Genomic DNA, 57,671 nt, shown 5'->3' with positions numbered 1-57,671 from the left:
TCGATCAGAACATCGCCCTGCGTGTACCGGAAAGCTTTCTGCAAAACGGCAAGGCACGTACCTATTACAAGATGATGAAAGTGGGCGGGGCTCCTGTCACCTCGCCCACCCGCAAGATATGGGTCAAGCTGGATGCACCTGGCGGTCAGTTGCTGGACCCCATCGAGGAAGAAAACCAGGGGCTGGCTCCGTTGTCCCTGCCACCTTCGGTCGTACGTCGCGGCTTGAGCAGCAGGCACATGAACAGCGGACTACCGATCACGATCGAGCCCTACCTGAACATGGCTCCCCATGACGAAATCACCCTGCGCTGGGGTGACCTGCGCATGGATCTGCCACCTCTGACTCTCGAAGACATTGGGGAGCCCATCGATCTGGTCGTACCTGCAACATTGATACGCGAAGCAGGCTGCGAAAAACTGGAGGCTACTTATTGTGTCATTGACCGTGTAGGAAACAACTCGCTTTGGGCACCACCACGCGAAATAAAAATCCGGACTTCAGGTGAACTTGTCCGGTGATGTTGAATAACGCCTATCTTACTGTACGCCAGCCTTACATGATTCGGACTCTGATCATGGACCGCTGGCGTCTTTCACATACACTCTATTTTCTGAAAGAGTGCTGAATGATGAAAACCTGTTCATCCACTCATTACAAAAACACATATAAATACATACAACTAACATGGAGTAATATTTCCACATGGCCTGACTGACAAGTCAGTACTTGTGACGCCACCCAAGGGGTCAGCCAGCGCCTTCTGAATCGCCAACATTTGCCATCTATGCTTATTCCAAAAAGCACGTTTTAAAAAAATTGATACAAGATTAGGGTATATAAACCGGACCACCGGACATCGTGATGTTTTCTTGCTGCCCCTTGGGCGGCGCCCCCGTAACGAGGTTCCGATGGTTTCTTTCACAATTACCCCCGTGGATAACACCAGGGCATTACCTAAAAACACTGCCCAGCACACCTCGGCTCCACAAGAGCCAGATGTTGCGCCCTTGCTACTACCGGCCAAGGTGTTGCACAACGACGCCCAGGCCATTGCCGCCGCCCATGAGCTGGCAGGCATCGCACGCCTGAATGCAGCCAGAAGGGATCAGGAACGCAGGCTGCCCTGGTCGGAAATCGAGCAGTTCACCCGTAACGGGCTGGGCAGCATTTCCGTTCCCAAGGCTTATGGCGGCCCGCAGGTTTCCTTCGTGACCATTGCCGAAGTATTCCGGATCATCTCGGCCGCCGACCCTGCACTCGGGCAGATCCCGCAGAACCAGTTCGGCATCCTTCATCTGCTGCAGGACGGTGCCAACGAACAGCAAAAGAAGTCCCTGTTTCAAAGCGTCCTCGATGGCTGGCGCATCGGCAATGCCGGGCCCGAGCGGGGTACGAAAAACACGCTGGAACTCAAGGCACGCATCACTGCCGACGGCGACCGTTTTGTCATCAATGGCCAGAAGTTCTATTCCACTGGCGCCCTGTTCGCCCACTGGGTAGCGGTCAAGGCCCTGGACGACGAAGGACGGCAGGTCATGGCCTTCGTGAAACGCGGCGCGCCAGGCCTGAGCATCGTCGATGACTGGTCAGGCTTCGGCCAGCGCACCACGGCCAGTGGCACGGTATTGCTCAATAACGTACCGGTGGAAGCCGAGCACGTGGTCGACAACTGGCGCCTGGCGCTGACTCCGAATATTCAGGGCGCCGTCTCACAACTGATTCAAGCTGCCATTGATGCAGGTATCGCTCGCGAGGCCATCGACGAGGCCATCACCTTTGTGCGCGAGCGTGCTCGTCCATGGGTCGATGCCAACGTCGAGCGAGCCAGTGACGACCCTTATGTCATCGCTGATATCGGCAAGCTGAAACTCGACCTGCATGCCGCCGAAGCCCTCTTACGCAAGGCCGCCCAGGCCCTCGACGAAGTGAATGCTGCGCCAATCGACGAAGACTCCGCAGCCCGCGCCTCCATTGCAGTGGCCCGCGCCAAGGTACTGACCACGGAAATCTCGTTGCTCGCCAGTGAAAAGCTGTTCGAGCTGGCTGGCAGCCGCGCCACCCTGGCGCAGTTCAATCTCGACCGCTACTGGCGCAATGCCCGCGTCCACACCCTCCATGACCCGGTGCGCTGGAAATACTACGCCGTCGGCGCCTGGCATCTGAACGGCACCCTGCCCGCACGCCACTCCTGGATTTGAACCAGACAACTGGAGAACATCGTTATGAGCTTCACTCCACCCCCTGTCGTGATCACCAGTGACGCGCAGGCCCTGCAAGTGGCCAGCGAACTGGCGCAGACATTCACCACCGACAGTGCCCTGCGTGACCGCGAACGCCGTCTGCCTAACCCCGAACTCGACCTGTTCAGCCAGTCCGGCCTGTGGGGTATCAGTGTGCCAAAAGCCTTTGGTGGCGCGGGCGTGTCCAATGTCACCCTGGCCAAGGTCGTACAGATAATCGCCCAGGCTGACGGCTCGCTGGGGCAGATCCCGCAGAACCACTTCTACGCCCTTGAAGTGCTGCGCGTGAATGGCAGCGAACGGCAACAGGCACGCCTGTATGCCGAAGTGCTGGCCGGGAAACGCTTCGGCAATGCTCTGGCAGAACTGGGCACCAAAACCGCCAGCGAGCGCACCACACGTCTGGAGCGTGATGGCGACGGTTATCGCATCAACGGTCGCAAGTTCTACGCCACCGGAGCGCTGTACGCACAGCGGATTCCGACCTCAGTCATTGACGACCAAGGCATTCAGCAACTGGCTTTCGTTTCTCACGACAGCGCCGGTCTTGAAGTGATCGACGACTGGAGCGGCTTCGGCCAGCGCACCACCGGCAGCGGTTCGGTGGTGTTTGAAAATGTGTATGTCAGCGCCGAGGATGTCATCCCGTTCCAGAGCGCTTTCGAGCGCCCGACCACAGTCGGCCCGCTGGCGCAGATTCTCCATGCGGCCATCGATACCGGCATTGCCCGTGCAGCCTTTGAGGACGCGCTGGCATTCGTGCGCACTCGCACACGCCCGTGGATCGACTCCGGCCTGGAAAAAGCCGTGGACGACCCATTGACCCTGCACAGCTTCGGCAAGCTGGGCATCCGCCTGCATGCAGCCGAAGCCTTGCTCGAACGGGCTGGCGAGTATCTGGACACAGCCCAGGCCGACAGCAACGACCAGACCCTGGCCGCTGCATCCATCGCCGTAGCCGAGGCCCGTGCCATCAGCACGGAAATTTCTCTGGAAGCAGGAAGCAGACTGTTTGAACTGGCCGGCAGCCAGTCGACGCTGGCCGAACACGGGCTGGACCGTCACTGGCGCAATGCCCGCGTACATACCCTGCATGATCCGGTGCGCTGGAAGTATCACGCCATCGGTAATTACTACCTCAATGAGATCAACCCTCCACGCCGGGGGACCATCTGATGGCCAAGAAGAAAATCCTGCTCAATGCGTTCAACATGAACTGCATCGGCCATATCAACCATGGGCTGTGGACACATCCACGGGACAACTCCACCCAGTACAAGACCCTCGAATACTGGACCGAGCTGGCACAACTGCTGGAGCGCGGCCTGTTCGACGGGCTGTTCATCGCCGATATCGTCGGCGTATACGACGTGTATCAGAACTCGGTGGACGTCACCCTCAAGGAGTCGATCCAGTTACCGGTCAACGACCCGTTGCTGCTGGTGTCGGCCATGGCAGCAGTCACCAGAAACCTGGGCTTCGGCCTCACTGCCAACCTGACCTATGAAACGCCTTATCTGTTCGCGCGACGCATGTCGACGCTGGACCACCTGAGCCGTGGCCGGGTGGGATGGAATATTGTCACCGGCTATCTCGACAGCGCGGCCAGAGCCATGGGCCTGACCGAGCAGGTCGAACATGACCGCCGCTACGATCAGGCCGACGAATACCTGGAGGTGTTGTACAAGCTCTGGGAAGGCAGTTGGGAGGACGGCGCGGTCATCAATGATCGCGAACAGCGCATCTATGCCCGGCCAGAGAAGGTCCACAAGGTTCGGCACAAGGGCGAGTTCTATCAGGTGGAGGGTTATCACCTCTGCGAACCGTCACCGCAACGAACGCCGGTACTGTTTCAGGCTGGCAGCTCGGAACGAGGCTTGCAGTTCGCCGGACAGAATGCCGAATGCGTATTCATCAGCGGCCAGAACAAGGCCGCGACACGTGAGCAAGTGGACAAGGTCCGCGCCAGCGCCGTAGCCGCCGGACGCAACCCCGACAGCATCAAGGTGTTCATGGGCCTGAACGTGATTGTCGGAGCCACCGAAGCCATTGCCCGGGAGAAATACGCCGAATACCGCAGCTACGCCAGTGCCGAAGCCGGCGTGGCACATTTCGCGGCCTCAACCGGCATCGACTTCGCCGAGTACGAACTGGACGAGCCTATTCAGTATGTGAAAAGCAACGCCATCCAGTCCGCGACGAAAAACCTCAAGAACAACGACTGGACCCGCCAGCGCCTGCTCGACCAGCACGCCTTGGGCGGCCGCTATATCACCTTGGTCGGCTCGCCTGAACAGGTCGCGGACGAACTGGAATCCTGGATCGAGGAAACCGGTCTGGACGGCTTCAACCTGACCCGCATCGTCACCCCGGAAAGCTATGTGGACTTCATCGACCTGGTGATCCCCGAACTGCAACGCCGTGGCTCGTACAAGACCGCTTATGAAGACGGCAGCCTGCGCAAGAAGCTGTTTCCCGAAGGCAATGCACACCTGCCAGACAACCATGCCGGATCAAGACACCGACTTCGCGACTGAAGTCGCTCCTACACAATCCCCGCAGGAGCGAATTCATTCGCGAAAAGGCTAACCACACGCTCCCCAAATTTTTCAAAACAACGGACAACACCATGAAAAAACCTTTTATCGCACTGGCCCTGAGCCTGTTGACCCTCACCGCTCACGCCTCTGATGCGCCGTTGAAAGTCGGCACCACCGCCGCTTTCGCCATCCCGCTGGAAGCTGCTGTAGAAGAAGCCGCCAAGCAAGGCCTGAAGGTCGAACTGGTGGAGTTCACCGACTGGATCGCCCCCAACGTCACCCTCGCGGCCGGTGATATCGATGTGAACTACTTCCAGCACATCCCGTTCCTGACCAACGCCAACGAGGCCGCCGGTTACAACCTGGTGTCCTATGCGCCAGGCATCATCAATAACGTCGGGCTGTACTCCAAGAAGTACAAAAGCTTCGATGAGTTGCCTGCTGGCGCCACAGTGGCCATCGCCAACGACCCGATCAACAGCGGTCGCGGCCTGCAACTGCTGGCCAAGGCTGGCCTGATCACCCTCAAGCAAGGCGTGGGCTACAAAGCCACCGAAGAAGACATCACCGCCAACCCGAAGAAGATCAAGATCATTCAGGTCGAAGCCGTGCAACTGGTTCGCGCCTACGATGATGCCGATCTGGTCCAGGGCTACCCGGCCTATATCCGCCTGGCCAAGACCTTCCCGGCCGACTCGGCCATTCTGTTCGACGGCCTGGATCACCCGGAATACGTGATTCAGTTCGTGATCAAGCCTGAGCGCAAGGACGATCCGCGCCTGGCAAAGTTCGTCGATATCTATCAGCACTCCCCGGTGGTGCGCGCCTCTCTGGACAAGGTCAACGGCAAGCTCTACCAGCCGGGCTGGAAGGAATGACATGAACGCACTCGCGCAACGGCAACAGCCGACCGCTCCCGGACATTCGGCCAGCCAGGCCGAATTGCACCCGGACCTGAATCACGCCCATGTGCGCTTCAGCAACCTGGGCAAGACCTACCACGGCCAGCAAGGCCCGGTGCAAGCGCTGAGCAACATCGAACTGGCGATCCAGAAAGGTGAAATCTTCGGCATCATCGGGCGCAGCGGTGCAGGCAAGTCATCGCTGATCCGCACCATCAACCGCCTGGAACAACCCAGCAGCGGCCGGGTGCTGATCGATCAGGTGGACATTGGCGAGTTCAATGAAGACAAGCTGGTAGAACTGCGCCGACGCATCGGCATGATCTTCCAGCACTTCAACCTGATGTCGGCCAAGACCGTGTGGCAGAACGTCGAGCTGCCACTCAAGGTCGCAGGCGTTCCCAAAGAGCAACGCCATCGCAAGGTCACTGAATTGCTGGAGCTGGTTGGCTTGCAGGACAAGCACAAGTCTTACCCGGCTCAGCTCTCCGGCGGGCAGAAACAGCGTGTCGGTATTGCCCGGGCGCTGGTACACGATCCGGCCATCCTGCTGTGCGACGAAGCGACCTCGGCGCTGGACCCGGAAACCACTCAATCGATCCTGGGCCTGCTGCGCGAGATCAACCAGCGCCTGGGCCTGACCATCGTGCTGATCACCCACGAGATGTCGGTGATCCGTGATATCTGCAACCGTGTGGTGGTGCTTGAAAAAGGCCAGGTGGTCGAGCAAGGCCCGGTGTGGCAAGTGTTTGGCAACCCGCAGCATGAGGTGAGCAAGACCTTGCTCGCGCCGCTGCAACTCGGCTTGCCGAAAGCCTTGCTGGAGCGCCTGGCACCGCAACCGGCTCACCCGGACGCCGCGTTGCTGCTGGACCTGAGCTTTACCGGCGTCAGTGCCGAAGAGCCGGACCTGGCTGCATTATTCACAGCCCTCGGTGGTCATGTGAAGTTATTGCAAGGTGGCGTGGAGCGTATTCAGGAGCGTGCCGTCGGGCATCTGATCCTGTCGATTACCCGTTCGCCACACAGTCGAGACGAATTGCTGGCTCGCGCACGTCAACATGCGCCCCAAGCGGAGGTACTGGGTTATGTGGGTTGATCGTTTGCTGCAAGGCGTGCTCGATACCTTTATGATGGTCGGCGTATCCTCATTCGTAGCCCTGCTGCTGGGCATTCCGATGGCGGTGATTCTGGTTACCAGCTCCAAGGGCGGCATCTACGAAGCACCGGTACTGAATCAGGTGCTGGGCGCCTTCGTTAACCTGTTTCGCTCGATCCCGTTCCTGATCCTGATGGTCGCGCTGATCCCGTTCACCCGCCTGATCGTCGGCACCAGTTATGGTGTCTGGGCGGCCGTGGTGCCGCTGACCATTGCAGCAACCCCCTTCTTCGCCCGCATTGCCGAAGTCAGCCTGCGCGAGGTCGATCATGGCCTGATCGAGGCCGCACAAGCCATGGGCTGCCGCCGCTGGCATATCGTCTGGCATGTGCTGCTGCCTGAAGCGTTGCCGGGTATCGTCGGTGGCTTCACCATCACTATCGTCACGATGATCAACTCATCAGCCATGGCAGGTGCCATCGGTGCCGGCGGGCTGGGCGATATTGCCTACCGCTACGGTTATCAGCGCTTCGACACACAGATCATGCTGACCGTGATCGTATTGCTGGTGGTGCTGGTTGCCGCCATTCAACTGGGTGGCGACCGGCTGGCGCGGGTTCTGAACAAACGCTGAGTAATTGCTTCGCACCGGGCTGGAGGTATATTGACGACCTCCATTGCCCGGACAACCGCTCGCCATGAAGCTCGACGCCCAAGACCTCGCCCAAATCACCGCCATTACCGTCGGCCATTACAACCAGGTGGCCGAAGACTTCCGTGAAGGCACCCGCGATCACGACGTCAGCCAGAATATTGCCGCTCTCTTGCGACATATCCAGGCGCCGACGCCCTGGCAGATTCTGGACTTTGGCTGCGGACCGGGCCGTGACCTGAAAACCTTCAGCGCCATGGGGCACATTGCCGTCGGCCTGGACGGCAGCGAACGTTTCGCGCAAATGGCTCGCGCTGACAGTGGATGCGAAGTGCTGCAACAGAACTTCCTGGAGCTGGACCTCCCCGCCGCTCGCTTCGACGGCATATTTGCCAATGCAGTGCTGTTTCATGTGCCCCGCCAGGAGTTGCCCAAAGTCCTGCGTCAATTGCACACCACCCTCAAGCCGGGCGGCGTACTCTTCAGCTCCAACCCACGGGGCCAGAACCAGGAAGGCTGGAAAGGCGAACGCTATGGCTCGTATCACGATCTGGAATCATGGCGCGAACTGCTGAACGAAGCGGGTTTTGCAGAGCTTGAGCACTACTATCGACCGGCTGGTTTGCCAAGGGAGCAGCAGCCCTGGCTGGCGAGTGTCTGGCGCAGAAATTGAGCACGCCATCGACTTGACGAAAGCATTCAACTCCTATTGCGTGCATTGCGTGACTGGCATTTTTGTCAGTATCAGCGCAGCAGCATGGCGCTTAGGATGAGCTCCAGAAAAAGGTGTTCGCACCCAATTAATCGGACCCGAATGTTAATCGATCAAGGAAATGATCATGGCAATTCAATATATTCAGAACGGCAATTTCAAAGACGATTTCAACTATTGGAAAGGGCCAGTGGGTTTTGACCCCGGCCTTGAGCGTTACGGCTTCGGACAAAGCATCCTGTTACCGGTTGCGACCAATATCAGCCAGGTCCTGCCGGACTTGCCGGGCAAGGCCCTGCTTATCGAGTTTGACGCACTCAGCGCAGATGCAGCCGTGGAGGACGCCTCGTTTGTGGTCAGTGTCGGAGGCTTCAGGGCTGACGGTGTAATAATGGTTTCGCCTGTCACCGGCATGGCGACAGCGGACTGGCAGCGTTTCTCGGTAAATATGTATTTCGAGGACGATCTGACTTCCTGCTTCCTGAACGTATCGACCCCTCGCCCGGCCATATCCGCCAGCTCTCCAGGCGTCAGCCAGGCCATGAGCCCTGTGCGGTTTGGCGACTTCAGCCTGGTTGAAAGCGATATCGGCTGACGCGGGACAAGCCGTGAGAGTATTGCTGACCAGTTAAGGTCATAAATCACTTTGTGGGATGCAGCTTGCTGGCGACTTCACGTACAGACACAGAATATCTGCCGGTTTTCAGGCCTTTTTCGCCAGCAAGCTGCCTCCTACAAGTTTGTGTATTGCCATGACTGATCGGCATTAATCTACGCGGGCTCCTTGATCCGGTACCAGGCCACATACAGGGCTGGCAGGAACAAGAGGGTCAGCAAGGTGGCGATGATGATGCCGCCGATCATCGCGTAGGCCATCGGCCCCCAGAACACTTCACGTGCGATGGGGATCATGCCCAGGCTGGCCGCAGCCGCCGTGAGCAGGATCGGCCGGCGGCGGTGCTCGGTGGCCTCGACCACCGCATTCCATGGCGAGTAGCCGCTTTGCTCGTAGGCATCGATCTGGGTCACCAGAATCACCGAGTTGCGGATGATGATACCGATCAGCGCCAGCACACCCAGAATCGCGACAAAGCCCAATGGCGTTCCGGTCGGGATAAGCGCCAGCACCACGCCGATCAACCCCAGCGGCGCGACACTGGCCACCAGAAACATCTTCTGAACGCTGTGCAACTGGATCATCAAAAAGGTCGCCATCAGGAACAGCATCAACGGCACGACACTGGCAATCGGCCCTTGAGCCTTGCTGCTTTCTTCCACCGTCCCGCCGGTCGCCACCTTGTAGCCCACAGGCAATGCGGAGGCGAACTTGTCGATTTCCGGCTTCAGTTGATTGACCAGGTCAGTCGGCTGAATCTCGTCGCGCACCGCACCTTTCACGGTGATGGTCGGCTTGCGGTCACGCCGCCAGACCAGTGGCTGCTCCAGCTCGTAACCCACCGTGGCAAAGGCCAGCAGCGGAATCGAGGCTCCGGCAGGCGTGACAATCTGCAGGTTTTGCAGGGTTTCCGGTGTGCCGCGCTCGGCGTCCTCGGCACGTCCTACCACGTTGATCAGGTAGATATCGTCGCGCACCTGCGTCACCGACGAGCCGCTGACCACGCTGTTCATCAGTTGCGCAACGTCTTCGGAGGACAACCCCAACTGCCGCGCCTTGTCCTGATTGATATCGATGCGCAGCACCTTGCCCGGCTCGTTCCAGTCGTAGATCACTTCACCGACATGAGGGTTCTTGCCAAGCAGCGTGGCCAGTTCGATGGCGTGCTGGCGAACCTTGTCGATGTTCTCGCCACTGACGCGATATTGCAGCGGACGCCCGACCGGCGGCCCCATTTCCAGCGGCTGCACATAGGAGCCGATACCGACATATTCATCGCGCAGGCGCTTTTGCAGGCGTGCAGTCAGGGCACCACGCTCCTCCAGCCCTTTGCTGACAATGACCAACTGGGCGTAGAACGGGTTTTCCAGTTGCTGATCCAGCGGCAGATAGAAACGCACCGCGCCCTGGCCGATGTAGGTGCTCCAGCGCTCGATATCGGGATCGTCCTTGAGGCTGGCCTCAAACCGGTCCACCACTCTGCGCGTCTCGTTGATCGAGGCATTCTGTGGCAGGTTCAGGTCGACCAGAATTTCAGGCCGGTCCGATGACGGAAAGAACTGGTTCTGCACGAACTGCATCGAAAACAGCGACGACGCGAACAGCAGTAGCGTAATGCCAATCGCCAGCCAGCGATGACGCATGGCCCACAGCATGCTGCTGTTGAACGCCCGCCCCACGCGCCCCGGCTCTTCGGACTTGGGTTTGATGTTGCTACTCAGAATATGCACGCCGATAACCGGCGCAAACAGCACGGCCACGATCCACGACACCAGCATCGCTACGGCAATCACGGCAAACAGCGTGAAGGTATATTCCCCCGCTGAGCTGTTGTTCAGGCCAATGGGCACGAAACCGGCCACCGTCACCAGCGTACCGGTCAGCATCGGGAACGCCGTCGAGGTGTAGGCATAAGTCGCCGCCTGCTCCTTGGTTTCCCCCATTTCCAGCCGTGTGACCATCATTTCCACGGTAATCATGGCGTCGTCCACCAACAGCCCGAGGGCGATGATCAACGCCCCGAGAGAAATACGCTGCATGGTGATGCCGCTGTACTCCATGAACACGAACACCATGGCCAGCACCAGCGGGATGGAACAGGCCACCACCAGACCGGCGCGCACTCCAAGGCTGACAAAACTGACCACCATCACAATGATCACGGCCTCGAACAACGCACTGGTGAAACCGCCCACCGCCTTGTCCACCACTTCGGCCTGATCCGACACCTTATGCACACCGACACCCACCGGCAGTTCAGCGGTGGAGATGTCCATTCGATCATGCAACGCCTTGCCGAACTCCTGAATGTTGCCGCCCTTCTGCATGGCGATGGACAGGCCGATGGCGGGTTTGCCGTTATAACGGAACAGCGGTTTGGGCGGGTCGGTGTAGCCTCGGGTGATTTCGGCGATATCGCTCAGGCGGTAGAAACGATCATTGAGCCGCAGATTGACCGCCGCCAGATCTTTCTCCGAAGCGAACTGCCCGGAGGTGCGCACGGAAATCCGCTCCGGCCCGGCTTCGATCACGCCCGCAGGCGTCACCGCATTCTGGGATTGCAGGCTTTGCACCACCTGACGCTGATCCAGCCCGAGGGCCGCCAGCTTGCGGGTGGAGAAGTTCAGGTACAGCACTTCATCCTGCTGGCCAATCATCTCCACCTTGCCAAGGCCTGGGACTTCGCGGATGTCGGCGCGGACCTTCTCGACATAATCGCGCAACTGACGCATCGAGAAACCATCGGCGGTAAAGGCATAGATCGAACCGAACACATCGCCGAACTCGTCGTTGAACGCAGGCCCTTGCAGGCCTTGGGGGAACTGCCCGCGAATGTCGTCGATCTTCTTGCGCACCTGATACCAGATCTGCGGTATCTCTTTGGCATTCGTGGTGTCGCGCAGGTACACGAAAACCGTGGACTCGCCCGGCCGGGTGTAGCTTTTCACGTAGTCCAGGGAATCCAGCTCTTCGAGTTTCTTCTCGATGCGGTCGGTCACCTGTTTCAGGGTTTCATCCACCGTCGCACCGGGCCAGCGGGTCTGGATGACCATGGTCTTGATCGTGAAGGACGGGTCTTCTTCACGCCCCAGCTTCATGTAGGAAAACACGCCCATCAACAGGGCGACGAACATCAGGTACCAGACAAACGACTGATGCTTGATGGCCCACTCGGACAGATTGAAGCTTCCTTTCATCGTGGGCTTTCCTCATCGACTTTGACTTTCTGCCCCGGCTTGAGGCTGTTGACGCCCGCACTGACCACCTTCTCACCGGCATTGACCCCGCCTGCCAGCAGGAAACTGTCATCCTCGCGACTGACGACATTCACTGCTCTGGGGTTTACCGTCTGGTTTTGTGGGTCGACGATCCAGACTTGAGTTTTGCCGTCGGTTTCCTGCAAGGCATTGATGGGCAAGCGTATGCGCGGTGCGATGGTCGAGCTGAGGGTCACGCTGATCGCGGTGCCAAGCCGAAATGCCTGTGGCGTTTCAGTCAGAGACAATCGCGCCCGGCGCGTGCGAGTCGAGCGGTCGGGTTGCGGCTCGATTTCCCGCAGCGTGGCCGTGGTATTCACCTGAGGGTCAAGCTGGCTGGCCACGGTGAACACCACATCGACAGGCAACTGATCGGCCAGCGAAGCAGGAAGGTCGATCACTGCTTCCTTGATATCAGGTCGCGCCAGAGTCACGACTTCCTGCCCGGCAGTGACCACCTGCCCGGCTTCGACTCTCCACTCGGTCACCACGGCATCGTCGTCACTGCGCAATTCGCTGTAACTCAACTGATCGCGGGCCTGCTGCTCTGCTGCCCTGGCCTGATCCAGTGACGAGCGCGTGGTTTTCAGCTCGGTCAGGGCATTGTCCAGTTGCGCCTGCGCACCGACGCCACGGTCGAACAATTCCTGCTGACGGCGGGCATTGGCCTGGGCATTGATCCACTGCGCCTCGATACGGGCCAGATCGCCCTGGCGAGCGCGCACGTTATTCTGCTGATCGGTCGGGTCGAGGGTCGCGAGCAGGTCGCCTTTCTTCACTTCACTGCCCACGTCCACATCGCGGCGGGCAATCCGACCCGGCACCCGAAAGCCCAACACACTCTGGTAACGCGCCTGAATATTGCCGGCGAAACGTCCGAACTCCAGTTGCGAATCAGGCCGCGCCTCGACAAAGACCACCGGCCGTACCGGTTCGGGCGGTGTTTCATCCTTGCCGCAACCACTCAACAACAGACCGCCCAACAACAGGCAAGACAGACGCTTCATGGTTGCACCTGAGCATTGTGCTGCTGTGGTTGATCTGCGATTTCGACCTGCATGTCCGGGTGCAATAACTGTCCACCAGCGACCACGACTTTCTCTCCACTTTTCAGCCCGTCACCGATGATGACTTTGGAGGTCAGGTAACGAGCGACCTGAACCTTGCGCAGATTGACCTTGCCCTGTTCGTCCACCACCCAGACGGCGGGCTTGCCCAAGTGCTCGCCAAGGTCCTTGGTCAGGGCCGACCACGGCAGCTCGACGCTGGCATTGGCCGGTGCGCTCAAGGCCACACTGACTACAGAGCCCAGGTCCATGCCCTCGGGCAATGGATCAAGCGCGACCTTGACCTGCAAGGTGCCGGTTTGTGCCGAAACCGCCGGCGTCACTTCTCGCACCTTGCCGCTGACCTTGATCGCCGGGTTTTCGAGCAGGGTCACTTGCACAGGATGGTCAGTCGGTGGCTGAACGAACAGCGACTCGTAAACGTTGAACACCGCATCGCGCTCGCCGTCACGGGCCAGATCGAAGATCGGCACAGTCGCCTGCACCACTTGCCCGACCTCGGCCTGACGTGCCGTGATCACACCCGACGTATCGGCGACCAGTGCGGTGTAACTCAACTGCTCACGGGCATTGGCCAGTTGCGCCTGCGCGGCTTTCAACGCGCTCTCGCTGCCGCGCAATGCGGCTTGGGCAGAATCGTATTCGCTGCGGCTGGTGTAACCCTTGGGCAGCAACTTTTGCTGACGCACGAAAGCGGCACTGGCCTGCGTAACACGCGCCTGCTCGGCGGCCACCGACGCGAGGGCCGAATCGACATTGATCTGCAGGTCCTTGGGGTCGAGTCGGGCTAGAACCTGTCTGGCCGTCACACGATCACCGACATCCACATTGCGCTCAATGATCTTGCCATTGACCCGAAACGAAAGCCGGGTCTGCACCCGTGCCTGGATATCACCGGTCAGGGCAACGCTGGCAGCAAAGTCAGCGGTTTTAACCGTCTGAACATAAACCCGCGGCAGATCGGGTGCTGCCGGCTTTTCCTGGCCGCAGCCAGCCAGTAACGTCATGGCCGTGGCAAGGCCGAGCATAACCAGTCCAGAAGAACGAGCAGGCATGCAGACTCCTTTTACGGCTGCCAGGATGCGAGATTGATATCACGAGAGAGGAACGTGAGCATGCGACTGCGCGCAGGCGGGAGGGTTCCTTGAGGGGGGATGTCTTGAGGCATGATTGATGACTCACTTCAAACGTTCACGCATCAATCTTTGTCGCTCTCGAGCCGCCTCAAACCAATGATGTCTCGCGCTTATTTCCTCTAGACCTGTATACCCATCAACATTGGTAATATGCGGAATTTCACGGGGGTCTATGCCTGTTTTAATAAGCTGTGCCGGTGTCGTACCGGGCGCATTTCCAGACGCAATATCCCGGGCGGTACGAATCAGATTGGCTCTTCCCTCCAAAGCCGAAGCGCTTTTGATGCCATCGAGCATCTGATCAATAGGCTTCAATGAGCCGTTCACAACCGCATTGATTCTTCTTGATGCCATGCTAAGCGCCAATAAGTCATTGGCAGATAGCATCCTGACTATTCGCTCAGTGACATGAGGCACGCCCTCAAAAACCTGAAAATCCCCTAAACCACTCATCTGTTTTGCTGCATTGATGGCACCCTTACCACTCAATCCATGCGCAAAGCTTCCTGCAAGTCTGTTCGCTATTGACTGAAATCCTGCAGCCGCCCCAAACCCTATTGAGGCAATACCTAACCCGCCCCCTATCAGGCCTAGTACAGAACTGGTCTCTGGGCTCATTTTTTCGGTGACAATCTGCGCAACACCGGCTACCCCCGAGGCAATGCCTGTCGCCCCCCCTGCAACCGCCAAAAGAGTGGCTGCACCAAAGGTTGCAATGCTTGCCATGACTCCAAATATACTTAAACCCAAGCCAAGACCGGCCTGCCAAGAAAAATGCCCTGAGGGATCAATACGGTTGACCGGATCGCCCAGGCAATAGCCATACGGATTCAAGCCGCCCCCCGAAAAAGGGCTCAGACTGTCAGGGCTGTTGAAACGCATCAGTACTGGGTTGTAGGCACGATAACCGTTACCCAACAGATAATGGCCCGTCACAGAATCGGGCTGCTCTCCATTGAAACCTGGCAAGCCTCCAAACAAAGCGGTCTCACGATGGCCGTAAGGCGAATAAGCAATGTCGGCTTGCCGGCTGCCTGTCGTTGCATATAAGACACTCTCTTGCCTATCACCTGCAATCAGGGTACTGGAGGTCCCGTTGCCATCACTCCTGTACTGTGCCAACAGATGTTTTTCAGCCCGAAAAAACGATAGAGAACTGTCAACGTGCAACTCTGTTACTAACTGTTCACGACGGTAGAAACGTCTGAAGTAGCCCTGCTCAAGTGGAGTAAAAGAAGCCACGCGGTCTAATGGGTCGTAGGTATATTTGCAGAGAATTGCCATGGCATCATTTATCCTTAGCTCCGAATAACTGCAGCTGGACTTAACGCCCTGGGCATCTCGTCCAATTCGATGGGGGCGCTACTGAGTAGCTTCGGTGCTACAGCACTCTGCAAATTCGCCAGATTCTTCGGATTCCGAGCCGCGATCACCGTACCAACCCGTGTGCTGGCAGCAACGACACCAATCGCCAGAGCGGCCCATCCCATGGGCTCCAGCAACGGAGAATCGGGGGCGACTTCAGCCACGATTTGCCGGGTTACACCAAGTACACCACCTGCCACCGCACTCGTCCCGGTAATCATGGTGGACAGGCTACCCGCACTGAAAAAACCGGCTTGGGCGGCCTTCACGGATAACAGGAAAGGTAGCGAAGGAAGCAGAGTGGCGGCGGCCGCTGTCAGTGCGGCCACGCTGAGTACTATGCCGACGATGAATTGCCAGGACACATGCCCCGTAGGGTCATAGTGGTTGACCGGATCCCCCAGGCAATAGGCATAAGGATTCACGCCACCCTCGCCAAACGGACTCAGACTGTCAGGATTGTTGAAGCGCATCAGCACCGGGTTATAGGCACGATAGCCTTTGCCCAATAGATAATGGCCAGTGACGGGGTCTGGGCGTTCGCCGTTGAAACCGGGCAGATTCTTGATCGGATCGTGATAACCGTACGGGGTATAGGCGATGGCCGTGCGTTGCCCTGATGTTGTCGTGCCGAGCACACTGCCGGGCTGATCAGTAGCGGCCAGCGTCTTACTGAGAAGCTGGCCTGTTAACGTTTGCAGTGCCAGCAGTTGACTCTCCCGATAGAGAAAACTGCGCTGCTCGTCTCCTTGAATTTCGTTGGCCAGCCTGTCGGCGCTATAGAAAGAGCGAGTAACGGCATCTGCCAGCGGCGTGCGAGTCGCAAGGCGATCCAGAGGGTCGTAGTCATAGCGACACAAGACGATTCCATGAGACATGGCGAGGGACCATTTCGAGCAATATGCGCCCCTCACAATGCCCCCCCACGTGACTGTTGGCTACTCGTAGAAATGACAGTCACGCTCGCGAATGAATGCGCTCCGCTGCAGGACCGAATTCATTCGGGAAGGCGGTTTGTCAGCTACCCGAGCCGCCATGGGCTTCTTCGAAGAAGTAGTCCTTCCAGCTTGCCGCCTTGTTCTTCAGCACGCCCAGTTCATGCAGCTTCTCGGCATAGATGAAAGTGCGCTGTGGCGTGACCGTGAAATCGATTTCCGGATCGGAGACGATTTTTTCTACAAACGGCAGCGGCAGTTTGGACTGCTCGACGCGGATATAGGTCTTGGCCGCTTCTGTCTTGTCAGCCTTGATGATCTTCTCGGCCTCCGCCAGCGCGTCGTAGAACGCCTTGTAGGTCTTGGGGTTTTCGTCGTGGAATTTTTCGGTGGTGTAGAGCACGTTGAAAGTGGCCTGACCGCCCAGCACGTCGTAGCTGCTCAGCACTTTATGAACGTTGGGGTTTTCCAGCGCCTGGTATTGGAAAGGCGGGCTGGAAAAGTGCGAGTTGATTTCCGAGCCACCGGCAATCAGCGCCGAGGTAGCATCAGGGTGCGCCAGGCTGACGGAGATGTTGTCGAACTTCTTGAAGTTCTCGTTACCGAACTGCTTGGCCGTCTCGATCTGCAAGGTACGCGACTGGAAGCCCACGCCCGCCGCTGGTACCGCGATGCGGTCCTTGTCGGTGAAGTCTTTCAGGGTTTTGACATTCGGGTTGTTAGTCAGCAGGTAGTTGGGCATCGAGCCCAGCGAGGCAATGGCCTTGACGTTATGCTTGCCCTTGGTGCGGTCCCAGATGGTCAGCATCGGAGGAACGCCTGCCGAAACCACATCCAGCGCACCGGCCAGCAGCGCTTCGTTCATGGCGGTCGCGCCGGAAATGCTGTTCCAGTCGACCTTGATATCCAGGCCCTGCTCTTTACCGTGTTTCTCGATCAGTTTCTGATCGCGCACCACATCCAGAATCAGGTAACCGATACCAAATTGTTGAGCAATGCTGATCTTGCCTTCGGCTTGCGCGCCGCCGCTGAGCAGAGTGCCAGCCAGCCCCAGTGCAGCAGCCAGTGCGGTCAGCGCAGGACGTTTGAAAGAAGTAACCATGAAACCCTCACAGAAAAATCGAAAGACGATAAGAGACCAAGCGTTCCATGCACTTAACGCTGCATGCCCCAGCGCTTGACCGTCAGGCGCTCGATGTTGGCAAACAGCAGGTTTTCCACCAGCAGACCGATGAGAATCACCGCCGCCAGCCCCGCAAAAACCTTGTCGGTATACAGCTCGTTACGGTTCTGGAAGATGTACCAGCCCAGACCACCCTTGCCAGAAGACGCGCCGAATACCAGCTCGGCCGCGATCAGGGTGCGCCAGGCGAAGGCCCAGCCGATTTTCAGGCCGGCAAGAATCGAAGGCAGCGCGGCCGGGATCAGGATGTGCCAGACAAAGCGCAAACCCTTGAGGCCATAGTTGCGACCGGCCATACGCTGGGTTTCCGAAACACCGAGGAAACCGGCATAGGTATTGAGCGCCAGCGCCCACAGCACCGAATGCACCAATACGAAGATCAGGCTGTTCTGCCCAAGCCCGAACCACAGCAGTGCCAGCGGCAACAGGGCAATGGCAGGCAGCGGGTTGAACATCGCGGTGAGCGTGCTGAGCAGGTCACGGCCCAGTTGGGTCGAGACCGCCAGGGTTGTCAGGCCGAACGCCAGGACAATGCCGATCAGGTAGCCCTGAATCAGTACCGTCAGGGAAATCCAGACCTTGCCCGGCAATTCGCCACTGATGATGCCGTCATAGAACGCCACAGCGGTTTGCAGAAAGCTGGGCAGCAGAAGATCGTTGTTCTGGATGCGTGCAGCGACTTCCCAGAGCACCGCCAGCAGGACCATGATCACGCTTTTGCGCACCCAGCTCAGTTGCCAGATGCGTTGGGCCAAGGGGATATCACGCGCCAGATCTTCCTGGGTGAAAGGCTCCAGCGTGACTTCGTATTCTTCACGAACGGGGGGTGAAAGGCTCATGTCGGGTTCTCTGTTGTCATGTTGAGGCGCTGAACAGGCCTCAATAAGCGATGCGGATATCCTGGAAATTCAGCTCGGACTCGGCCTGACCGCCGGTTTCGTTTTCATTGAACAGCAAGCGGTGAATACGCTGTGCCGTCTGCTGAAAACCGACGCCGCCCAGGCTTTTCAGGTCGTACTGATGGCTGTTGATTTCCGCACGCACGCGGCCCGGATGAGGGGACAACAACAGGATACGATTGCCGACCACCAACGCTTCTTCGATGGAGTGAGTCACGAACAGCAGTGTGAAACGTACTTCTTCCCACAGCTCCAGCAGCTCTTCCTGCATCTTGCGTCGGGTCAAGGCATCGAGCGCAGCAAAGGGCTCATCCATCAACAGGATTTTCGGCTGCATCGCCAAGGCACGGGCAATCGCTACACGGGCCTTCATGCCACCAGACAAGGTGTGCGGGTAAGCGTCGGCAAATGCACTGAGGCCGACCTTTTCCAGGTAATAACGCGCACGCTCCAGGGCTTCGGGACGCTTGAGAGTGCGCGAAGCCAGCAACGGGAACATCACGTTTTCGATAACGGTTTTCCAGGGTGGCAGTTGATCGAACTCCTGGAACACCACAATACGGTCCGGGCCAGGTTCCTTGACCTGTACGCCAGTCAGACGAATCTGCCCTTCACTGGGCTGAATGAACCCGGCCACGGCCTTGAGCAAGGTGGACTTGCCGCAACCGGACGGGCCAAGCAATACGAAGCGATCCGCCGGATCGACTTCAAAACTGACTTGATGGGTCGCGCGCACTACCCGCTCGGGAGTACGGTATTCAATACTCACGTCCTGAACCTTCAACAAGGCCTCAGTGGCATGCTGAGTGGCCTGTTGCGTAATCGTACCTTCGCTAGCCGTATGGCTTTGCACTACAGCATTCATGACCAATTCCCCTGAATCAAAACGGCGCATCGCCTTGAATGGTGGTGCGATACAACTTGCGTCGCAGATGAGTCGGGCAACCGGCTGCCAGATGGGTCAGGGAACGGTTATCCCAGAAGACCATGTCATGCGGCTGCCATTTGTGGCGGTATATATGTTCGGGGCGCGCGCAGTGGGCATAGATCTCGGTCAGAATCCTGCGGCTTTCTTCTTCCGGCAGACCCACGATGCGAGTCGTGAAATTTTCGCTGACGAACAACGCCTTGCGCCCGTTTTCCGGGTGGGTACGCACGATCGGGTGCGTCACTTCCGCAACCTGAGCCAATTGCTCGGGTGTCAGGGTCGGACGCCAACTGGCAGCGTTATCACCATCCAGATAGCGGGAGGTGTAGCTGTGAACAGCGGAACGACCTTCGACCGCCTCGCGCAGATGCTGCGGCAGGGTTTCCCAGGCCAGATGCATATCGGCGAACAGAGTGTCACCGCCTTCGCTTGGCAATTCCTGGGCATACAGCATCGAACCCAGGCTTGGCAGCTCCTTATAGGAAAGGTCTGAATGCCAGTACTTCCCGGCATCACCCAGGCCCACAGGCTGACCGTTCTCGACAATGTTGGAGACGATCAGGATTTCCGGGTGGTTGGCCAGCAGGAACTGCTTGAGCACATGGATCTGCAACACGCCGAAACGGCGGCTGAAATCGATCTGCTGCTGCGGGGTAATGTGCTGGTCGCGGAAAACGATCAGGTGGTAATCGAGATGTGCTTTGTGTACGCGAGCAAAATCGGCGTCATTGAGGGTTTTGGACAAATCCAGCCCGACGATTTCCGCGCCCACATTGCCGGTGAATGGACGCACCTCAAACTGTTGCTCGGCGGCTTGGGTAGACGATGAAGCGAGGGCGGCTGCGGACATATAGGCTCCGACTCCAAAACATGTAGATGAATATAGAGACAGAACTTTATAGGTATAAGAAACTAAATTTAAATACCGTTATGGCATATTCATAGCGCGGAATGAGCTAGCAGACTTCGCGGCTGAAGCCGCTCCCACAGAGAACTCCATAGAAGCGGCAGCCGGGAAAGGGGATTAACCGTACCCGATCGGCAATCAGAACGCTGGCAATACCGCGCCATCGTACTTCTTGAGGATGAATTCCTTCACTTCAGGGCTGGTCAGTGCTTTGGACAGCTTCTGGATAGCGTCGGTGTTGGCGTTATCTTCGCGGGTCACCAGGTAGTTCACGTAAGGCGAATCGGAACCTTCGATGATCAAGGCATCCTTGCGCGGGCTGAGCTTGGCTTCCAGCGCGTAGTTGGTATTGATCAGCGCAAGGTCAACCTGACTCAGCGAGCGAGGCAGCAAAGCCGATTCCAGTTCGCGGAATTTCAGTTTTTTCGGGTTGGTGGCGATGTCCTTGAGCGTCGACAGCGCGTTGGTCGGCTCCTTGAGGGTAATCAGGCCGCCCTTTTGCAGCAGAAGGAGTGCGCGACCGCCGTTGCTGGCTTCGTTCGGAATGGCAACGGTTGCGCCCTCAGGCAGATCCGCCAGGCTCTTGTGCTTGGAGGAATAAGCGCCGAACGGTTCAACGTGAACACCGACGCCGGTCACCAGTCTGGCGCCCTTGCCTTTGTTGAAGCCATCCAGATAAGGCTTGGTCTGGAAGTAGTTGGCGTCCAGACGCTTCTCGTTGAGCTGCACGTTAGGCTGCACGTAATCGGTGAATTCCTTGATTTCCAGATCCACGCCTTCCTTGGCCAGGGTTGGCTGGATCAGCTTCAGAATTTCAGCGTGTGGAACAGGGGTAGCACCGACCACCAGTTTTTCGCCAGCCTGAGCCAGGCCAATGGAAAGCGCGGCCGCCAGAGCGGTCAACAACAAGGTCTTCTTCATGCAATGTCCTTAGGAAAATCAAAGTCGTGGAAAACGACAGCTCACCAATGTGTTGCCCCCGATGCAGTGCTATCAGGGGGCATGGCATGGACATTACCGGGCTTTTTTATTCCAAGAAAATATCTTTTTCGTAAGTGCTTATGCCTGAATGAATCAAAACAGCAGCACATAGAACAAAAAACGCCCCCAGAGGGGCGCGCAGGATCAAACAAAGGTGAACGTTTTTTCAATCCTTGAACTGAATACGTTCCAGCAGGCGTTTTACGGCCAGCAGTTGTTCCTCTTTGGCATCTACCAGAATCCGCCCGACAAGCCGCTCGACCTCTGCAATCGGGTTAGTGCTTTGCGGCAGGTTCAGATGCTCCGGCAGAATCTCTTCGCCACTGCTGACCAGCAGCGCAAAGTGAATGACGTTTTCCAGCTCACGTGTATTGCCAGGCCAGTTATGGGCCTGGAGGGCAAGCTGCGCCTCATCGCTGAGCAACTGCACCGGCAGGTTCAGGCGCTGGCTGTAGATACCCACAAAATATTCCGCCAAAGGCACGATGTTGCCGGGCTGTTCGCGCAGGGCCGGCAGGTCCAGGCGTCCTTCGCTCAGGTAGTGGTAAAGCCGCTCGTGAAACTTCCCGGCCTCCACAGCCTGCGCCAGATCGATACTGGTCGCGGCCACCAGACGCACATCCACCGGGCTTGGCTGATGAGCACCAACACGGGTGACTTCGTGATTTTCCAGAGCCGACAGCAGCTTGATCTGAATCGGCAGCGGCAAGTCACCGATCTCATCCAGATACAGGGTGCCGCCATTGGCCGATCCGAACCAGCCGGCACGGCTACTGCCCGATACGCTGTGGGCGCCAGCAGCATAGCCGAACAACTCTGCATCGGCGTAGGAAGGGCTGATGGCACCGCAGTTGACCGACACAAACAGCCCGGAGCGGTCACTGCCACGGTGAATATGCCGCGCCAGCAATTCCTTGCCGGTGCCGGATTCGCCGCGAATCAATACTGGCAGCGAGCGAGGCGCCAGTTGTTCCATTTCTTCGCGCAACTGACGAGAACGTGGATCGATGAAAACCAGCGCTTTGGCGCGGATACTAAGAGGACTTTTGTCCGCTTCGGGAAAAGTCAGCAGCGGCTGACCGAAAGCTTCAAGGCTCATGACAAACTCCCGCCTGAGCCCTTGCGAGGCTCAAGCGTTAAAAAACAGGCAGGCCGAATGACCTGACGAAAACATGATGGTGTCGGTACTCATGCCCGACGACGTGCGTGCTGTTCCAAACGGTTCTGCAAGCGGTACAGGTAAGCGAAACCCTGTTCCCAGCGTTGATGGCCCGACTTGACATTGATATGCCCCGCCTGACTCAGGAACCCGACATCGGCGCCCCAGTTGCGGGCCATTTCCATGGCGCGCTGGGAGCTGACGGCAGGGTCGTTGTCAGAGCTGACGATCTGCGTCGGGAACGGCAGGAGGTCTTTGGGGATCGGTGCAAAATTACGCAAGGCCGGAGGGCAGTTCGGGCGTTCGACATCGGCCGGAGCCACCAGCAGCGCACCATGCACCTGACGCAAGGATTCCAGCGGGGCCAGTTGTGCCCAATGCGCAACCGTGATGCAACCCAGGCTGTGAGCGATCAGGATCACCGGCGTGTCCTGCGAAGAAATCATTCGCTGCAACTCGCCAATCCAGTCTTCACGTCGCGGCTTGAGCCAGTCGTACTGCTCCACGCGCGCGCTGTTGGGCAGACTGGCCTGCCAGTGACTTTGCCAATGATCCTCAGGCGACCCTTGCCAGCCTGGCACGATCAGGTAACGGATCGACTCGTTATGCATGGGTTCGCCTCCTGCATGTGGGCACTCATGGAACGAGTATAGGGACGAAACATATATCCGATAAGGAATAAGTGGCTATTTATTAATACCCACAAGGAATATGAAGCGCAAAAAAAAGGGACCGCCCCCTGTCTCAAGGACGATCCCCCTAAAAATCGCTTTCACAAGAGAAGATAAACCCGAAGGGTTACAGCAAAGCTACAGAGAATGACGATGTGAGAGCGCAATGCTCATGTGCCTTATATGACCGCTATGCATTCAGTCAGGGAACACTTGCACAATTGTCATAAATGCTTTCATGCTCTGACATCGGTATCGGGCAAAGGAGTTGCCATCGGTACCTGTCGGCACTACCCCGACCTTGAGCAGCAACCTATGACAGGAAGGGTCGTTCATATGCCCGAGTCAAACAGCCTCACCACCTGGACCCGCGCCCTGCGCAAACAACTCGATGCCCTGAGCCTGGACAGCCTCGCGCTGTGCAAGACAGCCGGGCTCGATCCCCGGCTCATTGACGCTCCCAACGCCGAGTACTCACCCGTCGCAACCAACCGGCTCTGGCAACTGGCAGTACAGGCCAGCGGCGATTCGGCGCTGGGCTTGCGGGTTTCACGCTTCGTCAGCCCGACCACCTTTCATGCCCTGGGCTACACCCTGGTGGCCAGCGAGTCATTACGCGAGGTATTCGAGCGTATCGTGCGTTACCACTCGGTCGCCAATGATGCGCTGGTTCTAGACTTCAAACGGGTCGGTGAACATTATGAATTCCGCTTCAATGCACCGACGGACTCTGCGACCCCGGCCCATGAAGTGCTGGATGCCTTTGCCGCCATTTATGTACGCACTTGCCGCAACCGGCTGGGCCGCAGCTACGCGCCGCTGAGTGTCCACCTGCAGCGGCCCGCCCCCGTCAATCCACAATCCTGGCAGGACTTCTTCCGCGCGCCCCTACACTTCTCGGCAACAGAAAACCTGCTGGTATTTGCCTGCGCCGACTTCGACAGCCATCTGGACGACAACCCGTCGCAACTGAGCGAACCACCTCATAACGGCGAACAACTCCAGCCACTGATCTGGGAGCAGCGTGTACGCTCAGCCATCGAGAGCCTGCTCCCGGACGGCGAACCCTCGGCCGAAAGCATCGCCGAAGCCTTGCACCTGAGCCCACGCAGCCTGCAACGGCACCTGGCCGACGAAGGTTGTCGCTATGACCTGCTGCTCAAGCAATGCCGCCAGAACCTGGCCCTGCTACACATGAGCGACCCGCAGGTTTCCCTGAGCGAAGCCGCTTACTTGCTGGGTTTTGCCGATACCGACAGCCTGAACCGCGCCTTCAAACGCTGGACGGGGCAGACACCGGAGCAGTATAGAAATGAGTTGGGACGATAAGTGGCCTCGGTCAACTCAACACCCTGGCCCGCGAGAAATTAGCCGCCTTGCGCAATCCGACCACATCGAAGACTTCCACATGCTCATCGCCAAGACGCACGATCTTGCGTTGATGCAGATCTTCGAGCGCTTCCAGCAAGTCGGGGCGGGCCAGCGCCAGTGTGTCCGTGGCCAGGATATCGTCCAGTGTGACCAGGCGCCGTGCATGGCTCAAATGACCATATCCCTCGCATAGCAACAACAAGCGCCAGGCCACTCTGGCACGGGCAGGCAACTGCTTAACTTTCTCGGAGCCGGGCAAGGCCAGGCCCAGCTTATGACTGAGCAGTGCCTCGAAATAACGCCAGTGCTGTGGGTTCTTTTCCAGCCATTCAACAAGTGTTTCATGGGGAATCTGCAGGAAGATCGTCTGATCCACCGAGTAGGCGTCCAGCATGCGGGGCATGCCGTCGAACAGCGAAACCTCGCCAAACCAGTAAGGCGGCCTGACTTCCTTCAGTCGTGGCGACAAGCGCTGCTCATGAACAGCCCCCATACGCACAGAGCCTTCCAGCAGGACATAAAGCCCGCACGGAGGGTCGCCCTTTTCAAACAGCAGTTTGCCGGGTGTCTTGCGACGCTGCCGAGCGGCGGCAAGCAGGCTATCCTGCAAATCGGCAGGTAAATAGGAAAACCAGTAATCGGACAGTAATCGTGACCGCCATCCCGCTCCATTTGTCATGTTTGCTCCCTTTTTTCACCAGCGCCCGTATTGCAAAAGCGATACGGTAGCTCAACCCGATAATCGTCTCAGGCAGGAATAATAATGAAAAACCTTGTCGATCATCTCAGCCAATACGCGGCCTATCACCGTGATTCGCGCAATATCGTGACCCACTTCGTAGGAATCCCCCTGATTGTGCTGGCTGTGGCGGTATTGCTGTCACGGCCGGGCTGGGACGTGGGCGGGTTCTGGCTATCGCCTGCAGCGCTGGTTACGCTGGCATCGATCGTTTTCTATCTCAAGCTTGATAAGGCGCTGGGGCTGGTGATGACGGCCCTGCTCGGGCTTTGCATCTGGGCAGGCGCAAACCTGGCGCAGCAGACCACCATGGTCTGGCTGAGTGCAGGAGTCGGGCTGTTTGTGATCGGCTGGATCATCCAGTTCATCGGCCATTACTACGAAGGCCGCAAACCGGCATTCATCGACGATGTGACAGGCCTGATCATCGGCCCATTGTTCGTAGTCGCGGAGCTGGCGTTTCTGGCCGGGATGCGCAAGCCGTTGCAGCATGCCATCGAAGAGCGTGTCGGACCGGTGCGGCGCAACACACCAAAAGCAGCGGTGTAACGCTGTAGGAGCGAATTCATTCGCGAACAGTTCGCGAATGAATTCTCTCCTGCCGGGGTACTAGACGCCCGAAACCTTCTGCCAGACCTTTGGCTTGAAGAACAGCGTCTCACCACGCGCCAGACCTACCAGGCTGTCGTGATCCTTCACCACTTCAACCTCGATCAGATCGCTCTGGCCTTCGGCCTTGAGGGTTATCCGCGTAGTGGCGCCCAACGGACGAATGTCGCGGACTTCAGCAGCGTGGTGGTCTTCCAGCTCCTGACGTGACAGCGATACTTCGTGCGGACGGAACAGCACGTGACCGTCGCCCAGGCTCAGGCGGTTCGAGTCGCCGAGGAAGTGGTAGACGAAGTCGTTGGACGGTGCCTCGTAAACCTCGCCCGGCGAACCGATCTGCTCAATCACGCCCTTGTTCATCACCACGATGCGGTCCGCCACTTCCATGGCTTCTTCCTGGTCGTGGGTCACGAAGACCGACGTCAGGTTGATGTCTTCGTGCAGGCGCGCCAGCCAGCGACGCAGTTCTTTACGCACCTTGGCATCCAGCGCACCGAACGGCTCGTCCAGCAGCAACACCTTGGGCTCCACCGCCAAGGCACGCGCCAGGGCGATACGCTGACGCTGACCACCGGAAAGCTGCTCTGGGTAACGGTCGGCCAGCCAGTCCAGTTGCACCATGTTCAACAGCTCATGAACCTTGGCGGCGATCTGGGTTTCGTTCGGACGCTGATTCTTGGGCTTCATGCGCAGGCCAAAGGCAACGTTGTCGAACACGGTCATGTGCCGGAACAGCGCATAGTGCTGGAATACGAAACCGACATTGCGGTCACGGACATCGTGGCCGGAAACATCTTCACCGTGAAAAACGATGCTGCCTGCATCCGGGGTTTCCAGACCGGCAATAATGCGCAACAAGGTGGTCTTGCCGCAGCCTGACGGGCCGAGCAAGGCAACCAGTTCGCCACTCTGGATATCCAGATTGATGGTGTTCAGGGCCTTGAAGGCGTTGAAGTTCTTGCTGACGTTACGGACTTCGATCGACATGATTTATTCCTCCGCCGCGCTTTGGCGCAGACGGTTAATGCGGGATTCGCTCCACTGCTTGAGCAGCAGGATGAACAGCGCCAGGATCAGCAACAAGCTTGCCACGGCAAAGGCTGCGACGTGGTTGTACTCGTTGTAGAGGATTTCGACGTGCAGCGGCAGGGTGTTGGTTACGCCGCGGATGTGGCCGGACACCACCGACACCGCGCCAAACTCACCCATGGCCCGTGCGGTACAGAGCACCACGCCGTAGATCAGACCCCATTTGATATTGGGTACCGTAACGTGCCAGAACATCTGCCAGCCGTTGGCGCCCAGCAGACGTGCAGCTTCTTCTTCCTGCGTGCCCTGCTCCTGCATCAGCGGGATCAGTTCACGAGCCACGAAAGGCACCGTCACGAAAATGGTCGCCAGCACAATACCCGGCAAGGCAAAGACGATCTGGATGTCGTGGTCCTGCAGCCATGGCCCGAACAGGCCCTGAGCGCCGAACATCAACACATAGACCAGACCGGCAATGACCGGCGATACCGAAAACGGCAGGTCGATCAGGGTCACCAGAATGCTCTTGCCACGGAACGAGTACTTGCTCACGCACCACGCGGCGCTGACACCGAAGACCAGATTGAGCGGAACCGAGATCAGCACCGCGATCACCGTCAGCTTGAGGGCCGACAGCGCATCAGGCTCAAGAATCGCGGAGAAGAACGCACCCAGGCCGTTCTTCAACCCCTGAGACACCACGATGAACAGCGGCAAGCCCAGAAACAGAGCAAAGATCAGCCAGCCAAGACCGATCAGAATCCGGCGTGCGGTGGAATTACCACGGCGTGCAGCGTTGGCATCGGCGGCGGCAGAAACAGATGAATAAGACATGCGCGCCTCCTCAGGATGGGGTTTCGATGCGCCGCTGCAACAAGTTGATCAGCAGCAACAGAATGAAGGAAACCACCAGCATCATCACGCCGATAGCCGTCGCGCCGGTGTAGTCATACTGGTCGAGCTTGACCATGATCAACAGCGGCAGGATTTCGGTTTTCATCGGCATGTTACCGGCGATGAAAATCACCGAGCCGTATTCACCGACACCACGGGCAAAGGCCAGGGCAAACCCGGTCAGCCACGCGGGCAACAAGGCAGGCACCAGGATGTAGCGAAACACCTGCAACGGGCGAGCGCCCAGGCAGGCAGCCGCTTCTTCGACCTCACGCGGAATATCGGCCAGCACAGGCTGCACGGTACGTACCACAAACGGCATGGTCACGAATGTCAGCGCCAGAGTGATACCCAGCGGGGTGTAGGCAATCTTGAAACCCAGATCCGTGGCGAACTGCCCGACCAGACCATTGGGTGCGTAAAGCGCGGTCAGCGCGATACCGGCAACGGCGGTTGGGAGAGCGAACGGCAGATCGATCATCGCATCGATGATCTTGCGACCGGGGAAGGTATAACGCACCAGCACCCAGGCCAGCAGCGTACCAATGACGCCGTTGATCAAGGCTGCGTAGAACGCGGTACCGAAACTCAGCTTCAAGGCCGCTATCACACGCGGAGCGGTGATGATGTTCCAGAACTGATCCCAGGTGAGCTGCGCGGCATGAACAAACATGGCCGCCAGCGGTATAAGCACAATCAGACTGAGGTACACCAAGGTGTAGCCCAGCGTCAGCCCGAAGCCGGGTATGACGGGGGAGATACGACGCGACATAAAAGTCCTTGGTTCCGCTTGCACAAAGCCCGGAAACGAATCCGGGCTAATGAACGTGTCCTGGACGGCACTGCTTTTGGGGCAGTACCGCCTGGTTGCACAGATTACTGCGCTTGGTAGATCTGGTCGAACACACCGCCGTCATTGAAAAATTTCGGCTGCGCAGTTTTCCAGCCGCCAAAGTCTTTGTCGATAGTTACCAGCTCCAGTTTCGGGAATTGCTTCTCATACTTGGCGGCAACTTCCGGGTCACGCGGGCGGTAGAAGTTCTTGGCTGCGATTTCCTGGCCTGCCTTGCTGTACAGGTGCTTCAGGTATTCGGTAGCGATTTCGGTGTTGCCCTTCTTCTCGGCGTTCTTGTCGACGACCGCGACAGGCGGCTCGGCCAGGATCGACAGGGAAGGTACGACGATATCGAACTTGTCGTTGCCACCGTCTTCCTTCAGAGCCAGGAACGCTTCGTTTTCCCAGGCCAGCAACACGTCACCCTGACCGTTGTTGACGAAAGTAATGGTCGAACCGCGAGCGCCGGTATCCAGGATCGGCACGTGCTTGAACAGAGTCTGCACGTATTCCTTGGCCTTGGCTTCGCTGCCACCGGATTTCAGACCATAGGCCCAGGCTGCCAGGAAGTTCCAGCGCGCACCGCCGCTGGTTTTAGGGTTCGGAGTGATGACCGAGACGCCCGGCTTGATCAGGTCGCCCCAATCCTTGATGCCTTTAGGGTTGCCCTTGCGTACCAGGAACACGATGGTCGAGGTGTAAGGGGTGCTGGCATCCGGCAGGCGAGTCTGCCAGTTCTCTGGCAGGGTCTTGCCCAGCTTGGCGATTTCGTCGATGTCACCGGCCAGAGCCAGGGTCACGACGTCAGCGCGCAGACCGTCGATGACCGCACGACCTTGCTTGCCCGAACCGCCATGGGACTGCTTGACGGTGACGGTGTCGTCCGGATGAGCTTTTTTCCAGTAACTGGCGAATTCTGCGTTGTATTCCTGATACAGCTCGCGTGTCGGATCATAGGACACGTTGAGCAATTCATAATCCTTTGCAACAGCGGAACCTGCAAAAACAGCGCTGGCCAGAGCAGCCAAGGCAAAACGGCGAATTGACATAAGGTGGAGCTCCTGGAAATTCTAAGTGTTGGCTTTTTTGAATTCTTCTTGGCGCTTCAAAACCGCATTCGGAATGGAGCGCTGCTGTTCACGGGTGTATCAGGAGTCAAAGTGAAGCCCTCCGGTTAACCAGTCGGGTGCGGAATCAGCTCGGCTTGGCGCCGGAGTTCTGCAAACGAAACTTTTCCTTACGCTCGATCTGAACCACTTGGGCGTTATGCACAGTGATTTCGACGGCGCCAAAACGCAGGTCACGCAGCGCACTCTGAATTTCACGCAGAATTGCTGCTTCGTCCTGACCGTCAACACTACGTAGAGATGCGCTCATAATCGTATTCCTTGAAATTTGAGAGGCCTGCCTGTCGCGACTGGGGGCGATGGCTTGTGGCGTTGGGACAATATTAGATACGCAGAGTTATTCTTAAAAAGACTATTTAAGAATGCAGATATAACCAAAAGTCATTTGGCGTTACAGCCTACAGCCAGAGCGCGTTGCACGCCCCGGCAGGCCTGGATTCCACAGCCAGAAATCTTTCAGATCACAGGCTGTCGAAAGTCCGGCGCTCGTAACCAATCGATCTGTTCGGCAGGCATCGGCCGGGCAAACCAATAGCCCTGCCCAAGCTGACAGCCATTTTCCAGCAGGAAACCCGCCTGCTCGGCATGCTCGATCCCTTCGGCCAGTACCCGCATGCCCATGCTCTTGGCCAAAGCGATGATGATGCGCACAATCGCAATGTCGTCGTCATCGCCTGGGAGACCGGCGACAAAGCCCTGATCGATCTTCAGCTTCTGGACCGGCATGCGCTTGAGCCGCAGGAGCGACGAATAACCCGTGCCGAAATCATCGATGGCCAGGCTCAGCCCCAGATTGCGCAATCGATGCAGTTGTTCGATCGCCTGCTCGGGGTCGTCCATCACCGCGCTTTCAGTGACCTCCAGCTCCAGAAAGGCAGGGTCCAGCCCGGTATCGCGCAGCACCTGGGCCACTCGCAAGTCCAGATCACCATGGCTGAACAGCCGGCTGGAGATATTCACCGCAACAAATGACAGGTTCACGCCCTCCTCCAGCCAGACACGCATCTGCCTGCACGCCGTATTCAACACCCAGGCATCGATATCGGCGATCAGCCCGCTTTGCTCGGCAATCGGGATGAACTCTCCCGGCGAAACCATGCCACGCCTTGGATGCTCCCAACGCACAAGGGCTTCGACGCCCTTGATATGGCTGTTCTCCAGGTCATGGATCGGCTGGTAGAACACCCGCAGTTCCTTCTGCTCGATGGCCCGGTGCAACTCACTGGCCAGTTCGACCCGCTGCTGGGCATGCGCCGTGAGTTCTTCGGTATAAAGCGCATAGCCTTCACGCCCGTCGCTCTTGGCCTTGAACAAGGCAGAGTCTGCGTTGCGCAACAATTGCACAACCGTCAACGCATCACTGGGAAACAGGCTGATGCCAATACTGGCGGTGATGAACAACTCATGCTCGTCGAGCAGAAAAGGCTTCTTGAAGCTGTCGATGATCTGTTGCGCCAAGGCTGCCGCCTGCACGGCCTGCTGACAGTTTTTCACCAGCAGCGCGAACTCGTCGCCGCCAAGCCGCGCCAGGGTCAATTCGCTATCGAACAGACTCTTGAGGCGTTCAGCCACTGCCTGGAGCACCTGATCACCAACGCTGTGGCCCAGGCTGTCATTGATGTTCTTGAAATGGTCGAGGTCGATGAGCAGCAATGCGCAACCACGCTTGCTGGAGCGGGCATGGGCCAACGCCTGAGTGGCGCGGTCGCTGAACAGCAGGCGATTGGGCAATTGCGTAAGGCCATCGTAGTGAGCAAGCTGGGTCAGCTCCTGCTCGGAACGCTTGATGGCCGTGATGTCCGAGAACACCGCCACGAAATGCCTGATCTGGCCATCCTGATCCTTGATGCCACGGATACTCTGCCACTGAGGATAAATGTCGCCGCTTTTGCGCCGGTTCCAGATTTCTCCGCTCCATTGCCCGGCGCTGAGGATGGAACGATACATCTGCCGATAAAACTCGGGGCCGTGGCGACCCGACTTGAACTTGCTCGGGTTGAAGCCCAGTACTTCCTCGGCCTGATAACCGGTGATTTCCATGAAGGCGCGATTCACATGAACGATCAGCCCCTTTTCATCGGTCACCAATACCCCTTCGCGGGTGCTGTCGAACACCGCCGAAGCCAGCCGCAAACGCTCCTGATCTTCCTCCTGCTGACGACGCAACTGCGCATCGACGCCCATGAACCTGAGCAATCGTCCACGAACGATAAAAATCATGGCCGCACTGAGGACAACCCAGAGGTAACCCCCTGTCCGCTGCCAGAAGACCAATTGAGCCGGTTCTTCGATCAAATGGGGCAGGAGATAATCACACGCCACAAACCACAGAAGAGAGCACACCCCATACAAAATGGCTGTCCGCAGGGCTTCATAAGAAGAATTGGTCATAAGAATGCATAAAACCTTACAAAATGGCCGGATTATAAAGCAAGAAACATCCTGCGACTCTTATCTAAAAGAGCGACTGGTTTTCTGTGAAGGCTAAGTGATAATGCGCTCTGTTACTTTTTTCTTCACACGTGTCTCTACGAGGGCCAAACAGCCTATGTGGTACAACGGTTTGCTCGACCTTTCCGTCTGGCAGTTAATAGCAGTCACACTGGTAATGACCCATGTGACCATCGTCGGCGTTACGGTTTACCTACATCGCTACTCCGCCCATCGCTCCCTGGAACTTCATTCGGGGCTCAAGCACTTCTTCCGCTTCTGGCTGTGGCTGACCACTGCGCAGAACACCCGCGAGTGGACTGCCATCCACCGCAAACACCACGCAAAATGCGAAACCGTCGATGACCCCCACAGCCCGGTCGTCAAGGGGCTGTCCACTGTCCTGCGCAAGGGTGCGGAACTGTACCGTGCCGAAGCGCAGAATCAGGACACCTTGCGTATCTACGGCAAGAACTGCCCCGAAGACTGGATCGAGCGCAATCTGTATTCGCGCTACAAGATGCTGGGTATTGCCCTGATGGCCGTTATCGACCTGGCGCTGTTCGGTGTACTCGGCATCACCGTCTGGGCCGTGCAGATGATGTGGATTCCGTTCTGGGCCGCTGGCGTGGTCAATGGCCTGGGCCATGCCGTGGGCTATCGCAATTTCGAGTGCCGGGATGCGGCAACCAATCTGGTGCCGTGGGGCATCGTGATCGGTGGCGAAGAACTGCACAACAACCATCACACCTATCCCAACTCGGCCAAGCTGTCGGTCAAGCCATGGGAGTTCGACATGGGCTGGGCCTGGATCAAGCTGTTCAGTGCGTTGCGTCTGGCCAAGGTCCAGCGGGTCGCGCCGATTGCCCACCGGGTCGAAGGCAAGGGCCACATGGACATGGACACCGCCATGGCGATCCTCAACAACCGCTTCCAGATCATGGCCCAGTACCGCAAGCTGGTCATCGGCCCGCTGGTAGCACAGGAACTGGCCAAGGCCGATGCATCGGTTCGTCATCAGTTCCACCGCGCCAAACGCCTGCTTTCCCGGGAGACCAGCCTGCTGGAAGACAAGCATCACATACGCATCCAGGCCATGCTCGAACACAGCCATGCCCTGAAAGTCATCTACGAGAAGCGTCTGGCTCTGCAACAGATCTGGCTCAAGACCAGCAGCAACGGCCATGACATGCTCAGTGCCATCAAGGATTGGGTTCAGGAGGCCGAGGCCAGTGGTATCCAGTCCCTGCGCGACTTTGCAGACCAGCTGAAAACCTACTCCCTGCGCCCTGCCCAAGCCTGACGCCGTTGATCGGCGCGCCCCTCACGGGCGCGTCGATACCGGAACTTCCCCTCTCAAAATCAATCTCAATGGCTTTCCCATAATCCGTTTGGGTAGATGCTGCGGCCTTGGCCGCACGTCATTTGAGATGTAGCACCATGGAAAAGCAGACAGCCATCGCTCTACCCACCGCCACACAAATGGCCGAGATGCCAGCCGCAGCAGAAACCCTGCTGGCATTGATGCATGCCCAGGCAGAAGTCGCTCGCTTGAGCGAGCGCGAACAACTTTTCAGTTCACTGCTGGTGAGCGTCAACGCCGTACTTTGGGCGTTCGACTGGGAAACCCAGCGCATGATCTACGTCAGCCCCGCCTACGAGAACATCTTTGGACGTTCGGCAGGCCTGCTGCTGGCCGACTTCGCGGAATGGCGCGACAGCATCTATCCGGACGATCTGAACTACGCCGAGCGCAGCCTGAGCGACGTCATCGAAAAGGGCTCCATTGAAGACCGCGAGTACCGGATCATCCGTGCCGATGGCGAGATTCGCTGGCTGAGCGACAAATGCTTCGTCAGCCATCGGACAGACCCCAGCCAGCGCCTGATAGTGGTCGGTATCGCTGAAGACATCACCGAGAAAAAGCATCTTGAAGACGAACTGCAACGCCTGGCTACCACCGACGTGCTGACCCAGAGCAGCAACCGTCGCCACTTCTTCGAGTGCGCCCAACGCGAATTCGAGCTGGCCCGGCTGAATGGCACGCCAATGGCTTTCCTGCTTCTGGATGTCGATGACTTCAAGCTGGTGAACGACACGTACGGCCACCAGGAAGGCGACGTGGTGTTGCAGCGCATTGCCGAGAGCGGTCGCTCGGCGCTACGTCGTGGAGACCTGTTCGGGCGCATTGGCGGGGAAGAGTTCGCGGCAGTGTTTCCTGGCTGCGCCCCCGAAATGGCCATGCAGATTGCCGAACGCCTGCAACGCGAAATCCAGCGCCAAAACTTCCAATGCGGCAACAAGACGTTTGGCATCACCGCCAGCCAGGGCCTGACCAACCTCGGCCCGGACGACGCCAGCCTTGAAGTGCTCTATGCAAGGGCGGATGCGGCCATGTATCAGGCCAAGCGCCAGGGCAAGGACCAGATTGTTCTGGTGTGACGGCGTAGCTCACTTTGTGGGAGGAGGCCCCTCCCACGGATTGACACCCCAGCCAGCCGCTTTTTGAAATCAGCCTCTGAACGGGCTGACATCAGGGTTTGCCAGTCGGGCAGTCATTTGCGAAAAACACTCACCCCTTGGGCAAATCCTGAACCCCGACGCCCGGATCTTCCGCACTGGCAACACCTGGGTCCACAGACTCTGACGTGATATCCAGCAGATCCGTATCAGCTTCCTTTTCAGGCTCAGGCTCTGCCACTTCAACCGCAACCGGCGCCAGCAGGCTTGGATCGGTCACGCCAGTCAGCTTCTTGCGCAGACGCTGCAAGTCTCCCACGCTCAACTTCAGCAGCTTGGCAGACTTGGTCTTGACCAGCGTCGTCACTGTTTCGTGCTCCCCAAGACGGGCCATTTGCCCGGCAAGGTTCATGGCAAGCACTTCGCGCGTGTAGATGCCGGTGTTGTACTGATACACCGCGGCAATCAGCTCACGCAGCTCAAGGGGCAGACGCCAGCGGGTGCGCAAAGCTGAACCGTAAGCGGCGGAATACTGCTCAAGGGATTGCCTGATGACTTCTTCGTCCAGATGACCGCCTGCCAGCAACCACTCCTGCAGACAGCCCAACACCGCCAGATCCCCCAGCGATTGCAGCAAACCGGCGCAGAAACAGCGCTCGACATCCAGCTCCAGCATGCCGCCCAGAATACGAGCGTAGTCGGCCGTGCGCTGTGACATTGTCCAGAGCTGGTTGGCCTGGAGCAGCAGCGCATCGTTGGTCAACACCGCCATGCGTTTTTTCGCAAGACCGCTCACGATATTGGAAGCCTGCACCGCTCCCAGTACACCCATGGCCCCAGTCAGCGTCTGGACAGGCTTGCCAAGATGTTGCGCAGCGCTGTTGGCCGCTGCAATCAGAACTGCCGTGATGTGTGGATCGTTACGCAACTCCTGCTCAAGCAAGGCCGCATCGACGGTGCCCGAACCCTGACTGAGCTTGAGCGCCGTTGCGACATCTACAAACAGCGGCGCACCATCAGCAACATCACGCCGTTTTTCGAGAAACTTGGTCAGGGTCAGCCCTGGCGTCAGAGCGGGCATCTCACCGGGCACCGGCGCACGTCGCTCAAGCAACAGGCCCTCAAGGCGCTGGCGCAGCCCTTCGGTATTCAGGGGTTTGGTCAGGTAAGCCGTGGGCGCAAGCGGCAGGACTTCACGCACGCTGGCACTATCGTTACGGTTACTGAGCAGAATGAAAGGAATGGGAGGCTGGCGACGCAATGCGCGAATACCGCGCAACAGGCTCAAACCATCGATAACAGGCAACTCTCTGGCAGCCACCACCAGATCCGGCAGATGTTTCTTGATCCATTCAACAGCCTGCTTGCCGTCGCTGCACATCTCCAATTCGACGTCAGCCCGCACGCTCAGCACCAGATCACTGAGCGTTTCACGAACCCACGGATCAGACTCAGCAATCAATACGCGAGGTATCGCAGGCAAATCTACAGCTGTCATCAGAACTCTCCGACATCGATTCGCTCACCTTAGCCAAAGCCTTCGTCCGGATATATAGCTATAAGCGAGAAAACCGGTCATCGACACGAAAAAACCCTGCCGAGGCAGGGTTTTTTCTGTCTGTCTGGTCACAAATCATTCAATTTGTGACCACACTTTCTCATGCAATCTCTGCGAAACACTCTTCCAGAATCGCCAGACCTTTGCTCAACAGCGCTTCATCGGCAGTCAAAGGCACAAGAACGCGCAAGACGTTGCCATAAGTACCGCACGACAGCAGGATCAGGCCCTTTTCACGCGCCTTGGCCACAACCTGCGCCACCGCAGCAGCGTTTGGCTTGTGGGTATCGCCGTCTTCAAAAAGCTCTACAGCGATCATTGCACCCAAGGCACGCACTTCACCGATTACCGGGTATTTGGCCTGGATGGCTTTCAGACCGGAAACCAGACGCTCGCCCACTGCCTTGCAGCGTTCCAGCAGGTTTTCCTCTTCAAACACGTCCAGAACCGCCAATGCCGCAGCACAGGCGACCGGGCTACCGGCATAGGTGCCACCCAGACCGCCTGGAGCGATGGCGTCCATGTATTCGGCCTTGCCGCATACGCCCGCCAGCGGGAAGCCGCCTGCGATGGACTTGGCAAACGTGGTCAGGTCGGCAGCAACGCCCATCTGTTCCATGGCGAAGAACGTACCGGTACGGCCTGCACCTGTCTGGACTTCGTCAGCGATCAGCAGGATGCCGTGCTTGTCGCACAGCTCGCGCAGACGCAGCATGAACGCCTTCGGCGCCACGTAGAAACCACCTTCGCCCTGCACAGGCTCGATGATGATGGCAGCGATGTCTTTAGGCTCGGCATCGTTCTTGAAGATGCGCTCGATGCTGGCGATGGAGTCATCCACGCTCACGCCATGCAGTTCGCACGGGTAAAGGGCACGGAAGATACCGCCTGGCATCAGGCCCATGCCTGCCGAGTAAGGCACGACTTTACCGGTCAGGCCCAGGGTCATCATGGTACGACCATGGTAAGCGCCCGTGAACGCAATCACGCCAGCACGACCAGTGGCTGCACGAGCGACCTTGACGGCGTTTTCCACAGCTTCGGAACCGGTAGTCACCAGCAGGGTTTTCTTGGCGAAGTCACCAGGAACCTTGGCGTTGATTTTTTCGCACAGCTCCACATAGGGCTCATAAGCCAGTACCTGGAAGCAGGTGTGAGTCAGCTTGGTCAGTTGCTCTTGCACGGCCGCGATGACTTTCGGGTGCAGGTGACCGGTATTAAGTACCGCGATGCCGCCGGCGAAGTCGATGAACTCACGGCCCTCAACGTCAGTCACGGTGGCATTCTTGGCCGAAGCGGCAAAGATCGGGTGGATCTGACCAACGCCACGTGGCACAGCGTTCTGGCGGCGTTGCATCAAGGATTCGTTTGTATTGCTCATGTATTCCTCATTCGCCGCTCATCGGTCGGCGTAGTTCAAGGATTAAGCAGCCGGGGTGAGTTGCAGCAGCATACGATGATCGACTGCTGCAACGCCCGACTACCGGTCAAGCCTGCGGCGTCAAACGCTCAGGCACAGGTATTTGATTTCCAGATAGTCTTCGATGCCGTACTTGGAGCCTTCGCGGCCCAGCCCCGAGGACTTGATGCCACCGAACGGCGCCAGCTCGTTGGAGATCAGGCCGGTGTTGATACCCACCATGCCGTACTCCAGCGCTTCGGCAACACGGAACACGCGGCTCATGTTCTGAGCATAGAAGTAAGAAGCCAGACCGAACTCGGTATCGTTGGCCAGCGCGATCACTTCGGCCTCGTCCTTGAAGCGAAACAGCGGTGCCAGCGGGCCGAAGGTTTCTTCCTTCGCCACCGCGGCATCCTTGGGCACGTTGACCAGAATGGTCGGCTCGAAGAAAGTGCCTTCCAGGCTATTGCCGCCCGACAGCACTTTTGCACCTTTGCTCACCGCATCGGCAATGTGTTCCTTGACCTTGGCCACGGCTTTTTCGTCGATCAGCGGGCCAGTGGTGATGCCCTCTTCCAGGCCGTTACCGATCTTGAGCTTGGCAACTGCGGCCTGAAGTTTCTCGGCAAACGCATCGTAAACCGCGTCCTGCACATAGATACGGTTGGCGCAAACGCAGGTCTGGCCGTTGTTGCGGTACTTGGAGATGATTGCGCCGTCGACCGCCTTGTCCAGGTCAGCATCGTCGAACACGATGAAAGGCGCGTTACCGCCCAGTTCAAGCGACACTTTCTTGATGTCTTGCGCGCACTCAGCCATCAACTGGCGACCAATTTCGGTCGAGCCGGTAAAGGAAAGCTTGCGCACGATCGGGTTGCCGGTCAGCTCGCTGCCGATATCGCCAGCACTGCCCGTCACCACGCTGAATACGCCAGCCGGAATACCTGCACGTTCGGCCAGCTCAGCCAGCGCCAGGGCAGAGTACGGAGTCTGCGAAGCAGGCTTGAGCACCATGGTGCAACCGGCGGCCAGAGCCGGACCGGCCTTGCGGGTGATCATCGCCGCCGGGAAGTTCCACGGCGTAATGGCGGCTGTCACACCAATCGGCTGCTTGAGCACGATCAGGCGCTTGTCCGGCTGGTGGCCCGGAATCACATCGCCATAAACACGCTTGGCTTCTTCGGCAAACCATTCTATGAAGGAGGCAGCATAAGCGATCTCGCCCTTGGCCTCGGCCAGCGGCTTGCCTTGCTCCAGCGTCATCAGGCGGCCCAGATCATCCTGGTTTTCGATCATCAGCTCGAACCAGCGACGCAGCTTGTTGCCACGCTCCTTGGCGGTCAGGGCACGCCAGGCCGGCAACGCCTTGTCGGCAGCTTCGATGGCACGGCGGGTTTCGGCAGCGCCCATCTTTGGCACAGTACCGAGGATTTCATTGGTCGCCGGGTTATTGACCTTGATCGTCTGACCACCGTCCGCATCCAGCCACTGGCCGTTGATATAGGCTTGCTGGCGGAACAGTTTGGAATCTTTGAGCTGCATGTCGGCCTCCTAAACAGCACCGCACGAGGGCGGAGCGAACTATTGAATATCGATGCACCCCATTTGGAAGCCATCGCCAGGAAAACATTCCATCGGCCTCAGCGACGCATGTCGCGGAAAAACGGGAGGACCGAACAAGAGCGTTTGAAATCTCAAACGAATCCTAGGGACTGCTGGGGTAAAGGACAATAGGCTGTTCAAAAAAAAGAACGGGGGACGACCGGAAATACGAACGTTCCGGTCTACTCAAAGCTTTTGAGTACCGTCAGCAGGCTTTTGAGGTTGTCAGGTGCTCCCGACTGGCCAACGGCTTCGGTCGCCTTGGCAGCAGAAGCAGTATCTACGTTATAGATCTGCATGACTCCCTGATTGGTAGCAGCCTGAGGCAACGTATTCTGTTGCTGTTGCGCGGCCACCTCGTTCTGAAACAGAATCGCCGTTGCCTGGGCCATCGATTGATACAGAGTGCTCATGGCCATGGGCGGGGACTCCCCCAGTACCTTGACGTTGGACTGGGTGACAGCATCGGTAATCTGGGGACTGACGATTGAGCAGGGCATGGACATCTTCTCCTGAGGAACCGCTACCGTTACGCCACAGCAGCATAGTTGTGAAACCGGATAATTTCCCGCCCGAAGCTAAAGCCAGCATGGACGCCCGCCCATCAGATGAGTATCATGGCGCCCGCGTTGCACTCGTAGCTCAGCTGGATAGAGTACTGCCCTCCGAAGGCAGGGGTCGTGGGTTCGAATCCCGCCGAGTGCGCCATCTTCCTTCCCTTGGTTCCAAGGGTTGTCGCTTCAGCCGAAAAACTCTCTTGCACCCAACCCAAACCGCCAAGGTTGACGGCAAGTTGTCCTGCATGTCATTTAATGACCCAGCGCATACCCCACCTTGAAACGGGTGGGGTATGAAGTCACTCAAGAAAACATGACAGCCTTCAGGCCTGCTTGGCAGCGCTCACCCCAGTGAAGTTTTGAGCATACCGGACAGCAGTACGACGCTTGTGGAAAATATAGAGCGCCGTGAGGATCCAGAAAGAAATCATGGTTTCCAAAAAGCTGAACACCTGATTATTCGCCGGAATGTACAAGAACATGATGGCAAATAGCGGGAGTAGCATTTTCGCAAAAAAGTCGTCATTGATGACAACCGAAAGATAAACGTTTGCGAAATACCAGCCCAGAACAAGCATGACAATCGAGACACCGAAGAAGCTGACGTCATTTGCTATATAGCTATAAAACGAATGCCAGTAGACATTTTCGTCCCAACGCGCGGTTATCTTGCGCTGGAATGTTTTATCCCTTACATCGATGCCCAGATGCTCAGCGAAGACTCTTTGCAGGAAGACGGAATGCCCGATTCCATATGAGCTATCGAATTTTTCCCCAAGGGAGATCGATACGCCCTGATAGCCCTGAACCAGATAGACTGTCAGCTTCTCATAAAAGTCGGTAAGTTTAGACTTCTCAGGAACAACGGCAACTGCAACCTGAGCAGGCACGTCTGCAATCTTGGCAATCTCTGGCAAGGCGGCGTTGTTGGCCTTCACAGACAACTCCGGAGCACTCGCTTTTTCTGGCAAAGCAGCACTATGACTCTTCGCTGCCGCGCCCTTGTGATCAACAGTCGCCGGCAAGGCAACAACATTGGTCTTCGCAGGAAAAACCGCAATATCAACGTTCTTTGGCAAGGCTGGAGCAGTGTCTTTTGCAGGGGCGTCTGCAACCTTGGGTTTTTCTGCCGGTTCCAGATCGCTTTTGAATACACTTCCCGTTTCGTTCAAATAACTGAACGAAACAGGTTTCTGGTCTTCAAAAAGAACCTTGTATGGCGACACGCCGGATTTGACACTATAAAACTGCCAGAACGAGAACAGGAATATAAAGCCCAGGAAAAACAGAAAAGTCTTGCGCCTTCCAAGCTCGACAAAAAAACCAGCAGATTTATTTGAAACCACAACGCCAAAAAGGCAAACCGACACGACAAAAAGATAGTAGAAATTTATCGCGCTCAAACTGGCAATGATACCCGTACACAACGGAATCATGACCACCGTGAAGCCCACCAGCTTGCGTGCCGTACTCAATCGGTCCCAAAAAAACACAAGGCCTGGTAGCAATATGTATTTAAAGACTCCGAAAAACAGGAGCAACCCTGTTACATATGGATTCCCCGAAAAGCCCTCTCTTGAAGCAGAGGAAGCATAAAAGCTGCGCACCTCTGCAGGCGCCAACAATCCCTTCAGTAACTCCGAGAAAAAGCCGGTAGGGAGATACGACCTGGACAGAGTCGTATTGCGGTGGAGGATGACCATTGCAATAAAAGCAAAAAGGATCACCACCCAGTAATATCTCAAGAACAGATTATCGCCATTCGATTCCACAGCCTTGAGCGGCTGCTTGGTCGAGAAGCGACAAGACAGGAGATACCCGGCTATGAAAAACGCATGGTACAGAGAAATAACAAAGAGGAATTCTTTTTTGTTCTCGACAGGCCAAAGCACCGGGCCGAAAAAAAACAGCCACAGCGTGAAAAGCAGGTAGCTTTCAACAAGTAAAAGCGGTATGTAGAATTTAGCAGTTTTCATCCAGCCCACCGAAGAAGGTTAAACTTTTTCCAATATCCAGAAACTCGAAGCTCACCCACTGCTCACTCATGGCTTGCCGTGCCCTGCATGAAAATCAGATGCCCTTTTACTGACCATTTCATAATGGGACTTGTAGCTCGACACATCCGGGATCGATTCAGAATAACGCTTCCAGGTGGGCACAAGCCTTGTCATCAACCGGAACAGGTAAACGTAGTAGTTCAGATTAAGCAACTTTTTCAAAATCCCGTCATCGCGTTTGTAGCAATACAGCCGATTCTTCAAAAGAAAACGCCCGAACCAGCTTTTCTCCAGAGACAGCATATAATTAAAAATATTCAGCTTGTCCTTGTCAAAGTCCGACCCCCTGACAAGATAGGTCGATCCAGACGTGCGCCGATAATAAACATACACTTTACTTGACTGATGAAAGCTGACATCACCATAAAGCTCGGCAGTTTTCACCAGCATCGGAAAGTCTTCAGTGACGCTATAGCTATTAATGAACGTTGAAAGCTCATCATTCAGGAAAAACTTTTTATTGCAGAAAAGATTCGGCGTATTGATGCTGCTGATGTTTTTCAATCGCGCCATGAACGGCTTGTCTTTATAGATGACATCAGAAGCCAGGATATGCAAAATAGTCGAGGGCGACTTGATGATTTCACCATCGATCAACAGCAAGGGCAGACCAGAAAAATAGTCATTCGCTCCTAACTGCTCGGCCTCTTCAAAAATATTCACGCACGAATAGACATCATCACCGGCGGTGATTTTAAATAACTCACCCTCAACATGAGTCCAGATGCGGGTATAGTTGAAGCAGGTGCCATTGTTTACAGTGTAGTCCAGAATCTTGACATCATGAAACAAGCCGCCATGAACAGACAGCCAGCGGTTTACCAGCTCAATGGTATTGTCCCGGGAACAGTCATCCGCGATCACCAGGCAAAAATCGTAGTCGGCACCGAAGCTTTCTATCAAGAATCTTATGCTTTCGAGGTGCTCGACAATATAAAGCTCGTGATTATAGGTCAAAACACCAAACGTAAATTTTTTCTTAACCACGAGAAACACCTTCACTCAATTTCTTTGCCAAGACTCTGTACAAGAAGATAAAAGCCTTAAAACCAACCATCTTGAAGCCGAGTACAAAAAAATCGACTTTCCATTTCAAGCTGTACTTTCCATCAGACAAAGACTCACTGGCCACACCCCTTTTATTGATGTCGATCGGCAAGTCATACTTCTTCAGTACCGGTGTAATAACGCTAGGCACCCACTTCCCTCGGCGGATGGCGCCGCCAAGCGTGTAGTTGTAGACAAACGTATCTTCCTTGCCTGTCTGGGCACAGTAAAAGATGTCGCCGCCGCCATAAGTTCGCGCACTACCGAAAAATTCCCATGCCCAGGGCGAATCAACTTCACCGGTGAACTCAACCAGCTTACGGGTTCTCCAGAGGGCGGGCGCAGAGTTCAAGCGGTAGTCATCTCGCGCTCCGACCACTTCAAAGCCGTCAAGGTCGCCCTCAACCCTGTTGACGCCAGGAATGTTGCTGAAATAAAAAACAGCGATTTCGGAGCGTTCTTTCATCGCCCGGATACAGTCAGCTATTTTCAACTGATTGACGGGTGATTCCAGAATGAAATCATCAAACAGGGTGATAACGAATTCCGTTTCAACCAAGGCCAGGGCCTTGCGTAACCGCCAGCCCCAAGGTCGCTTGGCTTCATCAGCCGACAGCTTCAATGTACGAACCTGAAACCCGTCAAACTCGAAACTTTTACGCTCCGTATTCAATATGACCCGACAGTCACAGTCAGGCCACATCTCCTTGAGTGAATAGAAAAAAGGGAGCCACACATCTTCATAACTGTCGCAGGAGTTAACAATGATTGTGCAATCCTTCCCACTCACCCTGCCAACGTTATCACTCATGACCCACTCCAACGTAAACCGCCGGGGAGAGCCTGAAATATCCATGCATTTCTGACTGCTGCCCCTGATTCTCAAAGCAGCAAATCTATCCATGTGGATAGTTTCCGCTCAATTCTGTTTTTCAGCTATGAGGCGCATCTTGCAGCGGACGCACCTGCGCCCTGCTCCAGAGCAGGGCGCATGAATGTTTCTGGCATCGACGGTATGCATAGCGAGGTCCTGGGCCAAGAAAGCCCAGGATCTCCAAAGACCTGTTCATTTAAAAACTAACGAACAGCACAACACACGGACTCATAAGAGCCATACCTTACCACCGTTCCACCTTCAACCTCGATAACAGTATCACAGGTCTCCAGAGTGTTAAGCCGGTGTGCAATGACGATCAGCGTGGTGCCATCACCCAGATCATCGACGGCGCGCATGACTTCCTGTTCGGTTTTACTATCCAGCGCACTGGTCGCCTCATCCAGAATGATAACGCTTGCCTCTTTATAGAAAGCACGGGCTATCGCGATGCGTTGGCGCTGTCCGCCGGAAAGAAAAACACCTCGCTCTCCTACCGGCGTGTCATAGCCGGCAGACCACGATTCGATGACATCGGAAATTTGCGCCTTGGCTGCGGCTCGCCGCACACGATCGAAATCGATGTTTTCGTAAGACACCCCAAAAGCGATGTTTTCAGCCACTGAGGCGTCGGACAGGAATATCTGCTGCGGCACATGGGCAATGTTTCTTTGCCAGTTGCGGCTGTTGCCCGTATTCACTTCAACACCATCAACCGAAAATGCGCCTTCCGTTGGAGTCAGCAAGCCCATCAACGTGTCGATCAGCGTACTTTTTCCGCTCCCCGTGGCTCCCATCAGGCCAACTCGCGAACCCTTGGGAATGCTCAGGCTTATATCTTTCAACACCCATGGAGCATCCTTGCCGTAGCGATACGACACATGATCCAGCGACAGGCAGTCATTAAAATCCAGAGGGGTCGGCGTCGACTCGACTTCGACCTCGTCGCGCTTCTCTGGCAGAAGGTCCAGGACATCTCGTAACGAGTCTTGCGCGCCACTGATACAGGCCCAGGCCGCATAGGATTGCTGCAACACCGGAAGCAGGCGTTGTGCCGCAAGCGCCAACGCGCCCAGCATCGGGATCGATGCAAGCAGCCCACCGGGTTGCTGCGCAAGCCAGTACGCAAAAACCGCAATCATCAACATACCGAACGATTCGATAGCGAAGCGTGGCGAGTTGGCGATGATCTGGATATTGGCTCTGGCACGACGCAACGTGTAATCGGTGCGATCAAAGTCCTTGCGATAGGTCTGCTGAGACGAGTCAATAATAACGTCTCGAATACCTTCAAGACTTTCACTCATCAACTTCAGTTCTTTATCGGAAGTGACACTCACCACCAGGCTGTCTTTTTTCAGTTGCTTTCTTGTCACCAGCACAACCGCCAGGTAGACGCCACCAAAACTCGCAAAGGCGAGAAAGGCAACGATGGGCTGGATGACCAGCACAATGACAAGAATTGCCAACATCATGAAAGCCGAGCTGACAATGGTCAGCGACGGAAATAGAAACTCCCGCACCACCGTGTCGACCTTGTTGAAAATAGCCGTTATGACTTCGCTGCTATTCCTGGAGATGTGCTTGCTGTAAGGCTGATGAATGACTGTCTTGTATATATCGCTTGCCAGATCACTCCCCACTGCCGAACTCAATCTGTTCTGCGCCCACATCAAGACAAAACGACTGACACCGGAAAATATGGCGGCCACTGCAAAAATGACGGTCAACGGCAACAAGAGCCCGTTGGCAGAGTCAATATTCATCGCAGCAAAAACATCACCAACGAGCGGCTGACTCAGAAGTTTCTCGGGGTTGATCAAAACCGCCAGGAACGGAACGATTGCCCCGATACTGACGATTTCTGCAAGCGATGCGACCACCATGAGCCCGAGGATCACAAAGAACTGCAGCTTTCTTTTGAGTGTAAAACACTTCCAAAGACGGCCTAACAACTGAATCATTGAGTCACTCTTCGCCAGAAAAATTATTAACAGCTGCGATGACCGCCTCGACTTCAGACGAGGTCATTTCAGGACTCATGGGTAAACTCAGAACCTGCTGATGGATCGTCTCGGTCAACGGGTAGCTTTTCCCGTTCAGCTCTTTATATGCCTGCTGCTGATGAACCGGAATAGGGTAGTGGATGATGGTTTGAATGCCCTGATCAGCCAGATGCTGCTGCAATGCATCACGCTGCTGGCATCGAACAACGAACAGATGCCAGACATGGCTCTGCAGCGACAGAGGGCAAACGCCAGCAGAAAGCGGCAGCTCTACGGCGGGGTTGCTGATGCCCTCCATGTACATTTTGGCGATTTCCCTGCGGCGCGCAGTCTGGTCATCCAGATACTTGAGCTTGACGCTAAGCATGGCGGCCTGAATCTCATCCAGGCGGCTGTTCACGCCCTGATAAAGGTTCTTGTATTTTTCATGGGAACCATAGTTGCGCAGTGCGCGCAGGACTTTCGCCAACTCGTCATCGTCGGTAGTTACCGCGCCGGCATCGCCCAGAGCACCAAGGTTTTTCCCTGGATAGAAGCTGAAGCCCGAGGCATTTCCCCAACTGCCTGCCCTTCGGCCATTGAAGCTCGCACCATGAGCCTGGGCAGAGTCTTCAAGAACCAGCAGTCCCTTTTCCTCAGCCAGCGCCATCAACGCCGTCATGTCGGATAATTGCCCATACAAGTGGACAGGCATGATGACGCGGGTTCTGGAGGTCACCGCAGCCCGGGCCTTGGCAGGGCACAAGTTATAGGTGGCAGCATCAGGCTCGACCAGCACCGGCACCAACCGGTTTTCGGTGATAGCCAGAACACTGGCGATGTAGGTGTTGGCAGGCACGATGACTTCATCGCCATCCTTGAGTTTCCCCAACTCTTTCCAGGCACGCAGCGTCAGGTTCAGCGCATCAAGACCATTCGCAACGCCGATGCAGTGCCGACTGCCGCTATAGGCTGCAAAACTTTCTTCAAAGTTTGAAAGTTCATTACCGCCGATGTACCAGCCCGAATCGATGACGCGGGTGCATGACGCTATCAACTCGTCGCGCATCGTCGAGTTGATTTTCTTTAAATCCAGAAAACTGATCATTTGTCCAGGTACCTGATAATTCTTGCCGGGTTGCCAACTACAACAGCGCTGTCGGGCACGTCTTTAGTGACCACAGAACCTGCCCCTACCATTGCATTGCTACCGATGGTGATCCCCGGCAGTAATGTTGCATTGGCACCAATACTTGCTCCGGCCTTGACCGTTATCCCCTGAAAAGCATCAGGGTATACTTTTGACCTGGGCATCGGATCGTTGGTAAAAGTTGCATTTGGGCCAATGAACACGTTGTCTTCTATCCGCGTGCCGCTCCACAGGAAAACACCCGACTTGACGGTAACATTGTCCCCTACGATGACATCGCCTTCGATCAGCGTATGGGCACAGATATTACAGTTACGACCGATAACCGCTCCCTGCAGAACAACGGAGTATTGCCAGATACGTGTCGAACTACCAATGTCTGAACTTTTAACATCGGCCAGAGCGTGAATCTCAGACATTATTTATCTCCGCGAGAAAGCGATCATAATTCCTGATGTAATCCGACTCGTCATAATGTTCGCTGGCCAGTACGAGCAATATGCAGTCATCACTAAAGTCATGCATTTCGCGCCAGACCATACTTTCGATCAAGAGCCCTCTGGTAGAACTGTCCATCCAGGTTTCTTCACGAACTTCGCCATTATCCAGCACCATGCGGCACTTTCCGGCCACACAGATGGCAACCTGCTTCAAGTTACGGTGAGCATGATAACCGCGACTGACACCCTCGCCGGTTCGATAAATGTAATAAACGCGCTTAATATCAAAAGGTATTGCTTTTTCCATACCGATTTCAAGAGCGACCAACCCTCCTCGTTCATCGCCCAGACTGGGAAAGTCAATCCATTTCATCATGCTCACTTAACATGCTCCGCTATATTTTCTGGTTGGCGCCGTATAAAAATTCATCGAGATCGGCCATCGATACGAAACCGTATGGCTCAGCCGTCACCATGCGTTCTGTACCAGAGGTGCATAATGCTTTTTTGCCATCCCTGCCCCTGCATACAACACGTCTCGGAGATTGTACACCGAGGCTGCGCGGGTACGCCCGAAACTAAAACACCGATAATACGCAGGGCAGGCCGCCAGTTATACCTTTGTTAGCCATGATTGATAAAAACGACCGTATGTCCGAAGCTATAGCGCAGACATGTTTTGCATCATGGCCCTGAAATACGGAGCCCGGAGTGCATGAAGGACCACGCTGGCTCAAGGATTTCTGGAACGCTCATGGCATTCCTGTCCACCCCGACCATGGATGGATAAAACGCAATGAAGGTGAAAAAGCGATCAGCCAGATCGCAACGCATACGTGAGCAGCAGCGGGTCAACCTGCAACGCTATTGGCTGAATTTCTATCGCACCCGATATTGGGCCAAGGTCATGGGCGCTGGTTCGATGATGGTGTTGATGGCGGGAGTGTCGCTGTTCACAAAAAGCATGATGCCCATCTATCTGATGGCACCCATTGTGGTGGTCGGTCTGCTGATGCTTACCTGGTTCTGGCGCAAACGAATCGGGCTGGTTGCCGATGAACAGAACCAGCCCGAATGAAGCACGGGTCACCTCAAAACTTGAACCGCCCCACACTCGCCTGAAGGCTGCCGCCCAGCCTTGCCAGTTCGGTGCTGGACATCGCGGTTTCGCCGCTGGCGACGAAAGTCTGCTCCGAGATCACCCGCACGTTTACCACTCGACGATTGATTTCGTCGGCGACGATGCTCTGTTGTTCGGCGGCTGCGGCGATCTGGGTGTTCATCTGCTCGACGGTGGAAACAGAGCGGCTGATGCTCATCAATGAGGTGCCCGCACGGCGGGTCAGTTCCACACTGCTTTTGGTCAGGGACAGGCTGTTATCGAGAATCGTCGCCACTTTCTGAGTGCCGTTCTGCAGGCTGCTGACCAGCCCTTCGATTTCTTCTGTAGAGGCTTGAGTGCGCTGAGCCAGGCTGCGGACTTCGTCAGCAACCACGGCAAAACCACGACCGGCTTCGCCTGCACGAGCTGCTTCGATAGCGGCGTTGAGGGCAAGAAGATTGGTCTGTTGGGCGACCGACTTGATCACATCCAGCACCGTGCCGATCTTGTCGCTTTCGCGGCTCAGGTCGTTCATTGCGTCGGTCGAGTGATGGACTTCTTCTGCCAGGCGCCCGATCTGGTCAATCGCCTGAAGCACGACCTCATCGCTTTTACGGGCCTCGTCATGGGCTGCGATGGCTGCGTTGGAAGCATCCTCGGCATTACGGGCCACTTCCTGAACAGTGGCGGCCATTTCGTTCATGGCAACCGCGACCTGATCCGTCTCGCTCTTCTGGCTGGTAACCCCGGCAGTGGTTTGCTCGGTGACCGCCGAGAGCTGCTCCGAAGCGCTGGCCAATTGCACGACGCCATCGCGAATGCCACCAATCAACTCACGCAGGTTGACTGTCATGCGCTGCATGCTGGCTTGCAGAAGGCCAAGTTCATCCTTGCGATTGGCCGTGATATCGACGCTCAGGTCACCGGCTGCCACCCTTTCGGCAGCGAGCAGGGTTTCCTTCAGTGGGCCAACGATCAGACGGGTGATGAGCCAGGCTGCCAACGCACCGAGAATGAGCGCAAAAATCGCGGCAGCAACCAGAAGATTCTTGGCCTGATCGACATCGTTATCGCGTTTGGTGGTCTGGCTGATATGCAGTTGCCTGCTGTCCTCGAACAGGTTGGCAACCTCTGTATTCAAGCCATCCTGCGCCTTTCTGGCTTTCGCCTCATCGTGGGCCTGTGTGGCCTGAACAAAATCCTGGAAGTGAACGCGATAGCGTCTGCTCGACTCCACGCCTTGGCTGAGCAGTTTCAGATCCGAAGGGCTGTGAAACATCCCGCGGATATCTTGATAATGAGCTTCCAGGCTTTCATTCGTGCTGAGTACTGCTGCGGCGCGGTCCGCACTGGCTTCAATCGTGTAACTCAAACGCCCAATACGCATGTCACGCACAATCTCATTGAGCTCTGCGATGGCCGTCAGCTTTTGGCCTCGTTCACGCAGGATATTGATCTCCACCCAACTGAAAGCCGCAATCAGAGTCGTCAGCAACAAGACGCTTACAAAGCCCAGAGTCAGTTTCGATCTGACGCTGATATTGCCCAGTACAAGTGCGAGCCAATTGAACATTTCAGAGCACTCCGAGAACGTTTAAGTGCTGATGAGTGTCCCTAGGGCAATCACAGTTCCCTGTAAACGCTGGAGTTGATTCTGTTTGTGTCCGGTAAAACCCGTACAGGCAGGCGCCCCCCTTCACCCTACCTGTGAAATGTCTTCCCCAATGCCTCAAGACGCACTGCCAAAGGAGGCAGGCGTTGGCTGCTTTGCGACAGTACGTCGATGTTGGCGGCGGTATCTTCGGCGATGCTTTGCACCGAGCGCAGTTGGTCGGCGATTTCGCGACTGGCGGTGGATTGCTCATCGGTGGTGGTAGCAATCAAACCGTTCAGTTGGGTGATATGACCAATGCCGTCGCCCACGGCACGCAATGATTCGGATGCCCGCTGGCTGTTCTCGACGCAGCGCTCGACACCTTCAAGGCTGTCCTGCATGGCCGTGGCGGCTTCGCGGCTGCCTTGTTGCAGGCCATGAATGATGCCCTGAATTTCCTTGGTCGACGACGCCGTGCGCTGGGCCAGGTTGCGGACCTCATCGGCCACGACGGCAAAACCGCGACCCTGCTCGCCAGCGCGTGCGGCTTCGATGGCGGCATTGAGTGCCAGCAGGTTGGTCTGCTCAGCAATGCTACCGATCACGTCCAACACTTTGCCGACCTGCTCCGACTGCTCGGCAAGGGCCTGCACGGTTTCGTCGGTGGTATTGATACGCTCAGCCAGTCGGGTGATTTCGCTTTGTGCCCGGTCAACGCTTTCACGTCCGTGCGCAACCTGTTCGCGGGCATCGCCAGCCCGTTGCACCGCCTGTGCGACATGCCCTGAAATATCGTTCATGGCATCGCCCATGCGCTGCATCGCATCGGTCATGCGGGCAATTTCACTCAGTTGATGCTGAGCACCGGTTTCCAGCGTGCCGCTGGCCCTGGCCAGATCATGACCCAGCTCGCCCAGGCCGCGTGTGTCGCGCACCACGCCATCCACAAGCCCGGTGATCTGTGACAGGAAACTCTCGAAGCGCTGGGTAAGGGAAACATGCTTGCCTGCCCGTTCGTCAGCCTTTGTTTCAGTCGTGAGCTGCGAGGCAGTGGCGAGCATCTTGTCGAGCATGTCCTGATTCTCGACAGCCTCGGCCTGATTCTGGACGGCGAGGTACATCAGGATTACCGTTTCAACCACCACGTAGACCGCATGCACCATGACCATGCCCCAGCCACCGGCATGGTGCATGACATACACCGGGAACCCCGAATGCTGCAAAGCGTGGAATACCACGTGATGAACGGCGATGACTGCGGCCGCAACCAGGATAGGCAGCCAGTCGCGGTAGAAGGTCAGCACGGCCAGGAAGACAAAGATACCGAAGTGGATTTCCACCACCCCTTGAGCCTGATTGATATGCAGTGCGGCCATGACCATCAGGCCGACGCCAAAACAGCAGCGCATCAATCGGGTCCCGCCAATGGCGCGATACAGTGCCGTCAGCACCAAGGCAGTGCCACCGCCCACCACCATTGCCTGGGTAAAGGTGTCGTGCCAGAACGCCAGACCGACTGAATACACAAACAGCAGCCAGATCAAGCCAAGCATGATGCGGTCGGCCTTGCGGTAATGCTCAAGAAAACGAGGAGCTGAAAGCATCAAACACTTCCTTATGAGAGGACCAAACAACAGACAGCCAGCATCATGGACGAGCAAAAGCCCGGCCAAGTCATAGGATGACTCGAAGACACGCAAGAGAATGTGTCAAATCGGTGATCTTGCGCAACTGTGTTATTGGCGTTTAGCCATCAGTGACGCAAAAGCTTGCGTAAAGGCACACCGTCCTTCATGACCGGTGACTTGATGACGATGTAGCTGAAGTACTTGGAAATGCCGATATTCTTGTCCAGCAGCTCTTCGATCACTTCCTGATAGTGCTGAATACTGCGGGTCATGAAGCGCACCAGATAGTCGTAACCGCCACTGATCAGGTGGCATTCGAGCACTTCATCCACGTGACGGATATTGGCTTCGAACTTGGCAAAGTCTTCGCGCTTGTGGTCGCTGAGGGAAATTTCTGTGAAGACCGTGACCGATTCGGTGATCTTCGCGAGATTCAGGTGGGCCTTGTAGCTGGAAATATAACCGGCTGATTCGAGACGTTTGACCCGTTGCAGGCAAGGGCTGGCAGATAGCCCGACAGCGTCTGCCAGACTGACGTTGGTCATGCGACCGTCTTTCTGGAGCTCGACCAGGATGTTGATATCAATCCGATCCAGTTTGACCAAGCCTTCCATCACCTACCTCTTGATTGCCATTCACCAAAGCTCTCTTCTAGCAAAATCAGCGCCTTAAAGACAGCTGATGCTGCGCCACCAGGTCAGCCATGCTGTTGATGCACAGATCGGCAGTGCAAGGCTGGCGATGTTCGGCACGGTTGCGACGGATCAGACACAGGCCGCCGTTGCCCAGCGCTGACGCCGGAGGCCGGGACACCAGCAAGGTTTCACTGGGGGCCAGATCCATCCCGGCCAGCCAGCTCGTATCATCCAGCGGATGAGTGGTCAGCGACAACAAGCTGTCGGGCTCCAGCCCCAAACGCTCGCACAAGGCATTTCGATCCTGTGCATCGCGATCGGCATAAACCAGCAACCGGTAAAACTTGCGCAGGTACAACATGGCACCCGGCGCATCCTCGAACAAGGTCCAGGTGGCCACTGACCGCGCGAAAGCCATACCCTCCTCCCACGTGGCCCGGGCACCGAAACGCTCGGACAACTGGCGATGGGCAAAGCACAGCAAACCGCTGAAACCCAGCTCGCCAAAGCGCGGATAAAGCGCACTCACTACCTCACTGAATACCGCCAGCACCTGCTCTTTGTCGGGTTTATCAGCGCTGTGCTCCAACAATGGCTGCAACGCTGCCCAGACACCGGAATCACGGTCCACCAGAACTTCATCGCAGTCGATCAACAGTGCTCGGTAATCAGTCAGCCCCATGACAGGTCAAGCCTCCATTAAACATTCAGTCCCAACGGCCGCGCAGTGTGCATATCTGCGCGACCAGGCTTGAGCGACTACTTGGACTTCAATACTCGTGCCAAGGCAGCATCGAGGATGGTCAAGGCTTCATCGATCTGAGCCTCAGTCGTCACCAGCGGCGCGAGGAAGCGCAAGACGTTGCGATAAACGCCGCACTTGATGACCAGCAGGCCGCCGACGCGAGCCTGATCGATCAGTTGCTGATTGAGGTCCGCGTCCGGGCTGCGCTCGGCGTCGTCCTTGACGATTTCCATCGCCAGCATGAAACCGGGGCCGCGTACGTCGCCAATGCAGGAATAACGGGACTGCAGCTTGAGCAGGCCGGCACGCAGGTATTGCCCCAGTTGTTCGCCACGCTCCAGCAGTTCTTCCTGCTCGTAGGTATCGATCACCGCCAGCGCTGCGGCGCAGGCCAGAGCGTTGCCGCCGTATGTGCCACCCAGGCCGCCCGGAAGCGGTGCATCCATGATCCCGGCACGGCCGACCACACCCGACAGCGGCAAGCCGCCAGCCAGGCTTTTGGCGACCGTGACCAGATCGGGCTGAATGCCTGCGTGTTGGAAACCGAACCATTTGCCGGTCCGGCCGAAACCGGTCTGGATTTCATCGAGAATCAGGACAATGCCGTGTTGCTCGGTCAGGGCACGCAGCGCTTTGAGAAACGCCACCGGCGCGCTCAGAAAACCACCATCGCCCTGCACAGGCTCGATGATGATGGCTGCCACGCGATCCGGCGCAACCTGCGTGGCCAGCAACTCATGCAGCGCGGCCAGGGCCATTTCGCTGGTGAAACCACGGTATTCGTTGGGATACGGGGTGTGGAACACTTCAGGTGCCAGAGGGCCGAAGTTTTGTTTGTACGGCTGGCTCATCCCGGTCAGGGTCGTGCCCAGCAAGGTGCGGCCATGGAAACCGCCACGAAACGAGATGATCGCCGGGCGATTGGTGTGGGCACGGGCGATCTTCACAGCATTCTCGACCGCTTCGGCACCGGAGGTGAAGAACACCGCCTTGTGCTCGATAGCACTTTCACCTGCCACCAGATTGCTCAGGCGCCTGGCCAGATCAAGATAGGGCTGATAGGCAACGACCTGAAAGCAGGCATGGGTGACCTTCTCCAGCTGGCCCTGCACCGCTTTGACGACATTGGGATGGTTGTGGCCGATGTTCAACACACCGATGCCGCCAACGAAGTCCAGATAACGCTTGCCATCGACATCCCACAATTCGGAACCCTGGGCGCGCTCGATGACCAACGGGTGAGCGGTGACCACACCACGGGGTACGAACTGATCGCGCTGACGGAGCAGATGAGGTGTTTCGTCGACTTTGCTATTCATGACTTTACCTGTAGTGGACCGGGCAACCGGCAGGTGGTTGCGATGTTGTTCAGGTTAAGCGTTCAGCGAAACGATCTAAGCCGAACTTGCCTTCTCAGATGCCCATATCCACTGTTTTCACCCTTGCAAACGGCAGATTCCTTCTGGCCATGCAATCTGCCGCGCAACGCCCTGTTTACAGGCTGAGCCGCCCCTTTGCAGTGCCTCTTTCAACAGATCCTGCTCCAGCCTTGAGGCATGATGGAGGCCCACTTTCACGCTCAGGAAATGCCCATGCCCGCCCTGCTCTATAAAGCCGATCCTGCCCGTAGCGAGCGCTGGAAAGCCTTGTTTGCCGAGCACGCTCCCGATATCGAATGGCGCGCATGGCCGGACATTGGCGACCCGCAGGACATCCACTATCTGGCGGCCTGGCTGGCTCCCGATGATCTGGAACAGGTGCTGCCCAATCTCAAGGTGCTGTTCGCCTTGTCAGCCGGTGTGGATCAACTGGACCTGAGCCGTATCCCGCAATCACTGCCAGTGGTGCGCCTGCTGGACCCCGGCATCACTCAGGGCATGTGCGAATACGCCTGCTTCGCCGTGCTGAGCCTGCATCGTGAAATGCTGCGCTATCGTCAACAGCAGATCGAAGGCCGTTGGCAGGCTCACCCACTGATCCCGGCTCATAAAAGGCGCATCGGGGTCATGGGGCTCGGGTTGCAGGCGCAGCACATTCTGTCGAGCCTGAAAGGCTTTGGTTTTGCCCTGTCAGGCTGGGCACGCAGCGAGCATCGTATCGAAGGCGTCGAATGCCATGCTGGCACCGAACAACTGCCTGCGTTCCTGGCGCAGTGCGACATCCTGCTGTGCGTGCTGCCCCTGACAGAACAGACCGAAGGCATCCTCAATCGCGACCTGTTCAAGCACCTGCCGCAGGGCGCGGCGCTGATCAATATGGGTCGCGGCAAGCATCTGGTGGAGGACGACCTGCTGGAGGCGCTGGACAGCGGCCAGCTCAGCGCCGCCGTGCTGGATGTGCTGCAAAAGGAACCGGCAGCAACCGATCACCCGTTCTGGAAACACCCGAAGATTCTGCTGACACCCCATATTGCCGCCATGACCCAACCGGAAAGCGCGTTTGCGGGGCTGCTGGAAAACATTCGGCGCTTTGAAAGAGGCGAGTCGATGGAGGGGCAAGTGGATCGCGGGCAGGGGTATTAGCCTTGGCGAATGAATTCACCCCCACACAACCTTAATCATGCCAATGCCACGCGGGTGCATCCAATGGCCTCTGGCCTTGCACTTCGGTCTGGCCCAAGGTCTTTTGCAGGACGATTTTCTGGCAGTCTTCATGGCGGCTCAGCTCCCTTATCAGGATGCTTGAGTGAGACACCACCCAGACCTGACAACGCTCCGAGGCGCGGATAATCAATCGCGCCAGGGCGGGCAACAGGTCGACATGAAGGCTGGTTTCCGGCTCGTTCAAGACCATCATCGACGGTGGTCGCGGTGTCAGCAGTGCGGCCATGAGCAGCAGATAACGCAGCGTTCCATCCGAAAGCTCAGCCGCCGTCAGCGGTCGAAGCAGCCCGTGCTGATGAAGGAGCAAGCTGAACAAACCTCCCGGCGTGGCGTCGATTTCCAGACGGGTTCCGGGAAATGCATCGGTAAGTGCTGGCTGTAAATCCTCCACTTCGCCCACTTCGATGATGGTCTGCAAGGCCGCCGCCAGATTGCGCCCATCGTGATGCAGCACCGGTGTGCGGGTACCCAATTGTGGCTGGCGAACCGGGGCATCCCGATCTATGCGGAAATGGTCGTAGAAACGCCAGCCCTTTATGAGCGTACGCATTTCGGCGATTTCAGCAAAATTTCTCGGGCTGCCCAGTTGAGCGAACAGGCTGTCGAACGGCTGCCCATGTTGCTGGAGGATGTCCCATTCCCGGCCCTGACGTGCACGGATCATAGGCCCCTTGCGATCCACCAGCAGGGAAGCCGGCCGGTACAACGGCCCGGCCCAGATGCATTCCCGCTTGATCTCCGGGTCCAGCATGAAAGCGGTGGGATACGGCAGCGGTTCCGGCAAACCCAGGGAAATGGCAAAACCGAAGTCCTCGGTGGCAAACCCCAGGCGCAGGCGCTTTGCCTCTCGACGCACGGATGCCTCTAGAGGCACTTCGCCCTTTTTCATACGCTGGCTGACCACTTCAGGACCGGCCCACCAGGTCGAGTCCAGTCCGCCTTCATGGGCCAAGGCTTCCACCACACCGCCTTGAGCCGTCTCCGCCAATAGCCGCAAAGCCTTGTAGAGATTGGACTTGCCACTCCCGTTATCACCCGTAACAAGGTTGAGCCTCCCCAAGGGCACAACCAGATTATTGATCGAACGATAGTTGGCAACGGCCAGAGTTTTCAGCATCGGTGAAGCAGCTCCTGAGTCCATGGAGCCGCACTATCGCCCACCGGTCTGCAGCACTGCAACCGGTGTTCTGATCTGTAGAAGTACTTTATGGGAGGCAGCATGCTGGCGACTTCATTGAAGGTATCCACAAAATCACCGCAAATCCGGTAGGAGTGGCTTCAGCCGCGAAGCCATCTTTCGGGCGCTGAAATGTGTGCTGACTTCACCGGCCTCGTCGCGAGCAAGCTCCCTCCCACGATGGGTGCAGCTCAAAAAATGTGACGATTCCGAAAGACCAATCCATATCTTCTGCATGAAACTTCCCTGACAATCCAACCCGTTTGTGCCTGCCAGATCCGGGAACTAGTCTGCGCTCCGTCGCTGCAAAATCAGCGATCGGGTGTGGAAACCTGTTCTTTTCTGTAGGCGCACAAGCGTCACCAAGTTGCTTGCCGGATATGTAATCGGCGAGTGCACTATGGCGGCTATGTGCGGGCAGACTTCGGTCTGGCCGGGTGCCTACAGCCTGGTTTTCCACCCCGTTCATAGCTGCCACCTTTTGTCGTGTGGAAACGGCAAGAGATGGCTCCGGAATGTGTAGGAGTTTCATCATGTTAAAAGTAACCCCCGATCCACCCATCAAACTCGAAGAAACACTTCTGCGGGTTTCTGAGGTTGGGGCCTGACGTATTCGTGAATCACCGCAAACCCGGTAGGAGTGGCTTCAGCCGCGAAGCCATCTTTCGGGCGCTGAAATGTGTGCTGACTTCACCGGCCTCGTCGCGAGCAAGCTCCCTCCCACGATGGGTGCAGCTCAAAAAATGTGACGATTCCGAAAGACCAATCC

The 57,671-nt window shown here is 56.9% G+C and carries 51 protein-coding genes and 1 tRNA gene (1 of these 52 running past the window's edge); 16 read left to right on the top strand and 36 right to left on the bottom strand.

What is annotated here, in order from left to right; all coding sequences use genetic code 11:
• From Q6A51_RS09800 to Q6A51_RS09760, 9 genes are all read left to right on the top strand, one after another.
• Positions 1-521 carry the 3' portion of a hypothetical protein gene (locus Q6A51_RS09800; RefSeq protein WP_304574703.1) on the top strand. The gene continues 205 nt to the left of window position 1, outside the view, so only the last 521 of its 726 coding nucleotides appear in the window; the start codon falls outside the window, past its left edge; the stop codon is at positions 519-521.
• 507 nt (positions 522-1,028) lie between these two features.
• Positions 1,029-2,201: an SfnB family sulfur acquisition oxidoreductase gene (locus tag Q6A51_RS09795; RefSeq protein WP_304574779.1), complete on the top strand. Its 1,173-nt coding sequence runs from the start codon at positions 1,029-1,031 to the stop codon at positions 2,199-2,201.
• Between the two features lie 24 nt (positions 2,202-2,225).
• Complete coding sequence (locus Q6A51_RS09790; RefSeq protein ID WP_304574702.1) at positions 2,226-3,419, top strand: SfnB family sulfur acquisition oxidoreductase; 1,194 nt, start codon at positions 2,226-2,228, stop codon at positions 3,417-3,419.
• On the top strand, positions 3,419-4,780 hold the full coding sequence (locus Q6A51_RS09785) for an LLM class flavin-dependent oxidoreductase (protein WP_201018915.1): 1,362 nt from the start codon (positions 3,419-3,421) through the stop codon (positions 4,778-4,780). The genes Q6A51_RS09790 and Q6A51_RS09785 overlap by 1 nt, the downstream gene beginning before the upstream one ends.
• A gap of 92 nt (positions 4,781-4,872) precedes the next feature.
• Positions 4,873-5,661: a MetQ/NlpA family ABC transporter substrate-binding protein gene (locus Q6A51_RS09780; RefSeq protein ID WP_304574701.1), complete on the top strand. Its 789-nt coding sequence runs from the start codon at positions 4,873-4,875 to the stop codon at positions 5,659-5,661.
• A 1-nt stretch (position 5,662) separates the two neighbouring features.
• Positions 5,663-6,784, top strand: a complete 1,122-nt coding sequence (locus Q6A51_RS09775; RefSeq protein WP_304574700.1) for a methionine ABC transporter ATP-binding protein — start codon at positions 5,663-5,665, stop codon at positions 6,782-6,784.
• Positions 6,774-7,418, top strand: a complete 645-nt coding sequence (locus Q6A51_RS09770) for a methionine ABC transporter permease (protein WP_201018917.1) — start codon at positions 6,774-6,776, stop codon at positions 7,416-7,418. The genes Q6A51_RS09775 and Q6A51_RS09770 overlap by 11 nt, the downstream gene beginning before the upstream one ends.
• A gap of 64 nt (positions 7,419-7,482) precedes the next feature.
• Positions 7,483-8,109: a class I SAM-dependent methyltransferase gene (locus Q6A51_RS09765; protein WP_304574699.1), complete on the top strand. Its 627-nt coding sequence runs from the start codon at positions 7,483-7,485 to the stop codon at positions 8,107-8,109.
• 166 nt (positions 8,110-8,275) lie between these two features.
• On the top strand, positions 8,276-8,743 hold the full coding sequence (locus Q6A51_RS09760) for a hypothetical protein (RefSeq protein ID WP_304574698.1): 468 nt from the start codon (positions 8,276-8,278) through the stop codon (positions 8,741-8,743).
• Between the two features lie 176 nt (positions 8,744-8,919).
• Here Q6A51_RS09760 and Q6A51_RS09755 read toward each other — a convergent pair whose 3' ends face one another.
• The 12 genes from Q6A51_RS09755 to Q6A51_RS09700 all read right to left on the bottom strand — a co-directional run bounded on the left by Q6A51_RS09755 (position 8,920) and on the right by Q6A51_RS09700 (position 23,192).
• Positions 8,920-11,961 (bottom strand): efflux RND transporter permease subunit, encoded by a 3,042-nt coding sequence (locus Q6A51_RS09755; protein ID WP_304574697.1) that lies wholly within the window; start codon positions 11,959-11,961, stop codon positions 8,920-8,922.
• Positions 11,958-13,028 carry an efflux RND transporter periplasmic adaptor subunit gene (locus tag Q6A51_RS09750; RefSeq protein WP_304574696.1) on the bottom strand — a complete coding sequence of 357 codons (1,071 nt, stop codon included), beginning with the start codon at positions 13,026-13,028 and terminating at the stop codon, positions 11,958-11,960. Before Q6A51_RS09750 ends, Q6A51_RS09755 begins: the two co-directional genes overlap by 4 nt.
• Positions 13,025-14,143, bottom strand: coding sequence for an efflux RND transporter periplasmic adaptor subunit (locus Q6A51_RS09745; protein ID WP_201018922.1), 1,119 nt, complete (start codon positions 14,141-14,143; stop codon positions 13,025-13,027). The genes Q6A51_RS09750 and Q6A51_RS09745 overlap by 4 nt, the downstream gene beginning before the upstream one ends.
• Before the next feature lie 123 nt (positions 14,144-14,266).
• Positions 14,267-15,508 (bottom strand): RHS repeat-associated core domain-containing protein, encoded by a 1,242-nt coding sequence (locus Q6A51_RS09740; RefSeq protein WP_304574695.1) that lies wholly within the window; start codon positions 15,506-15,508, stop codon positions 14,267-14,269.
• A 14-nt stretch (positions 15,509-15,522) separates the two neighbouring features.
• Positions 15,523-16,467, bottom strand: a complete 945-nt coding sequence (locus Q6A51_RS09735; protein ID WP_304574694.1) for an RHS repeat-associated core domain-containing protein — start codon at positions 16,465-16,467, stop codon at positions 15,523-15,525.
• Positions 16,468-16,606: 139 nt separating this feature from the next.
• Positions 16,607-17,626 carry an ABC transporter substrate-binding protein gene (locus tag Q6A51_RS09730; RefSeq protein ID WP_304574693.1) on the bottom strand — a complete coding sequence of 340 codons (1,020 nt, stop codon included), beginning with the start codon at positions 17,624-17,626 and terminating at the stop codon, positions 16,607-16,609.
• 53 nt (positions 17,627-17,679) lie between these two features.
• A complete protein-coding gene (locus tag Q6A51_RS09725) occupies positions 17,680-18,546 on the bottom strand; it encodes an ABC transporter permease (protein WP_201003983.1) in 867 nt (288 codons plus the stop codon).
• Positions 18,547-18,586: 40 nt separating this feature from the next.
• Positions 18,587-19,471 (bottom strand): ABC transporter ATP-binding protein, encoded by an 885-nt coding sequence (locus Q6A51_RS09720; RefSeq protein WP_304574692.1) that lies wholly within the window; start codon positions 19,469-19,471, stop codon positions 18,587-18,589.
• Between the two features lie 16 nt (positions 19,472-19,487).
• Entirely contained in the window at positions 19,488-20,384 is an 897-nt protein-coding gene (locus tag Q6A51_RS09715) for a TauD/TfdA dioxygenase family protein (protein ID WP_201018926.1), read from the bottom strand.
• Positions 20,385-20,579: 195 nt separating this feature from the next.
• Positions 20,580-21,362: a MetQ/NlpA family ABC transporter substrate-binding protein gene (locus Q6A51_RS09710; RefSeq protein WP_201018927.1), complete on the bottom strand. Its 783-nt coding sequence runs from the start codon at positions 21,360-21,362 to the stop codon at positions 20,580-20,582.
• 226 nt (positions 21,363-21,588) lie between these two features.
• Positions 21,589-22,521 (bottom strand): sigma 54-interacting transcriptional regulator, encoded by a 933-nt coding sequence (locus Q6A51_RS09705; RefSeq protein ID WP_201018928.1) that lies wholly within the window; start codon positions 22,519-22,521, stop codon positions 21,589-21,591.
• An 89-nt stretch (positions 22,522-22,610) separates the two neighbouring features.
• On the bottom strand, positions 22,611-23,192 hold the full coding sequence (locus Q6A51_RS09700; protein WP_201018929.1) for an alpha/beta hydrolase: 582 nt from the start codon (positions 23,190-23,192) through the stop codon (positions 22,611-22,613).
• Positions 23,193-23,588: 396 nt separating this feature from the next.
• Here Q6A51_RS09700 and Q6A51_RS09695 point away from each other — a divergent pair, with 396 nt between their 5' ends.
• Entirely contained in the window at positions 23,589-24,581 is a 993-nt protein-coding gene (locus Q6A51_RS09695) for an AraC family transcriptional regulator (protein ID WP_304574691.1), read from the top strand.
• Between the two features lie 10 nt (positions 24,582-24,591).
• Here the strand turns inward: Q6A51_RS09695 and Q6A51_RS09690 are convergent, their stop codons facing one another.
• The gene (locus tag Q6A51_RS09690; RefSeq protein WP_304574690.1) at positions 24,592-25,302 is read right to left on the bottom strand and encodes a Crp/Fnr family transcriptional regulator; all 711 of its coding nucleotides are present in this window, start codon (positions 25,300-25,302) and stop codon (positions 24,592-24,594) included.
• 84 nt (positions 25,303-25,386) lie between these two features.
• Between Q6A51_RS09690 and Q6A51_RS09685 the strand changes: the two genes are divergently transcribed.
• The gene (locus Q6A51_RS09685; protein ID WP_304574689.1) at positions 25,387-25,911 is read left to right on the top strand and encodes an Mpo1 family 2-hydroxy fatty acid dioxygenase; all 525 of its coding nucleotides are present in this window, start codon (positions 25,387-25,389) and stop codon (positions 25,909-25,911) included.
• Between the two features lie 60 nt (positions 25,912-25,971).
• Here the strand turns inward: Q6A51_RS09685 and Q6A51_RS09680 are convergent, their stop codons facing one another.
• The 6 genes from Q6A51_RS09680 to dibA all read right to left on the bottom strand — a co-directional run bounded on the left by Q6A51_RS09680 (position 25,972) and on the right by dibA (position 32,247).
• Positions 25,972-26,958 (bottom strand): sulfate/molybdate ABC transporter ATP-binding protein, encoded by a 987-nt coding sequence (locus Q6A51_RS09680; protein ID WP_201018933.1) that lies wholly within the window; start codon positions 26,956-26,958, stop codon positions 25,972-25,974.
• A 3-nt stretch (positions 26,959-26,961) separates the two neighbouring features.
• Complete coding sequence (gene cysW / locus Q6A51_RS09675) at positions 26,962-27,834, bottom strand: sulfate ABC transporter permease subunit CysW (RefSeq protein ID WP_025258058.1); 873 nt, start codon at positions 27,832-27,834, stop codon at positions 26,962-26,964.
• A 10-nt stretch (positions 27,835-27,844) separates the two neighbouring features.
• A complete protein-coding gene (gene cysT / locus Q6A51_RS09670; RefSeq protein ID WP_117163651.1) occupies positions 27,845-28,666 on the bottom strand; it encodes a sulfate ABC transporter permease subunit CysT in 822 nt (273 codons plus the stop codon).
• A 104-nt stretch (positions 28,667-28,770) separates the two neighbouring features.
• Positions 28,771-29,778, bottom strand: a complete 1,008-nt coding sequence (locus tag Q6A51_RS09665; protein WP_117182586.1) for a sulfate ABC transporter substrate-binding protein — start codon at positions 29,776-29,778, stop codon at positions 28,771-28,773.
• Positions 29,779-29,923: 145 nt separating this feature from the next.
• Entirely contained in the window at positions 29,924-30,106 is a 183-nt protein-coding gene (gene oscA / locus Q6A51_RS09660; RefSeq protein ID WP_025258055.1) for a sulfur starvation response protein OscA, read from the bottom strand.
• 206 nt (positions 30,107-30,312) lie between these two features.
• Positions 30,313-32,247, bottom strand: a complete 1,935-nt coding sequence (gene dibA / locus Q6A51_RS09655) for a phosphodiesterase DibA (RefSeq protein WP_201018934.1) — start codon at positions 32,245-32,247, stop codon at positions 30,313-30,315.
• A gap of 157 nt (positions 32,248-32,404) precedes the next feature.
• Here dibA and desA point away from each other — a divergent pair, with 157 nt between their 5' ends.
• A complete protein-coding gene (gene desA / locus Q6A51_RS09650; RefSeq protein ID WP_304574688.1) occupies positions 32,405-33,589 on the top strand; it encodes a delta-9 fatty acid desaturase DesA in 1,185 nt (394 codons plus the stop codon).
• Between the two features lie 137 nt (positions 33,590-33,726).
• On the top strand, positions 33,727-34,728 hold the full coding sequence (locus Q6A51_RS09645; protein ID WP_307726211.1) for a GGDEF domain-containing protein: 1,002 nt from the start codon (positions 33,727-33,729) through the stop codon (positions 34,726-34,728).
• Positions 34,729-34,858: 130 nt separating this feature from the next.
• On the opposite strand, the gene Q6A51_RS09640 is transcribed toward Q6A51_RS09645, so the two are convergent.
• From Q6A51_RS09640 to Q6A51_RS09625, 4 genes are all read right to left on the bottom strand, one after another.
• Positions 34,859-36,244 (bottom strand): HDOD domain-containing protein, encoded by a 1,386-nt coding sequence (locus tag Q6A51_RS09640; RefSeq protein WP_304574687.1) that lies wholly within the window; start codon positions 36,242-36,244, stop codon positions 34,859-34,861.
• 160 nt (positions 36,245-36,404) lie between these two features.
• Complete coding sequence (gene gabT, locus Q6A51_RS09635; RefSeq protein ID WP_201018937.1) at positions 36,405-37,685, bottom strand: 4-aminobutyrate--2-oxoglutarate transaminase; 1,281 nt, start codon at positions 37,683-37,685, stop codon at positions 36,405-36,407.
• A 120-nt stretch (positions 37,686-37,805) separates the two neighbouring features.
• A complete protein-coding gene (gene gabD / locus Q6A51_RS09630; RefSeq protein ID WP_201004011.1) occupies positions 37,806-39,248 on the bottom strand; it encodes an NADP-dependent succinate-semialdehyde dehydrogenase in 1,443 nt (480 codons plus the stop codon).
• Between the two features lie 242 nt (positions 39,249-39,490).
• A complete protein-coding gene (locus tag Q6A51_RS09625) occupies positions 39,491-39,814 on the bottom strand; it encodes a RebB family R body protein (RefSeq protein WP_405046136.1) in 324 nt (107 codons plus the stop codon).
• 125 nt (positions 39,815-39,939) lie between these two features.
• Between Q6A51_RS09625 and Q6A51_RS09620 the strand changes: the two genes are divergently transcribed.
• Positions 39,940-40,016 (top strand) — tRNA-Arg (locus tag Q6A51_RS09620).
• A 172-nt stretch (positions 40,017-40,188) separates the two neighbouring features.
• On the opposite strand, the gene Q6A51_RS09615 is transcribed toward Q6A51_RS09620, so the two are convergent.
• From Q6A51_RS09615 to Q6A51_RS09585, 7 genes are all read right to left on the bottom strand, one after another.
• The gene (locus tag Q6A51_RS09615) at positions 40,189-41,841 is read right to left on the bottom strand and encodes a hypothetical protein (RefSeq protein ID WP_304574685.1); all 1,653 of its coding nucleotides are present in this window, start codon (positions 41,839-41,841) and stop codon (positions 40,189-40,191) included.
• Positions 41,842-41,907: 66 nt separating this feature from the next.
• Positions 41,908-42,909: a glycosyltransferase family A protein gene (locus Q6A51_RS09610; RefSeq protein ID WP_304574684.1), complete on the bottom strand. Its 1,002-nt coding sequence runs from the start codon at positions 42,907-42,909 to the stop codon at positions 41,908-41,910.
• Entirely contained in the window at positions 42,902-43,780 is an 879-nt protein-coding gene (locus Q6A51_RS09605; RefSeq protein ID WP_304574683.1) for a hypothetical protein, read from the bottom strand. The genes Q6A51_RS09610 and Q6A51_RS09605 overlap by 8 nt, the downstream gene beginning before the upstream one ends.
• 266 nt (positions 43,781-44,046) lie before the next feature.
• The gene (locus Q6A51_RS09600; protein ID WP_201018941.1) at positions 44,047-45,807 is read right to left on the bottom strand and encodes an ABC transporter ATP-binding protein; all 1,761 of its coding nucleotides are present in this window, start codon (positions 45,805-45,807) and stop codon (positions 44,047-44,049) included.
• Positions 45,808-45,811: 4 nt separating this feature from the next.
• Positions 45,812-46,936 (bottom strand): DegT/DnrJ/EryC1/StrS family aminotransferase, encoded by a 1,125-nt coding sequence (locus Q6A51_RS09595; RefSeq protein ID WP_304574682.1) that lies wholly within the window; start codon positions 46,934-46,936, stop codon positions 45,812-45,814.
• Entirely contained in the window at positions 46,933-47,397 is a 465-nt protein-coding gene (locus tag Q6A51_RS09590) for an acyltransferase (RefSeq protein ID WP_201018943.1), read from the bottom strand. Before Q6A51_RS09590 ends, Q6A51_RS09595 begins: the two co-directional genes overlap by 4 nt.
• Entirely contained in the window at positions 47,390-47,794 is a 405-nt protein-coding gene (locus tag Q6A51_RS09585) for a sugar 3,4-ketoisomerase (protein ID WP_236124188.1), read from the bottom strand. The genes Q6A51_RS09590 and Q6A51_RS09585 overlap by 8 nt, the downstream gene beginning before the upstream one ends.
• Before the next feature lie 420 nt (positions 47,795-48,214).
• Between Q6A51_RS09585 and Q6A51_RS09580 the strand changes: the two genes are divergently transcribed.
• The gene (locus Q6A51_RS09580; protein WP_304574681.1) at positions 48,215-48,496 is read left to right on the top strand and encodes a hypothetical protein; all 282 of its coding nucleotides are present in this window, start codon (positions 48,215-48,217) and stop codon (positions 48,494-48,496) included.
• 13 nt (positions 48,497-48,509) lie between these two features.
• Here the strand turns inward: Q6A51_RS09580 and Q6A51_RS09575 are convergent, their stop codons facing one another.
• The 5 genes from Q6A51_RS09575 to gabT (Q6A51_RS09555) form a co-directional block, all read right to left on the bottom strand.
• Positions 48,510-50,093 carry a methyl-accepting chemotaxis protein gene (locus Q6A51_RS09575; RefSeq protein WP_304574680.1) on the bottom strand — a complete coding sequence of 528 codons (1,584 nt, stop codon included), beginning with the start codon at positions 50,091-50,093 and terminating at the stop codon, positions 48,510-48,512.
• A 128-nt stretch (positions 50,094-50,221) separates the two neighbouring features.
• The gene (locus Q6A51_RS09570; protein WP_201004033.1) at positions 50,222-51,718 is read right to left on the bottom strand and encodes a methyl-accepting chemotaxis protein; all 1,497 of its coding nucleotides are present in this window, start codon (positions 51,716-51,718) and stop codon (positions 50,222-50,224) included.
• 149 nt (positions 51,719-51,867) lie between these two features.
• Complete coding sequence (locus Q6A51_RS09565) at positions 51,868-52,356, bottom strand: Lrp/AsnC family transcriptional regulator (RefSeq protein WP_002555947.1); 489 nt, start codon at positions 52,354-52,356, stop codon at positions 51,868-51,870.
• A 46-nt stretch (positions 52,357-52,402) separates the two neighbouring features.
• The gene (locus Q6A51_RS09560; RefSeq protein ID WP_304574678.1) at positions 52,403-53,059 is read right to left on the bottom strand and encodes an HAD family hydrolase; all 657 of its coding nucleotides are present in this window, start codon (positions 53,057-53,059) and stop codon (positions 52,403-52,405) included.
• A 77-nt stretch (positions 53,060-53,136) separates the two neighbouring features.
• Entirely contained in the window at positions 53,137-54,441 is a 1,305-nt protein-coding gene (gabT, locus tag Q6A51_RS09555; protein WP_201018947.1) for a 4-aminobutyrate--2-oxoglutarate transaminase, read from the bottom strand.
• A gap of 273 nt (positions 54,442-54,714) precedes the next feature.
• Between gabT (Q6A51_RS09555) and Q6A51_RS09550 the strand changes: the two genes are divergently transcribed.
• Entirely contained in the window at positions 54,715-55,644 is a 930-nt protein-coding gene (locus tag Q6A51_RS09550) for a 2-hydroxyacid dehydrogenase (RefSeq protein ID WP_304574677.1), read from the top strand.
• A gap of 31 nt (positions 55,645-55,675) precedes the next feature.
• Here the strand turns inward: Q6A51_RS09550 and Q6A51_RS09545 are convergent, their stop codons facing one another.
• Complete coding sequence (locus Q6A51_RS09545; protein ID WP_201018949.1) at positions 55,676-56,842, bottom strand: AAA family ATPase; 1,167 nt, start codon at positions 56,840-56,842, stop codon at positions 55,676-55,678.
• Between the last annotated feature and the right edge of the window lie 829 nt (positions 56,843-57,671).

The sequence above is a fragment of the Pseudomonas serbiensis genome, from assembly GCF_030580745.1.
Classification (GTDB): domain Bacteria; phylum Pseudomonadota; class Gammaproteobacteria; order Pseudomonadales; family Pseudomonadaceae; genus Aquipseudomonas; species Aquipseudomonas serbiensis.
The sequence above is the reverse complement of the archived record's forward strand: the minus strand, read 5'-3'. Positions and strand labels throughout refer to the sequence as shown.

What these genes read in the sequence shown, in the direction of transcription:
- oscA (WP_025258055.1), bottom strand. Translation starts at nt 30,106, where the DNA reads ATGAGCGCATCTCTACGTAGTGTTGACGGTCAGGACGAAGCAGCAATT.
- Q6A51_RS09690 (WP_304574690.1), bottom strand. Translation starts at nt 25,302, where the DNA reads ATGACAAATGGAGCGGGATGGCGGTCACGATTACTGTCCGATTACTGG.
- gabT (WP_201018947.1), bottom strand. Translation starts at nt 54,441, where the DNA reads ATGAATAGCAAAGTCGACGAAACACCTCATCTGCTCCGTCAGCGCGAT.
- Q6A51_RS09695 (WP_304574691.1), top strand. Translation starts at nt 23,589, where the DNA reads ATGCCCGAGTCAAACAGCCTCACCACCTGGACCCGCGCCCTGCGCAAA.
- Q6A51_RS09740 (WP_304574695.1), bottom strand. Translation starts at nt 15,508, where the DNA reads ATGGCAATTCTCTGCAAATATACCTACGACCCATTAGACCGCGTGGCT.
- Q6A51_RS09685 (WP_304574689.1), top strand. Translation starts at nt 25,387, where the DNA reads ATGAAAAACCTTGTCGATCATCTCAGCCAATACGCGGCCTATCACCGT.
- cysT (WP_117163651.1), bottom strand. Translation starts at nt 28,666, where the DNA reads ATGTCGCGTCGTATCTCCCCCGTCATACCCGGCTTCGGGCTGACGCTG.
- Q6A51_RS09665 (WP_117182586.1), bottom strand. Translation starts at nt 29,778, where the DNA reads ATGTCAATTCGCCGTTTTGCCTTGGCTGCTCTGGCCAGCGCTGTTTTT.
- Q6A51_RS09715 (WP_201018926.1), bottom strand. Translation starts at nt 20,384, where the DNA reads ATGTCCGCAGCCGCCCTCGCTTCATCGTCTACCCAAGCCGCCGAGCAA.
- Q6A51_RS09710 (WP_201018927.1), bottom strand. Translation starts at nt 21,362, where the DNA reads ATGAAGAAGACCTTGTTGTTGACCGCTCTGGCGGCCGCGCTTTCCATT.
- Q6A51_RS09580 (WP_304574681.1), top strand. Translation starts at nt 48,215, where the DNA reads ATGAAGGTGAAAAAGCGATCAGCCAGATCGCAACGCATACGTGAGCAG.
- Q6A51_RS09560 (WP_304574678.1), bottom strand. Translation starts at nt 53,059, where the DNA reads ATGGGGCTGACTGATTACCGAGCACTGTTGATCGACTGCGATGAAGTT.
- Q6A51_RS09615 (WP_304574685.1), bottom strand. Translation starts at nt 41,841, where the DNA reads ATGAAAACTGCTAAATTCTACATACCGCTTTTACTTGTTGAAAGCTAC.
- Q6A51_RS09575 (WP_304574680.1), bottom strand. Translation starts at nt 50,093, where the DNA reads ATGTTCAATTGGCTCGCACTTGTACTGGGCAATATCAGCGTCAGATCG.
- Q6A51_RS09590 (WP_201018943.1), bottom strand. Translation starts at nt 47,397, where the DNA reads ATGTCTGAGATTCACGCTCTGGCCGATGTTAAAAGTTCAGACATTGGT.
- Q6A51_RS09570 (WP_201004033.1), bottom strand. Translation starts at nt 51,718, where the DNA reads ATGCTTTCAGCTCCTCGTTTTCTTGAGCATTACCGCAAGGCCGACCGC.
- Q6A51_RS09565 (WP_002555947.1), bottom strand. Translation starts at nt 52,356, where the DNA reads ATGGAAGGCTTGGTCAAACTGGATCGGATTGATATCAACATCCTGGTC.
- Q6A51_RS09550 (WP_304574677.1), top strand. Translation starts at nt 54,715, where the DNA reads ATGCCCGCCCTGCTCTATAAAGCCGATCCTGCCCGTAGCGAGCGCTGG.
- dibA (WP_201018934.1), bottom strand. Translation starts at nt 32,247, where the DNA reads ATGACCAATTCTTCTTATGAAGCCCTGCGGACAGCCATTTTGTATGGG.
- Q6A51_RS09600 (WP_201018941.1), bottom strand. Translation starts at nt 45,807, where the DNA reads ATGATTCAGTTGTTAGGCCGTCTTTGGAAGTGTTTTACACTCAAAAGA.
- Q6A51_RS09785 (WP_201018915.1), top strand. Translation starts at nt 3,419, where the DNA reads ATGGCCAAGAAGAAAATCCTGCTCAATGCGTTCAACATGAACTGCATC.
- Q6A51_RS09760 (WP_304574698.1), top strand. Translation starts at nt 8,276, where the DNA reads ATGGCAATTCAATATATTCAGAACGGCAATTTCAAAGACGATTTCAAC.
- cysW (WP_025258058.1), bottom strand. Translation starts at nt 27,834, where the DNA reads ATGTCTTATTCATCTGTTTCTGCCGCCGCCGATGCCAACGCTGCACGC.
- Q6A51_RS09680 (WP_201018933.1), bottom strand. Translation starts at nt 26,958, where the DNA reads ATGTCGATCGAAGTCCGTAACGTCAGCAAGAACTTCAACGCCTTCAAG.
- Q6A51_RS09595 (WP_304574682.1), bottom strand. Translation starts at nt 46,936, where the DNA reads ATGATCAGTTTTCTGGATTTAAAGAAAATCAACTCGACGATGCGCGAC.
- Q6A51_RS09730 (WP_304574693.1), bottom strand. Translation starts at nt 17,626, where the DNA reads ATGGTTACTTCTTTCAAACGTCCTGCGCTGACCGCACTGGCTGCTGCA.
- Q6A51_RS09585 (WP_236124188.1), bottom strand. Translation starts at nt 47,794, where the DNA reads ATGATGAAATGGATTGACTTTCCCAGTCTGGGCGATGAACGAGGAGGG.
- Q6A51_RS09545 (WP_201018949.1), bottom strand. Translation starts at nt 56,842, where the DNA reads ATGCTGAAAACTCTGGCCGTTGCCAACTATCGTTCGATCAATAATCTG.
- Q6A51_RS09750 (WP_304574696.1), bottom strand. Translation starts at nt 13,028, where the DNA reads ATGAAGCGTCTGTCTTGCCTGTTGTTGGGCGGTCTGTTGTTGAGTGGT.
- Q6A51_RS09790 (WP_304574702.1), top strand. Translation starts at nt 2,226, where the DNA reads ATGAGCTTCACTCCACCCCCTGTCGTGATCACCAGTGACGCGCAGGCC.
- Q6A51_RS09605 (WP_304574683.1), bottom strand. Translation starts at nt 43,780, where the DNA reads ATGAGTGATAACGTTGGCAGGGTGAGTGGGAAGGATTGCACAATCATT.
- Q6A51_RS09735 (WP_304574694.1), bottom strand. Translation starts at nt 16,467, where the DNA reads ATGTCTCATGGAATCGTCTTGTGTCGCTATGACTACGACCCTCTGGAT.
- Q6A51_RS09640 (WP_304574687.1), bottom strand. Translation starts at nt 36,244, where the DNA reads ATGACAGCTGTAGATTTGCCTGCGATACCTCGCGTATTGATTGCTGAG.
- Q6A51_RS09770 (WP_201018917.1), top strand. Translation starts at nt 6,774, where the DNA reads ATGTGGGTTGATCGTTTGCTGCAAGGCGTGCTCGATACCTTTATGATG.
- Q6A51_RS09700 (WP_201018929.1), bottom strand. Translation starts at nt 23,192, where the DNA reads ATGCATAACGAGTCGATCCGTTACCTGATCGTGCCAGGCTGGCAAGGG.
- gabD (WP_201004011.1), bottom strand. Translation starts at nt 39,248, where the DNA reads ATGCAGCTCAAAGATTCCAAACTGTTCCGCCAGCAAGCCTATATCAAC.
- Q6A51_RS09755 (WP_304574697.1), bottom strand. Translation starts at nt 11,961, where the DNA reads ATGAAAGGAAGCTTCAATCTGTCCGAGTGGGCCATCAAGCATCAGTCG.
- desA (WP_304574688.1), top strand. Translation starts at nt 32,405, where the DNA reads ATGTGGTACAACGGTTTGCTCGACCTTTCCGTCTGGCAGTTAATAGCA.
- Q6A51_RS09705 (WP_201018928.1), bottom strand. Translation starts at nt 22,521, where the DNA reads ATGAGCCTTGAAGCTTTCGGTCAGCCGCTGCTGACTTTTCCCGAAGCG.
- Q6A51_RS09720 (WP_304574692.1), bottom strand. Translation starts at nt 19,471, where the DNA reads ATGAATGCTGTAGTGCAAAGCCATACGGCTAGCGAAGGTACGATTACG.
- gabT (WP_201018937.1), bottom strand. Translation starts at nt 37,685, where the DNA reads ATGAGCAATACAAACGAATCCTTGATGCAACGCCGCCAGAACGCTGTG.
- Q6A51_RS09765 (WP_304574699.1), top strand. Translation starts at nt 7,483, where the DNA reads ATGAAGCTCGACGCCCAAGACCTCGCCCAAATCACCGCCATTACCGTC.
- Q6A51_RS09775 (WP_304574700.1), top strand. Translation starts at nt 5,663, where the DNA reads ATGAACGCACTCGCGCAACGGCAACAGCCGACCGCTCCCGGACATTCG.
- Q6A51_RS09645 (WP_307726211.1), top strand. Translation starts at nt 33,727, where the DNA reads ATGGAAAAGCAGACAGCCATCGCTCTACCCACCGCCACACAAATGGCC.
- Q6A51_RS09725 (WP_201003983.1), bottom strand. Translation starts at nt 18,546, where the DNA reads ATGAGCCTTTCACCCCCCGTTCGTGAAGAATACGAAGTCACGCTGGAG.
- Q6A51_RS09625 (WP_405046136.1), bottom strand. Translation starts at nt 39,814, where the DNA reads ATGTCCATGCCCTGCTCAATCGTCAGTCCCCAGATTACCGATGCTGTC.
- Q6A51_RS09745 (WP_201018922.1), bottom strand. Translation starts at nt 14,143, where the DNA reads ATGCCTGCTCGTTCTTCTGGACTGGTTATGCTCGGCCTTGCCACGGCC.
- Q6A51_RS09780 (WP_304574701.1), top strand. Translation starts at nt 4,873, where the DNA reads ATGAAAAAACCTTTTATCGCACTGGCCCTGAGCCTGTTGACCCTCACC.